The following is a 57671-nucleotide window of genomic DNA, read 5'->3' as shown; positions in this document are numbered from 1 at the left end:
TTCACCGTGCTGGTCAGCTTCACCCTCAACATTCTCTTACGCGAACTCGGTGCCGCAGACTTGAGTGGAGCGGGTGCCGCGTTCGGCGCCGTCACTCAAGTCGGTCCGATGGTGACGGTACTGATCGTCGCGGGTGCGGGAGCCACCGCGATGTGCGCGGATCTCGGATCACGCACTATCCGTGAAGAGATCGACGCGATGGAGGTCCTCGGAATCGACCCCGTCCAGCGACTCGTCACTCCGCGGATGCTCGCGTCGGGTCTCGTGGCGATGTTGCTGAACGGATTGGTCTGCATCATCGGCGTGATGGGTGGCTACACCTTCTCGGTGTTCGTTCAGGACGTCAATCCCGGAGCGTTCGCGGCCGGAATCACTCTGTTGACCGGCATCGACGAAGTGATCATCTCCTCGGTCAAGGCACTGTTGTTCGGTCTCATCGCCGGTCTCGTCGCGTGCTACCGCGGGCTGACCGTTTCGGGAGGGGCGAAAGCAGTGGGAAACGCCGTGAACGAAACGGTGGTGTACGCGTTCATGGCGTTGTTCGTCGTCAACGTCGTGGTGACCGCCATCGGAATCCAACTGACTGCGAGGTGAGGACACGTGCCACCGAGTTACGAGTATGCGCGTACCGTCCGTGTGCTGCGTCGCCCTGTCGATGGACTCGCCAGAATCGGCGACCATGCGATCTTCTACGTGCGGGCGCTGGTCGGCGCACCCGTTGCGGCCTGGCGATACCGTCGTGAGACTCTGCGGCTGATCGCCGAAACCAGCATGGGAGCAGGAGCTCTCGCCGTGATCGGCGGCACCGTCGTGATCGTCGGATTTCTCACCCTGGCCACCGGTGGCACCCTCGCGGTCCAGGGTTACAGTTCGCTCGGGAACATCGGCATCGAAGCACTCACAGGCTTCCTTTCCGCGTTCATCAACGTGCGGATCTCCGCGCCGGTCGTCGCCGGGATCGGCCTGGCCGCGACCTTCGGTGCGGGTGCGACCGCGCAATTGGGTGCGATGCGGATCAACGAGGAGATCGACGCGCTCGAATCCCTCGGTATCGAACCGATCGCGTATCTCGTCGGCACCCGTATCGTCGCTGGCCTGATCGCCATCACCCCGCTCTACGCGCTGGCCGTCGTCGCCTCCTTCCTCGCCAGCCGATTCACGACCGTCCTCCTGCTGGGTCAGTCCGCCGGCCTCTACGATCACTATTTCGCGACGTTCCTGAACCCGATCGATCTGCTGTGGTCGTTCCTGCAGGCATTCCTCATGGCGTTGACGATCCTGTTGATACACACGTACTTCGGCTTCTTCGCGGCGGGCGGACCCGCCGGGGTCGGCACCGCGGTCGGGAACGCGGTCCGCACCTCGCTCATCGCGGTCGTCTCGGTCACCCTGCTCGTCTCGCTGGCGGTGTACGGCGCCAACGGCAACTTCAACCTGTCCGGATAGTGAGGTGGGAATGGGACCGAACGTGCTCCGACCCCTTGCCGGGCTGGCAGCGATCGTGGTGCTCGCCGCGATCGTCACCGGCGCGGCAGCCCTGTTCGACGGCCGATTCACCGACAGTGTGCGGGTCACGGTGCTCTCATCCCGTGCCGGTTTGGTGATGTACCCCGATGCGAAGGTGAAGATGCGCGACGTGACGGTGGGCCGGGTGGACTCGATCACGGCCCGACCGGACGGTCTGGCCGAGATCACCCTCGCGCTCGATCCCGTACAGATGCGGGTGATCCCATCGAACATCTCCGTCGACATCGCGTCGACCACGGTGTTCGGAGCCAAGTTCGTGCAGTTCCTTCCGCCGGACAACCCCTCTCCGGTGCCCCTGCAAGCAGGCCGGGTACTCGAGTCGGAGCATGTCACGGTCGAAATCAACACGGTCTTCGAACAACTCGTGAACGTTCTCGACGGGATTCGGCCGGAGAAGCTGAACGAAACGCTCGGGGCGGTCGCGGCCGCGATGAGCGGACGCGGCGATCGGTTCGGGCAGATGCTCGTCGACCTCGACGGGTTCCTCGGCACGATCGAACCGGCACTGCCGGCGCTGCGAACCGACCTCGCTCTTGCCCCGGCGGTGTCGTCGACCTACGCGGACACCGCACCCGACCTGATCGATGTCGGCGCAGACGCCGCAACCATCGGCGACATGATCGTCGACGAACAGCACAATCTCGATGCGTTCCTCGTCGGGTTGATCGGACTGTCCGATGTCGGGCAACCGGTTCTCGACGACAACCGGGCGGCACTGACCACACTGCTCGATCTGCTGGTACCGACCACGGCGCTGACCGATGAGTACAACGAGGCGTTGACCTGCTCCCTGACGGGCCTGGCCTACCTCGCCGATTCGAAACCGGTCGACGTGGAAGGTCTCGGCCTGTCCGCGAACTTCCTGTGGGGCACCGATCCGTACCGGTACCCGGAGGATCTGCCGAAGGTCGCGGCCTCGGGTGGGCCCCAGTGTTCGGTGCTGCCGGTGCCGTACGAGGGACGGCCGCCGTTCGTCGTCGCCGATGTCGGCGCCAACCCGTTCGATTCGGGTCGGCAGGCGGTCACCGTCGACGGCCTGTCGCAGGCACTGTTCGGACAGGTGCCGGCACCGGCCGCGAACCGACCGCCTGCGGTTCCGAACTCGGCACCCGCACTCCCCGGTATGCCACTCGATTTTCCGGCGCTACCGAACTTGATTCCCGCACTTCCGAACTGGGGGCCATGATGAGCTCACGCAACGGACCGATCGTCCGGTTCGGCGTATTCGCCGTCGTGATGGTCGTGCTGTTCGGATTTTTGGTCGTCGTATTCGGGGAATATCGGACCGGCTCGACGACCACGTACTCGGCGGTGTTCGACAACTCCTCCGGCTTACGAACCGGCGACCCGGTGCGGATCGCCGGGGTCCGCATCGGCACCGTCGACGGCGTGGCGCTGCGGGGCGACCACCTGGTCACGGTGACGTTCGACGCGAACCGCGACCTGGCGCTCACCACCGGTACGACCGCCGCGGTGCGATACCTGAATCTGGTCGGGGATCGCTATCTCGCTCTCGTCGAAGGACCCGGATCGTCGCAGCGTCTCCCCGCCGGCGCCGAGATCCCGGTCGAGCAGACCGAGCCGGCGCTGGACCTCGACGTGTTGCTCGGCGGTTTCAAACCGGTCATCGACAGCGTCGATCCGACCGAGGTCAACGCGCTCACCGCGTCGCTCCTGCAGATCTTGCAGGGGCAGGAAGACGCCGTCGGTTCCCTGTTCGCGCATACCTCGTCGTTCTCGAACGAACTCGCCGCGAACAACGACATCGTCGAAAGTCTGATCGACAACCTGAACGTGGTGATGACCGTCCTGTCCGACAGCGGCGACGATTTCACCGCGACCGTCGACCGCCTCGTCGGCCAGTTGTCGGAAGAACGTGATCCCATCGGCGCGGCCATCGACGCATTGGACACGGGAACGGCGTCGATGACGGATCTGCTCGTACACGCACGACCGCCGCTCGCGGGCACGGTCGACGAACTGGCCCGGCTCGCACCGCTTCTCGACGACGACAAGCAGCGTCTCGACTCCGCATTGGAGAACGCCCCCGAGAACTTCCGCAAGCTCGTGCGGGTCGGTGCGTACGGAAACTTCATCCAGTACTACATCTGCGCCATCTCGGTACGCGTGACCGATGAGACCGGCGAGACGGTCCAGCTCCCGTGGATCGAACAGGACTCGGGAAGGTGCGCTCCCTGACATGCTTCGCTATCGAGGTGCCGGCCTCATCCGGAACGGACTCATCGGAACGGTCCTGATTGCGTGTCTGCTGCTCGTGGGCCTGCAAGCGCAGGTTTTCATCACGGCTGCAACGACATTGCCGTATCGCGCGACATTCGTCGAGGCCGGTGGGCTTCAGGCCGGCGACGACGTCATCGTCTCCGGTGTCGCGGTCGGCACGGTATCGACGGTGTCGCTGCTCGACGGTGATGCGCTGGTCGAGTTCTCGGTCGACTCGTCGGTTCGGCTCGGATCGGCCACCACCGTCCACATCAAGACGGGCTCGCTGCTCGGCAAGCGAATCCTGACCGTGATATCCGACGGGTCCGGTCTTCTGCGTCCGAACGACGTGATCCCGACCGAACGCACATCGTCGCCGTACGCTCTCACCGATGCTGTCGGAGACCTGACGACCAACGTCTCGGGCATCGACACCGATGCGGTCAACCGATCTCTGGACCTGCTGTCCGCCACCGTCGACAGTATCGAGCCCCAACTCGGTCGGACCTTCGACGGACTGACCACAGTGTCCCGTTCCCTCAACGGCCGCAACGAGTCTCTGCGCGATCTGCTGAGCTCGACCGGTGATGTCACCGGCATCCTCGCGGATCGCAGCGGGCAGGTGAACACACTGATCCTCAATGCGAATTCGCTCGTCGGCGTTCTTGCGGATCGACGTCAGGCGATCGTCGACCTGCTCGCGAACACCGCCGCGGTCTCCGAGCAACTCTCGGGTCTGGTCGCGGACAACGAAGCCGAACTGGCGCCGACACTCGACCGTCTGAATTCCGTTGCGGCGATGTTGGAGGAGAACCGCGACAACATCGCCGCTGCCCTCCCCGGACTGGCGAAGGTCGCGCTGACCCAAGGGGAAGCGGTCTCCGGTGGCCCGTTCTACAACGCGTTCGTCGCCAACCTGATCGACGGGCACATGATCCAGCCGTTCGTCGATGAGGCGTTCGGTGTCGACCCGCCTGCCGTATTCCCCATCCCCGGTCAGGAGCCCAGATGACCCGCAGCACGATCCTGCGACTCTTCGCAACGATACTGATCGGCGGCCTCGTCTTCGGTGCATCGCTGATTTTGCATCGAGAACTTCTCGGCCCCAAAACTATCCGAGCGCACATCTTCCCGACCAGCATGGCGAACTTCTACAACATCTACAACCCCGACACCGGTACCGAGGCAGGGGTTTTCGTGGTCAACAATTTTTCGAACCCGATCCAGTTCATCTGTGCCGGGATCGCCAGCGTCGAGAACTCGACCTCGCAGGAATCAGCGGACAAGTGTGCGCGGTACCTCGGTCCGCTACTGAATCAGCTGACGTTCAACTATCTTCCGACCCCGATCAACCCGGTGAAGGGTCCGTCCGCACGGCCGGAGAATCTCATCTATACGGAACCGCACCTGATTCCGGCGGTCGTGGGCGCGAACGAATCCGTGCCGGCCGCTGCGCCCGTATCCAGTGTGCTCGACCTGCTGTTTCCGGGAGGAATGCCGCGATGACGAACCGTCGAACCCAGCCCGGTCGTCGGCGCCGACCGGTGATCGTCGCGGCGGCCGCAGCGCTGACCCTGGTGCTATCCGGATGTGCGTGGGACGGGGTGAATTCCCTGCCGCTCCCGGGGGCGCCGGGACGTGGAGAAGGGTCCTACACCGTGACCGTCGAGATGGCCGATGTCGGTACACTCGAACAGAATTCACCGGTGCTGATCGACGATGTCGTCGTCGGTAGTGTCGGTCGGATGGTCGTCGACGGTTGGCACGCCGACGTCGAGGTGTCGGTCGAGAAGGAGGTTGTCATCCCGGCGAACGCGGTCGCGACCATCGGCCAGACCAGCCTCCTCGGATCGAGCCACCTGGCACTGAACCCGCCGGCCGGGCAGCCGCCCGAAGGCAGGCTGGATCCCGGCGCCACGATCGGGCTGGACCGATCGTCGACATATCCGTCGACCGAGCGCACCCTCGCGGCCGCAGCGGTGGTTCTCAATCGCGGCGGCCTCGGTCAGATCGGCGACATCGTCACCAACCTCAACGACGCGCTCGGTGGCCGGGAGGGTGCCGTGCGCGACCTGCTCACCCGGCTCGATCTGTTCGTCGGGACGCTCGACACCCAGCGAGCCGACATCGTCGCATCCATCGACGGACTCGACCGCCTGGCCGACACTGTTGCGGGACAGCGAGACGTGGTCGCAGACGTCCTCGATCGACTTCCCCCCGCACTCGACGCGCTCCTCGAGGAACGGCCCGCGCTCACCACGGCGCTCGACCGGCTTCGGATGTTCAGCGACAGCGCCACCGCCGTCGTCACCGACACCCAATTGGACCTCGTGACCAATCTGGAGCACCTCGAACCTACCCTGCGGGCACTCGCCGACGTCGGAACGGATCTGGACAAGGCCCTCGCATACGCGACGGTGTATCCCTACGGGCAGTCCGTCATCGACCGCGCGGTGCGCGGCGACTACCTGAACCTGTTCGCGACGGTCGATCTCACCGTGCCCCGACTCCAGCGCGAATTGCTGCTCGGAACCTCGTGGGGTGATCCGAACGCGGTCGTGCAGGCAGCGGTCGGAGATCCGGGCTACGCACAACCGACGCGCGATCCACTCGGGGCTGCGGTTGGAGGAACGCGATGATCCTGTCCCGCTTCGTGCGCGTCCAGCTCGTCGTGTTCGCGGTACTCGGGCTCGTCGGGTTGCTCGTCACGACCTTCACCTACGTTCAGGCGCAGTCCTTCGTGGGTATCGGGCGGGTCCGCGTCACCGTCGAACTGCCGACCTCGGGCGGCCTGTACCGGTTCGCGAACGTGACCTATCGTGGCGTCGAGGTCGGTGAGGTCACCGCCGTCGACCTGACTCCGGGCGGAGTGCGGGCCACGCTCTCGCTCGACGACGACTACAACATCCCCGCAGACCTGGAGGCACACGTTCGGAGCGTGTCCGCGGTGGGGGAGCAGTACGTCGACCTGCGGCCGCGCAGCGACGGAAGGCCGTTCCTCGAGGACGGCGCCGTGATCGACACCGCCGACACCGCCGTGCCACAACCCGTCGGTCCGATGCTCGACAATCTCAGTGCACTCGTCGGAAGCATCCCGACGGACAAACTCGACGACCTGCTCGACGAAATGTATGCCGGCGTGGCCGGCACCGGTTACGACTTGGGTTCGCTGCTGGATTCGTCCACGACGCTCGCAGCGGATGCGAACTCGGTCGCGGACCGTACTCGAACACTGATCGAGGACGCCGTGCCCCTGCTCGATTCGCAAGTCCAGAGCCTCGATGCGATCGAGGTGTGGACGCGCAGTCTGGCCGGAGTGACCGGACAGGTCGTGTCCAACGATCCCGAGCTGCGCACGGTGCTGCAGACCGGCCCCGGTTTCGCGCAGGAGACCACCGCGCTGTTCGACACGGTCGCGCTGACGCTGCCGGTGATGCTGGCGAACCTCACGACGGTCGGCCAGCTCGCCGTCACCTACAACGCGGGGCTCGAGCAGCTGCTCGTGCTGCTGCCACCGGCGGTGTCGATGATCCAGGCAGTGCAGCCGTCGAAGAACGCCTCGGGTCTGGGACTCGGCGACTTCCGCATCGGCGGGATCTCCGATCCGCCCGCCTGTACCGTCGGCTTCCTGCCGCCGTCGCAGTGGCGGCCCCCGTACGAGACCGACACCGTCGACACTCCGGAGGACCTGTACTGCAAGCTCCCGCAGGATTCGCAGATCGCGGTCCGCGGTGCCCGCAACATCCCGTGCGCCAACGACCCGTCCAAGCGCGCGGCGACCGCCGCACTGTGCAACAGCGACCAGGAGTTCGTACCACTGGCCACCGAGCAACCGGTCGTCGGCCCGTACCCCTAGGATCCGAACCTCGAGGCGCAGGGGCTGCCGCAGGATTCGCGGTACAACCCCGACGGCTCGCTCGTGCCGCCCGCGACGACACTGCCGCCGATCCCGAGCGCACACGGATTCGCCGGTACCCCGCCGGATGCGAAACCCGCTTCGGCACACTATGATCCGCGCACGGGCCGGTATTTCGGCCCGGACGGACAGTTGTATCGTCAGGGCAATCTCGCCGCCGGCGCAACGCCGGCATCGTGGCACGACATGTTCCCGCGCTGACATCGGACGGCGCGCGATCGAGTCACGTCACCGGATCCGAAGCCAGGGTTCCACGACGACCGCTCAGCCCCGACGCTTCCGGGCGCGGCCGGCGCTCTTGGGCCGCCCGCCGTTGCCCCGACGCGTCTTCGGCTTCTTGTCGTCCACGGATTTCCGCGGTTGCGAACCCTGCCGCTCCCCGCGCCGCTTGGACTTGTTCTCCTGCTCGTCGTGCCGACCTCGCGAACTGTTCGCGGTGCGGCCGCGCACGATCCCGACGAACTCGTCGACGAGGTCAGTGGTGCGGTCGGTGAGCCACACCAGACCGACCTGCGACTGAGGGGCGTCCACCACCGGGCGATACGTCACGTCCTTGCGGTGGTACAGCCGTGCAAGTGATTGTGGGGTGACCAGAACTCCGACCTCGGAGGCGACGTGCGACATCGCGCCTTCGGTGGTCGCCGGACGTTCGAACGCCTCCGTACCGGGGCGTCGCGCCCAGTCCAGCACGTCGTCGAGCGGTTGCAGGACAGTCTCGTCGTCCAGGTCGGCGACCGTCACCTCCTCCACCGCAGCGATCGCGTGCTCGGCCGGCACCACCACCACCGAAGCCTCGGTGTACAGGCCGATTACCGACAGTCCCTCGCGTTCGAGCGGCAACCGCAACAACGCGGCGTCCACCCGTTCGTCGCGCACACACGCCGCACCGGAGGCCGACTCCACGAGGATCAGTTCGATCGGAATGTCGGGCATCCGCTCGGTCCACACCCGCGCCCACTTGGCGGGGGTGACCCCCGGAACGTAGGCCAGTCGGAACACCTGTGCGGACTCGTCACTCACCCGGTCAGGGTACCGGTCGCACGCTGTTCGCCGGGCCGGTGGCGAGTTCGGCGAATCGGATGATCCGACGGTCCCGACGCGGTGATGGCGCTCATTGGAATCTGCTCAGCCCTCGACGATCTCGAACTCGTCGAACACGACCTCACCGGCTGCGTCCGACTCTGCCAGATTCACCTCGCCGATCAACGCCCACCCGTGGTCCCCGGCGGGATCTGCGAGCGTCTGCCGCACCCGCCACAAGGTCGGTTCCGTCGCGACGGAGAACAGACCCGGACCGCGCGCGTCCGGGCCGGTACCGATCTCGTCGTACTCGTCGAAGTACAACTCGAGCAGATCCGCCCAGTCGTCGGATTCGAGCCCGTCGCCGAGGGCTGCCAGATCGTCCCACCGTTTCCGTGACGCGAGCTCGACACGCTTGAACATCGCGTTGCGGATCATCACCTTGAATGCGCGGGTGTTCGCGGAGATCGGACGGGGGGTGTCCGCACCGAACGCGAGCTGCTGATCGTCGGACTCGACACCCGGATTGGCGAGCTGCTCCCACTCGTCGAGCAGGGACGAGTCGACCTGACGGATCAACTCTCCGAGCCACTCGGTGAGATCCTCCAGTTCCTCCGTACGCGCCGCATCGGGCACCGTCTGGCGCAGCGCCCGATACGCGTCCGCGAGATAGCGCAGCACCAGTCCCTCGGAGCGGGCCAATCCGTAGTGGGAGACCAATTCGGTGAACGTCATCGACTTCTCGATCATGTCCCGCACCACCGACTTCGGCGACAACGGCGTCTCGGACACCCACGGATGTCCCGTCCGATACGTCTCGAACGCCGGTTCGAGAAGCTCCACGAGCGGCTTGGGCCAGGTGACTTCCTCGAGCAGTTCCATCCGTTCGTCGTACTCGATGCCGTCCGCCTTCATCTGAGCGACCGCCTCGCCGCGCGCGGCGTGCTGCTGAGCGAACAACACCTGGCGAGGGTCGTCGAGGGTTGATTCGATCACCGACACCACCTCGAGCGCGTAGCCGGGGGCGTCGATGTCGAGTAGTTCCAGAACGGCCAGCGCAAACGGCGACAGCGGCTGGTTCAGGGCGAAATCGCGTTGTAGATCGACGGTCAGCCGCGCCCAACGACCGTCCTCGTCGGGTGCGTCGAGGCGTTCGACGATCCCTGCCTGCAGCAGACCCCGATACAGTTCGATCGCCCGCAGGATGTGGCGGCGCTGCGCCTTGCGAGGTTCGTGGTTGTCCTCGAGCAGGTGCCGCATCGCATCGAAGCAGTTGCCCGGTCGCGCGATCACGTTGAGCAGCATCGAGTTGGTGACGTGGAACCGTGAGATCATCGGCTCCGGTGACGCAGCCACGATCTTCTCGAACGTCGCTTCGCCCCACGAGACGAAGCCTTCGGGGGCCTTCTTGCGCTGCACCTTGCGTTTCTTCTTGGGATCGTCGCCGGCCTTGGCGAGCGCGCGGTGGTTCTCGATCTCGTGCTCGGGGGCCTGCACGACGACGGTGCCCATCGTGTCGAATCCGGCGCGTCCGGCGCGACCCGCGATCTGATGGAACTCGCGGGCCTTGAGTTGGCGCATGCGGGTGCCGTCGAACTTCGTCAGACCGGTCAGCAGGACCGTGCGGATCGGCACGTTGATCCCGACGCCGAGTGTGTCGGTCCCGCAGATCACCTTGAGCAGTCCGTCCTGCGCCAGCCGTTCGACGAGCCGCCGGTACTTCGGCAGCATACCGGCGTGGTGAACTCCGATGCCGTGCCGGACCAGCCGCGACAGTGTCTTGCCGAAGCCCGTGGAGAAGCGGAACGCGCCGATCGCCTCGGCGATCGCCTCCTTCTCCGCCTTGCTGCACATGTTCACGCTCGTCAGTGCCTGCGCGCGTTCGAGGGCCGCGGCTTGCGTGAAGTGCACGACGTAGACCGGGGCCTGGTGCGTGGTGACCAGTTCCTCGATGGCCTCGCCGATCGGTGCGAGGGAGTACGAATAGGTGAGCGGCACCGGACGTTCGGCGCCGGAGACCTCGACGGTGGGCCGGCCGGTGCGGCGGGTGAGGTCTTCCTGAAACCGGCTCACATCGCCGAGCGTCGCCGACATGAGCAGGAACTGCGCGTGCGGAAGCTCGATGAGCGGCACCTGCCACGCCCATCCTCGGTCCGGTTCGGAATAGAAGTGGAACTCGTCCATGACCACCTGGCCGATGTCCGAGTCCGCACCCTCCCGCAACGCCAAATTCGCGACGATCTCCGCGGTCGCACAGATGATCGGCGCACCGGAATTCACCGAGGCATCACCGGTCATCATCCCGACCAGGTCGGCGCCGAACACCTCGCACAGCGCGAAAAATTTCTCGCTGACGAGTGCCTTGATGGGCGCGGTGTAGAACGTGCGCTTGCCGGTGGCGAGTGCGAAGAAGTGCGCGCCGAGCGCCACCATCGACTTGCCCGAACCCGTCGGTGTCGCGAGGATGACATTCGATCCGGCAACGATTTCCATCAGCGCTTCTTCCTGCGCCGGATAGAGCGTCAGCCCCCGACCGGTCGTCCAGGTGGTGAACGCGTCGAACAGCGAGTCCTCGTCGACAGGGGCGGGGATCAGATCCGGGAGCAGCACCGTTACAGGCTAGTCGGCCCCCGCGCGCGGACGATCCACCGCGGGTATCCGGTGGTGTCGCGCCCCGTCCGGTCGGGCTGCGTTCGGTCAGGTGGCGCTGCGCTCGTCGGCGCCCATGGCGTCGAGGACGGCCATGCGGGTCGCCGGGGCACCACTGATCTGCGCCTCGCTGATGCCGGAGATGAGCAGTTGGCGCCATCGTTCGGCCTCGAACTCGAGCGGGGGTGTGCTGGTGAGGAATTCTTCGACGACCCGGAGGAAGCGGATCGGGTCGTCACGGAACGGGAAGTGGCCCGCACCGCGGAAGACGTCGAGCCGTGACCCCGGCATCGCCGAATGTGCGAGATATCCGTGTCCGACAGGAATGACGGTGTCGTGGTCGCCCCAGATGAGCTGCACCGGCAGGTTCTCCGTCAGATAACAGCGGTCCAGCATGGTCACGACCTGACCGCGCCAGTCGACGACCGCACGGAGGGTCCGCAGATAGGCCTCGTAAGCGGTGGGGTCGGGGAGGGCGCTGAGCACGCGGACCAGGTCTGACGTGTCGTGCAGGAGCGCACCCGGACGCAGGGGAGTGCCGTGGAGTTTGCTCAGCACATTGCCGGTGAGTCGGATAGCGGGCATCGCACCGGGCAGGCGCAGAAGTTTGAGGGCTTCACTGAACACCGGAACGGACATCAGGCGCAGCGCGGGATGCACATCTTTGGTGACGCCTCCGGCCGAGACGAGGATGAGCCGGTCGACGAGGTGCGGGAATTGGTAGGTGAACTGCATCGCGACACCGCCACCGAGGGAGTGCCCGAGCACGGTGACCTTGTCGATGTTCAGGACCGACAGGAGATCGCGCATGCCGTTCGCGTAGGCGGCGACCGAGTAGTCGGCGCGGGGCTTGTCGGAGCGCCCGTGACCGAGCAGATCCGGGGCGATCACGGTGTAGTTCCGCGCGAGGTGGGGGATGAGTTCCTGCCACGTCGACGAATTGTCACCGATCCCGTGGATCAGGAGCAGTGCGGGACCGCTTCCGGCGAGTCGGAACGCCCGACGGTAGCCGTGGATCGTGCGGAATACCAAGCGCGGTTCGGAGTCGGGAACCGGGCGGAGCTTCCGTGTGTGCGCTGTACCCATGAACAACTCCTGACCGTGTCGCAACAATCCGCGGTACGAGGACCGCTGGACTGCGGGCGGCGGTGTCCGACGTCACCACCCTTACATGAGCGCTGAGCGTACCGACAGTATGTGGGCTACACAACACGAAGAGTAACGGCAAAGTAACCGCTTGGTTGTCGTCGCAGGCAGGACGGTCACCGGAACGTAACTCTGTTTACGGCATGGTACCGGGATCGTCGTCACGGCGCCCGTACTCGGCGAGGAACCGCTCGAATTCCGCCCCCAGTTCGTCGCCGGTGGGCAGGCTCTCGTCGGCGGGGAGCGGAGATGTCTGCTGCTCCTGCGCGGCCACATAGCTGTCGTACTGACGTTCGAGGGCGCGCACAACGGTCTGCACCTCCTCGTTTTCGCCGATGTGCTCGTCCACCTGCTCGCGCACGCGCGCGGCGGCCTCCCCGAGTGCATCCAGCGGCAACCTCAGATCCGCGACCTCCGCAACCTGCTCGAGTAGTGTCTCCGCCGCTGCCGGATAGTCGGTCTGCGCGAGGTAATGGGGAACATGCACCGAAAATCCGACCGCCTCGTGGCCGTGTTGTGCCATCCGAAGCTCGAGCAGCGACGACGCACCGGCCGGCACCTGCAACTCGCCCGACCATCGATGATGATCGGTGATCAGCTCCTTGTCGGTCGAATGCGCTGTGACGCCCAGTGGGCGGGTATGCGGGATCGCCATCGGAATCGCATTGATCCCGACGGTGCGGCGCACCCCGAACTGTTCGGCGAGCAGACGCACCGCGGTGATGAACCGCTCCCACTTGAGATCCGGCTCCACGCCCGCGAGCAGCAGGAACGGTGTCCCGTCGGTGTCGGCGACCGCATACAGGTTCAGCTCGGGCGCGGCGTAGTCGGAGAAATGATCGGACTTGAAGGTCATCATCGGCCGACGGGATCGGTAGTCGATCAACTCGTCGACCGCGAACGACGCGACCAGTTCGGTGTCGAGACGCTCCCGCAGGTGCGTCGTCGCCAGCCGTACCGCGTGCCCGGCATCGGCGAACCCTTCCAGCCCGTGCACGAGCACCGGCCCCTTGCCGTCCGGCGACGTCAGGCGTGGAGCAGGAAACTCCAGCTCGTACATGCGGGACTGTTCGTCCATGCAAACCACTCCGATCATCTGAACCAGCCGCGATACCCGATGGGACGCGACGTGGCATGGTGGACAACAAGTCTAGTTGAACCGGTGAACGACTCATGCCCGGGCACGGGACCGGGTCGTCGAACGTCGGAGGTTCCAGTGGAAGCGCACGATCGTCGGGAATCCCATGCGCGAACCCGGTTCCGGCACCCGCGAACGACACTGCTATCGGTGCTTCCGGCGCTTCTCGTGGTCTCGGCGTGTGCGACCACCGTCTCCGGCGTACCCACGCCGCACGGTACAGCGATCGACGGACTCGCCGCGGCCACCACGGTGACACCGCCGTCACGACCGCTCGCGGAACTCCTGCTACCTGTCGAGGAGTTTCCGGAACCATATGTTGCGGTCGTCCTTCCTCCGCAGGCCGTAGCGCAGGCAGCGCCCGACCTGACCGGAATTCCGGTCGGTGCGAAGGTCGATCCGGCCGGGTGCCTGCCACCCACGCAGGACTACGGACCGGACGGAACCGCGATGGCCGTGGGCACCGACAACGACCGGCGGGCCACCATCAGCGTCGAACTGGTCTCCGGTGCAGCCTCGCTCGGAGATCTGCGTACCCGCCTCGCCGACTGCCCGAACGTCGAGGCCAGCCACCGCGGTGCCACCGCGACCGTCACGACCGTGCCGGAATCGGCGCCGTCGCCGCCTGCCCCGGGGGTCGACACCCTCGAATTGTCCCGCACGGTGCGATCCGGTCAGGGCGGGGATGCCGTCACTCAGGCGATGCGGACACGCATCGCGCAGATCGGTGACCTGCGGGTCCTCGTCACCTACATGTCGTTCGGGTCCGGCGATCCCGATCTCGACGCCCTCGGAATCGTCTACGACGCAGCGGTCGCGCGGATCCTCGGCGGGTGAGCCGGCTCTCGGTGCCGCCGCACGCTACCAGTCGTGCCCGACACTGCGTGCGCGCCGAGTCCACGAAAGGCGGACGAGACCGGTAGTTGTCCACAGGCGCCCCATCCATCCCCAGATTCGCTGAATCCGGCCGTCGCGGCGGTCGATCGTCGCCCGGATCCGGGAAGGTCGGCGCATGACCATTTTCGCTTCGTCGTCCCGGCCGCTACGCCTGACCGAACCCGGTGAACTGATCGCCGCGATCCCCGCACTGCTCGGTTTCACGCCGTCCCGCTCCGTGATCGTCGTGAGCCTGACTGCGGCCGGCGACGCCCCGAGCTCAGCCATGATCGGTGCCGTCATGAGACACGACCTGGTGCTGCCGGACGGCGCGGGCGGTGTCCCCGACGTGATGGGTGCGGCGTTCGCCCGATTCGGCGCGGTCTGCGCGCGGGACGGCGCCGAATCGGTTCTCGTCGTCCTCGTCGACGATCGGCTCGATCTGCCGGACGGTCCGGGGGTGAACGAGGCCCGCCGCATCGTCGACGACCTGACCCACGCGTTGGCCCGCCACGACGTCGACGTCGTGGCGGTGCGCGCCGTGCCGGAGATCGACACCGGACAGGTGTGGTTCGCGTTGAGCGGTGCGACACCGTACGACGAAGCGACCTGCGGGACGGTACCGGACCCGACCGCGTCACCGGTTGCTGCGGCGCGCGTCTTCGGCGGCGGTCTCATCCGTGGGTCGCGCACCGAACTGGCGGCGCTGCTCGAGCCGTTGCCGATGCCGGTGCGCAGCCGCGTCGCCGAGTACATCGACGGCGCAGTCGACACACGTGACCTGGCCTACGAAACTGCTGTCCGTGCCGGTGGCCGTGACCACGCGGACCGGATGGAGTTCGAAACGGTCCTCGACCGTATCGCCGACCTCGACCGTGGTATCGACCTCCCCGCGCCGGACGTGGCGGAACTTGCTGTGCTGCTGTCGAATCCGACGGTCCGTGATGCTTCGCTGGCGCTCGCGGCCGGACCGTTCGCCGATGCCGCCGAGCGCATGTGGATCACGTTGACTCGATCCCTGCCGGACCCGGAACGGGCCGAGGCCGCTGCGCTCGTCGGATTCGGGGCATACGTCCGCGGAGACGGGCCGTTCGCCGGTGTCGCCCTCGGTGTGGCGCTCGAGGCGAACCCGCGGCACCGACTCGCGGATCTGCTCGATCAGGCGCTGCAGGCCGGTCTACGTCCGGGCACCGTGCGTGGTCTCGCCGAGACCGGCTACGAGATCGCAGCCCGACTCGGCGTCGCGCTGCCGCCACCCGATCCCAGCGTGTGATCCGGTGCCGTGTGATCGGGGGCCGTGTGATTCAGCGGCACGCGGCATGCGAGCGGTCGCCGAGTTCGCGGAGATAGTCCCATGCGTCCGAGACGATTGTGTCGAGATTCGTGTACCGGGGCTGCCATCCGAGTTCGTCGATTGCCCGTCGGCTGGACGCGATGAGTACCGCCGGATCACCGGCGCGGCGCGGTGCGTCGACCGCGGCGATCGGCAAGCCGGTGACGCGTTCGCAGGCCGAGATCACCTCGCGGACGGAGAATCCTTCTCCGCTCCCGAGGTTGTAGATCGTGTGTGCGGCCGGCCGCGCCGAGGTCAGGGCCAGAAGATGCGCGTCGGCGAGGTCCTTGACGTGAATGTAGTCGCGGACCGCGGTGCCGTCCTCGGTCGGCCAGTCGGTACCGAACACCGAGATGCGGTCACGTTGCTTCAACGCGACCTGCAGGACGAGCGGGATGAGATGAGTTTCGACGACGCGGTTCTCGCCCGCCCCCCGGTAGGCACCGGCGACGTTGAAATAGCGAAGACTGGTCGCAGCGAGTCCGTGTGCCCGTGAGTACGACGATATCGCATGGTCGATGGCGAGTTTGGATGCACCGTACGGGTTTGTGGGTCGGGTCGGCGCGTCTTCGGTGATCGGAACCTGTTCGGGTTCACCGTAAGTCGCGGCAGTCGACGAGAATACCAGGCGGGGAGTCCCGGACAGCCGAATCGCCTCGAGTAGTGCGAGGGTCGTGACGACATTGCCGTGCCAGTACTTCTCGGGCACCTCGACGGATTCGCCGACCAGCGACTGCGCACCGAAGTGCAGTACGCCATCGAACCGCGGTGTGCCGGTGCCGACCTCGAGGACCTCGGCGGCGACGCGTCCGATATCGCCTTCGACGAATTCGGCGCCGGCGGGAACCGCGTCGGCGTTGCCGGTCGACAGGTCGTCGACGATCACCACCTCGTGACCCTGTTCGAGCAGGACGGTGCTGCACACGCTGCCCACGTATCCGGCACCGCCGGTCACCAGAAGCTTCACGATCGTCGACCTCTCTTCGCCGGCCCGGAACCGCCGGCGAAGAGGGTTGATCAGACCTGCTTCACCTGGACGGCATGGGCCATTTCGTCGGAAAGTTCGAAGCCGTCGTGGCCGGCCACCGTGATGATCACCGAACCGGGCTTCGTCTCGACTGTAACGCGCGCGTCCGGAACAACGCCCGCCTCCCTCAGTCGCGCAATCACATCGGGGTCGGACTGCACATACTCGGCCAGTCGACGCACCACCACGGCGGTCGGCTTTCCGCTCGGGATCTCGGTCAGACGCACCAACTTCTCGTCCACCATCTCGGGGCGGTTCAACCCGAGCTGAGCCAGTCCGGGGATCGGGTTGCCGTACGGGGAGGTCGTCGGATTCTTGAGCACCGTCACCAGGCGACGCTCGACCTCTTCACTCATGACGTGTTCCCAACGGCACGCCTCGGCGTGCACGTTCTCCCAATCGAGTCCGATCACGTCGACGAGAAGGCGTTCGGCCAACCGATGCTTGCGCATCACCGACACCGCAAGGTCGCGACCCTTCTCGGTCAGTTGAAGATGCCGGTCGCCGGCGACACGCACGAGTCCGTCACGCTCCATCCGGGCAACGGTCTGGCTCACCGTCGGGCCGCTCTGCTCGAGGCGTTCGGCGATACGCGCCCGCAGAGGCACGACACCTTCCTCCTCCAGGTCGTAGATCGTCCGGAGATACATCTCCGTTGTATCGACCAGGTCCTTCACTCTCACACCCCTTCGTCTGCGGCCGATTCTAGCCGGACGAAACGTGCAGTGGGTGCGCGTGCGGTGCTCGCGCAGGCCGGGGTCGCACAGTAGCGTCTGCACGCATGAGCACCGCATCCACCGCAACCGGCGGTTCGGCCCATCTCGACGGCGACCGAGTAGTGGTGTGGAGCCCGGACTACCTCGGCTATCGCTGGGGTCCGACCCACCCGATGAACCCGACACGGCTCGATCTGACAATGGCGTTGTCCCGGAGCATCGGGCTGCTCGACGGTGTGGAAACCATTCGTCCCGACGCGGCAACCGATGCGGAATTGCTGCGAATCCACACGCCGGGCTACGTCGACGCGGTGAAGCGCGCCGGCGCCCCGCGCCCGGATTCCGCACCGATCGCACCCGACGTCGCGCATGGCCTCGGTACCGATGACAACCCGATCTTTCCGCGCATGCACGAGGCCGGTGCGATCCTGGCGGGCGGGACGCTCGCCGCCGCCGAGGAGATCGTCGCCGGACGCGCACGGCGGGCGGTGAGCATCGGCGGTGGCATGCATCACGCCATGGCTGATTGGGCCGCCGGCTTCTGCGTGTACAACGATGCTGCGATTGCGATCTCGTGGCTTCTCGACCAGGGCTACGACCGGATCGCGTACATCGACGTCGACGCCCATCACGGTGACGGTGTCCAACATGCCTTCCTCGGTGACCCCCGAGTCCTGACGGTGTCCATCCACCAGCATCCGGCCACACTCTGGCCGAACACCGGCTGGTCCAGCGAAATCGGGTCCGGCGCCGCCGAAGGTACAGCGATCAACGTCCCGGTCCTGCCCGGAACCGTGGATTCACTGTGGTTGCGCGCATTCCACGCCATCGTTCCCGGTGCGATCGCCGCGTTCCGTCCGCAGATCCTGATCAGTCAGTGCGGCGCGGACAGTCACCGTGAGGACCCCCTCGCCGACCTGTCCTTGACCGTCGACGGTCAGCGCGCGTCCTACCTGGCGATGCGCGACCTCGCCGACCGGCACTGCGAGGGTCGGTGGCTGGCCGTCGGCGGAGGGGGATACGGACTCGTGCGTGTGGTGCCCCGCGCCTGGACCCACCTGATCGCCGCCGCCCTCGACCGTGAGATCGACCCGGCCACCGCCGTACCCGAGGAGTGGCGCGATCGGGTCGCGACGATGGCGCCCGGCGTGGACCTGCCGGCCACGATGGGGGAAGGAGGCGACACGTCCTACCTGAGGTGGGACGGTCCCGGGGGCACCCCGGAGACCGGCATCGCATCCATGGATCGCGCGCTGACCCGGATCGACTCGGCGATCATCGCCACACGACGTGCCAGTTTCCCCCTGCTCGGACTGGACCCGGAGGACCCTCGTGACTGAATCCGACAGCACCCCGACACCCCCGACTAAGACCGCGGTCGACGTCGAGAAGGACGCCGCGCGAGAGCGCGCCATCGAGATTGCGCGGGACTTCCCGCGACACTGGGTTGCCGATGTCCTCGCCTCCGACGGCGGTGCGGTGCACCTTCGTCCGATCGTCCCGGACGACGCCGAGCGACTCCGGGAATTCCACGGCAAGCTCTCCGACCGCACCCGGTACCTCCGATACTTCGGGCCGTACCCGACGATCTCGAAGAAGGATCTGTTCAACTTCACCGTCGTCGACCACCACAAACGTGTTGCGTTCGTCGCGGTGCTCGGCGACGAGATCATTGCGGTCGGCCGGTACGAAGGCCTACCCGGCGAAGGGGACGGACAGTCCGCGGAGGTCGCCTTCACAGTTGCCGACACACATCAGGGACGTGGCCTCGGACCGATCCTGCTCGAACACCTCGCCGGCGCGGCCGCGGAGAACGGCCTGCACCGCTTCGTCGCGGAGGTCCTCGCCGAGAACCGCAACATGATCACGGTCTTTCGTGAAGCCGGCTATCAGGTCAGCCGCAGCTTCGACGGTGGTGTGGTGCGGCTCGAATTCGCGATCGACCCGACCGAGGCGCTCGTCTCGGTCCGCAACGCCCGCGAACGTGCGGCCGAGGCCCGCAGTGTCCGAAACCTGCTCAGCCCGGGCAGCGTCGCGGTCATCGGTGCTTCCACGGACAGTCGCAAGGTCGGCAACGCGGTACTGGTGAACATGCTGCGCAGCGGATTCAGCGGACCGGTCTACCCGGTCAACGCCGAACACCGTGCGGTGTGCGGTGTGCGTGCCTACCCGACCGTGCGTGACATCCCCGACGAGGTGGACCTCGCGGTTGCCGCGGTGCCCGCCGACGCGATCGACGCGGTACTCGACGACTGCCTCGCCAAGGGCGTCAAGGCGTTGCTGGTCGTGTCGTCCGGATTCGGTGAGACCGGGCCGGAAGGACGCAACTCCGAACGTCGCCTCGCGCACGCTGCGCGGGCACACGGTATGCGGTTGATCGGACCCAACGCATTGGGCGTTGCGAACAACGACCCGACCGTGTTGCTCAACGCCACCCTGGCTCCGGTGCTCCCGCCGGCAGGCAACGTCGGGTTCTTCTGCCAGTCCGGTGCCCTCGGCATCGCGATCCTCGACGAGGCCGCCAAGACCGGTGTTGGGCTGTCGTCGTTCGTCTCCGCAGGTAACCGCGCCGACCTGTCCGGCAACGATCTGCTGCAGTATTGGGACAGCGATCCCGCCACCGAGGTTGTGCTGCTGTATCTCGAGAGCTTCGGCAACCCGCGCAAGTTTTCGCGTATCGCCCGGCGGGTCGCCCGGACGAAGCCGATCGTCGCGGTCAAGAGCGGCCGGCATGCGGTACCACCGGCGCTGGCTGCGCGCACCGGGGAAATGGACGACACGATCGTCAAGGATCTGTTCGAGCAGGCCGGTGTCGTACAGGTCGATTCGATTGCGCAACTGTTCGATACCGCCTTGCTCTTCGGCTATCAACCCCTCCCCGCCGGCCCTCGGGTCGCGGTCGTCGGAAACTCGACTGCGCTCGGATTGCTCGCGGTCGACGCCGCCCGCAGCGAAGGGCTGAGCCCGGGCATCGCCGTCGATCTGGGTGCGCAGGCCAGCCCGCAGGAATTCGCCGATGCCGTCGCGCAGGCCGTCCACGCCACCGATACCGATGCCGTGATCGCCGTGTTCGTTCCGCCGGTCGCCGTCACCGTCGATCCGTTCGCGCAAGCCCTGCGAGATGTCGTCGCCGGCTCCGACAAGCCGGTGGTCAGCACGTTTCTCGCGACCGAAGGTATCCCGGACGTCCTCGCCGTCCGGGACGAGGCAGGCAACCCGATCCGGGGGTCGGTGCCGTCCTATCCGGGACCCGAACGCGCCGTCCGGGCCCTGGCCCGGGCGTGGCGATACGCGAAGTGGCGTAGCCGCCCCACCTCCCAGGTGGTCCGTCCCGCCGGCATCGAACCGGAGCGGGCTCGCACACTGGTCGACGCGTGGCTCGCCAACTCACCCGAAGGCCGGTGGTTGTCCGATTCGGAAGCCGCGCTGTTGCTGTCCTGCTACGGCGTCCACGTCTGCGATTTCCGTGCGGTGACCACTGCAGACGAAGCCGTCGCGGCGGCGGAGGGCATCGGATTCCCGGTGGCGGTCAAGGCCACCGGCGCGCAATGGCGGCACCGGCCGGATCTGAGCGGCGTGCGGCTCGATCTACTCGACGCCGAGGCTGTCCGTGTCGCCTACCGCGATCTGTCGTCGGCTTCCGGGGAGCCGCTCATGCACGTGCAGAAGATGGCGACCAAAGGGATCGGCTGTGTGGTTCGGGTACAGGACGACCCGTCGTTCGGTTCGCTGATCTCGTTCGGGCTGGCCGGTGTCATCTCCGATCTCCTCGGAGATCGCGCATACCGGGTGCTGCCACTCACCGAGGACGAGGCCGCCGAACTCATCGACGCACCGAAAGCAGCTCCGCTGCTGTCCGGCTACCGCAACGCCGCCCCGGTCAGCAAGGCGGCTCTCGTCGACTTCGTTCAGCGCGTCTCGGCGCTCGCCGACGACCTTCCGGAGGTTCGGGAGATCTCGTGTGAACCGGTCCTCGCGTCCGCCACCGGCGCCGACCTGACCGACGCGCACCTGCGAATCGGCCCCGAGCCGCACCCGCTGGATCTCGGACCCCGCCGCTTGCGCTGAACGTGCCACACGGAGGCAGGCGGTGCGGTCGCTGCGAACACCACGATCCCCGAGAACCCAGCCCGGTTCTCGGGGATCGTAGGCGCTGACGTGCCCGGTCAGCTGGCGTAGGCGCGGAGGCGTTCGGCGCGATCGCCCTCGCGGAGCTTGCCCATCACTTCACGTTCGATCTGCCGCACCCGCTCGCGGGACAGTCCGAACAACTTGCCGATCTGGTCGAGGGTACGGGGCTGCCCGTCGTCGAGGCCGTATCGCAGGCGGATGACCTGCTGCTCGCGTTCGTCGAGGGTGGCCAGCACGCTACGGACATCGCTGTGCAGCAGGCCCGCGATCACGGCATTCTCGGCGGACGTCGCCTCGGCATCCTCGATGAAGTCGCCGAGGGGAGCCTCCTCGTCGTTGCCGACCGGCATGTCGAGGCTCACCGGATCGCGACTGTGGTCCAGCAGATCGGCGATCTTCTCGACCGCGATGCCGGACTCTGCCGACAATTCCTCGTCGGTTGCCTCCCGGCCGAGTTGCTGATGCAACTCCCGCTTGATCCGGGCCAGCTTGTTGACCTGTTCGACGAGGTGGACCGGCAGGCGGATCGTGCGGGACTGATCGGCCATGCCGCGGGTGATCGCTTGACGGATCCACCACGTCGCGTACGTCGAGAACTTGAAGCCCTTCGCGTAGTCGAACTTTTCCATGGCGCGAATCAGGCCGAGATTGCCCTCCTGGATCAGGTCGAGGAGCGGCATGCCGCGTCCGGTGTAGCGTTTCGCGAGCGACACGACCAGTCGCAGGTTCGCCTCGAGAAGATGGCTGCGCGCGGCCTTTCCGTCGCGCACCACAGCGGCCAGATTCTGCTTCTTGACCGGACCGAGCCGCTTCTTCGTCTCCAGCAGATGCTGCGCGTACAGGCCGGCCTCGATGCGCTTGGCCAGTTCGACCTCGTCCGCGGCGTTCAGCAGAGCCGTACGGCCGATGCCGTTCAGATAGACGCGGACCAAGTCCGCGGCCGGGCTCTGCGAATCGAGGTCGGAATCGACCCGGGCGTAGGTGTCGGGGCGTGCCATGACGTGCCTCCTCGTCGGTGGTGTCTCACAGCGTTCAACGCCCCGGCGCACCTGGAAAGTTCCCGAGGCTCCCGAACGTCGATGATGCTGACCTGCGTCGATTGCACCGAAGTCCTGAGAAGTTGCTGAGAAGATCCACTGCGGGAACCGACGGGGAACACCGGGCCGGAGGATCACACCGGGTCGATCAGTCCGTGCCGCACGAGCCCGTGCACGAGGGGGATCGCCTGGGTGGTGAGCGCGTCTTCGTCTTCGTCGTGCGCGACCGCGAGCAGCGCGAGCAGTTCTTCCAGCACCAGGCCGTCCGGGCGCATGCCCGCGAGCAGTGCCGCGGCGAGATCGTCGACCTCGTGCTGCCAGGCGGGCCCGCCACCGCGGTGCACCCGTGCGACGACCTGCCGCCAACCGTCCTCGCCGGGCAGGTACACCCGCTCGAGTGCGGTGTCCGCGCGCACGACGAACCGCGCCTCGAGGACATCGTGGTCGCGCAGCCATGCCAGGCGCTCGAAATAGCCGAGTGCCTCCGCGCCGAGCGGATCGGTGAACCCGTGCCGCAGGTCCTCGGCCAGTACGTCCGACGGCGCATCCGTCCGGCGCAGGTACACGAACCCGAAGCCGATACCTTCGACGCGGTGGCGGTCGAAATGATCGAGCCATGCCTCCGCCCGGTCGGCGACGGCGGGATCACGGGGATCGGCATCTCCGTCGTGGAGCCACGTGCCCACGTACAGGGCGGGATCGGCCACATCGCGTTGCACGATCCAGGCGTCCACGCCGTGCGCGGGCAGCCACGATGCGACCCGCGCTCGCCAGTCCTGGTCCTCCACATGCACCCACGACGCGAGCATCGCCGCAGTTCCGCCGAGTTCGAGATGATCGACGGCCCGGGACAGCATGAGCTTGCTCGCACCGTCCAGATCCAGGCCGGAATCCCGGTAACTGTGCTCGACGTGCCCCGCGCTCACCACGAACGGCGGGTTGGCGACGATCCGATCGAAGCGGCGGCCCGCAACCGGCTCGAACCACGAGCCTTCGAGCAGTTCCAACTCGACATCGTTCAGTGCTGCGGTCGCTTCCGCCAGGACCAAGCAACGGGGATTGACGTCGGTAGCGGTGACGGCGTCGGCGAAATCGGTGGCCCGCACCGCCTGCACACCGCATCCGGTGCCCAGATCGAGGACGGTCCGGACCGGATCGGCCGGGATGGCCCGCAGCAACGACAACGATGCCTGCCCGACCCCGAGAACATGATCGGGTCGTGTCGGAACCGGGCGGATAGCGCCGTCGAGATCGGACAGCATCCACCGGTTGCCGGTTCCGGCGTCGAGCGGACGCAGATCCAGGGCAGCGCGTATTCCGTCGTCGTGCGACTCGAGCAGGCCTGCCGCGACGGCATCGTCGACCGTGACCGGATCCAGTGCCGCCGCGACCTCGTCGACCGGACAGGTGTCACCGAGCAGAAACAGGCGGATCAGTGTCCCCAGGTCGCCCCCGCGAACGGTCGCGCGTCGGACCGGCACCGGCTCGCCGCGTCCGAGCGCCGCATGCGCGTCCGGCCCGAGGAGGTCGAGCATGGTGTCGGTGTCGTAGCCACACCGGCGCAGCGCAGCGCGTAGCGGGGGGCAGATCGACAGCAGCAGGTCACGGTCCATGCTCTGCATTCTCGCAGCACACGGGTGCGTCGATGGCGGGTGAGGTCGCCGCTATCCGTCGATGACGTGCGGACGAGGGGGTTCGAGGGCCTGTGTCGCGGCGATGTCCGCGCGGCGACCGTCCCATCGGCTCGGTTCGTCCTTGGATCGGGGCGGACGGTCGTTGGCGATGAGCACCGCGATCCACGGCAGCGGAATGGACGCACCGATGATCGCCATGGAGATCCACGGATTCTCGAACGCGCCGTACGCCAGTGCCGCCAGGATCAACGCGGGGAAGCGGAATGCCATGATCGTCATGTATTTGCGGACCCGTGCCCGGTGCTGGTCCTCGAGAGATGTGGCGGCCTCGGTGATCAGAACCGGGTTGTCGGGCGAGCCACTGTCGGGGGACTCACCGAAACCTGAAGTTCTCGCCATATACCCACTGTCTCACTCTGCCGTGTCCAATGCACACGCGGTGCGGCATCATGGAACGGTGAGCACTCAGATCAAGGAACGGCCCGATACCACCACCGACGAGTCGACCGACGACGACACTCCCAAGTTCTTCCACTACGTCAAGAAGAACAAGATCGCCGAGAGCGCGGTCATGGGCACCCACGTCGTCGCGCTGTGCGGCGAGGTGTTTCCGGTCACGCGGTCGGCGAAGCCTGGTTCGCCGGTGTGCCCGGACTGCAAGAAGGTCTACGAGGGTCTGCGCACGGGCGACTGAGGCGACGACCCGGACGTGTGGATCCGGGCTGACGGGTGAGGTTGGGGGGTTCCGGCCCGGATGATCGGGTCGGAACCCGGTGATTCCGTTGCGGCTGATTCCGTTGCGGCGGTCTCGTCCGAGTTCGGCGAATCCGTCGTCTCTGCCCGCCGATCGGCGTTCGGGAGTGCGATCTTCTCGGGTCTGTCGTCGATGGGGCACGACTCCGGCGCTCGATCGCCCGGACGGATCAGATCCGCCAGTCGCACCTGATTCGTCGTCAGTAGCCGGGTGAGGTTCGTGACCGGACCCTCCTCCGGCGACGGCTGCTGCGCGGCCTGAGCCGCCAGCCAGTCGCGCCATTGCTCGAGCCGCGTCGCCCGCGCCGGCCAGAATTCCTGCACGGTCGCGTTGAATTCGGCTCCGAGTACCACTGCGAAGCCGAGGAAGAACGTGAACAGCAGGAACGCAATGGGCGTGGCGAGCGCGCCGTAGGTGTAGCCGGTGCCGGCAATCCAGCTCAGATACCACCGCAGCCCCTCGCTGGCGGTCAGGAAGAACGCACCGGCGAGCAGGGCGCCGCCGAGCAGTCGGTGCCACGGCAGGGACCTGGGCAATGCCACTTTGTACAAGGTGGTCAGACCCACCAGTAGCAGCAGGGCCACCGCGGGGTAGTAGAACGTGTCGACGATCCGGGACCCGAGGTCGTACCAGGACTCGGGTAGCGCCCGGCCGATCAGGTTCGGCCCGAGTGCCACCAACGGCAGGGTGAACACCGCCAGGATGAGAAACATCACGTACAACAGCAGCGCGAAGAAGCGTTGCCACACCGGGTGGCGGTGCTCCTGCTGACCGTGCGCCTCGACGATCGAATCGACGAACGTCGAGATCGCGGACGAACCCGCCCACAGCGACAGCAGGAAGCCGAGCGATATCAGTTCGGGGCGTCCGCGGACCAGCACATCGGTGGCGGTGGGGCTGATGATGCCGTCGACGACGTTCTCACTGAACACGGTCCGGCTGAAGGTGATGGTCTTGGACAGGATGATGTCGACGGTGTCGGGTCCGAACCATCCGCCCACGTAACCGAGGCTCCCGATCAGTCCGAGTACGAGGGGTGGCAGCGACAGCGTCTGCCAGAACGCGGCCGTCGCCGCCTTGCTGAAGATCGAGTCGTCCCACGCTTTGGACGCGGTCCGCCCGATCACCCGCAGCATTGTCCGCACCGGCCGCGGGACGCGTCGATGGGAGGGTTTCGGTGCGGGGGATCGGGGTGTCTCGCTCATGTACTTCCAGCATTCCTCACGACGCGCGAGCGGCTGACGCGTGGTCGATGTGTGCGCGTCGAATTCTGCCACGATCGCGTGCGCAACCTCGGTCGTGGGCGATTCGAGGCAGGGAACGGCCGCCGGAGGCGATAGGCTGCCACACGGCCGGTTGAAGGTTCGGACGATGCAGTGTGGACCGGATGATGCAGTGGGAACCGGCCGATCGTGAGCGGAGAAGGAGCGCAAGTTACCGGTGAGCACCGAAACCGTAGGCACGACCACGACTTCCGCTCCTTCCGCGCAACTTCGTGCATGGCAGCGGCGTGCCCTGACCAAATACCTTGCGACGGGACCGCGGGACTTCCTCGCAGTTGCTACGCCCGGCGCAGGCAAGACCACGTTCGCTCTGCGGGTCGCCGCCGAGTTGCTGCGAGACCGGACCGTCGACCAGATCACCGTCGTCGCGCCCACCGAGCACCTCAAGCACCAGTGGTCTGCCGCCGCGTCGCGCAGCGGAATCGCCCTCGATTCGAATTTCACGAACTCGACCGGGCAGACGTCGAGCGACTATCAGGGCGTCGTGGTCACCTACGCGCAGGTGGCGTCGCACCCGTTCAAGCATCGGGTCCGCACAGAAGCGCGCCGGACACTGGTGATTCTCGACGAGATCCATCACGGTGGCGACGCGAAGAGCTGGGGCGAGGGCATCCTCGAGGCATTCGGCGACGCGACGCGCCGGCTCGCCCTGACCGGTACGCCGTTCCGCAGCGACGACAGTGCCATCCCGTTCGTGGTGTACGAGCCGAACGAGGACGGGCTGATGCAGTCCAAGGCGGACCACTCGTACGGGTACTCCGATGCGCTCGCCGACGGCGTCGTGCGGCCGGTCGTGTTCCTGGCCTACTCGGGGGAGGCACGATGGCGGACGAGCGCGGGGGAGGAGTTCACCGCGCGGCTCGGTGAGCCACTCAGCGCCGAGCAGACGGCGCGGGCGTGGCGCACCGCTCTCGATCCCGACGGGGACTGGATCCCGGCGGTCCTCGGCGCCGCGAACACCCGGCTCGAACAATTGCGAGCCGGTGGCATGCCCGACGCGGGCGGACTGGTGATCGCGACCGATCAAACGGTGGCCCGCGCCTACGCGACGATCCTGGAACGTCTCACCGGCGAGATGCCCGCCGTCGTGTTGTCCGATGATCCGGCCGCGTCCGACCGCATCTCCCGGTTCAGCGACGGGGATCAGCGCTGGATGGTCGCGGTTCGCATGGTGTCCGAAGGCGTCGACGTCCCGCGACTCGCGGTCGGGGTGTATGCGACGAGCGCCTCGACCCCGCTGTTCTTCGCTCAGGCGATCGGCCGGTTCGTGCGGTCGCGTCGACCGGGTGAGACTGCCAGTGTGTTCCTGCCGTCGGTGCCGGTACTGCTCGATCTCGCGGCTCAACTCGAGGCGCAACGCGACCATGTGCTGGGAAAGCCGCATCGGCAGAAGGAAGGCTTCGACGACGAACTGCTCGCCGACGCGAACCGGCGCAAGGACGAACCCGGCGAGGACGAGAAGGCATTCACCTCCCTCGGTGCGGACGCCGAACTCGATCAGGTGATCTACGACGGTTCCTCGTTCGGGACGGCCACCTTCTCCGGTAGCGACGAGGAAGCCGACTATCTCGGGCTTCCGGGACTGCTCGACGCCGATCAGATGCGTGCGCTGCTCCGGCAGCGCCAGGAGGAGCAGCTCAGCAAGCCACGGCAGGCCGCGCCCGAACCGCCGCCGCAGGTCGTGGAGCGGGTTGCCACCGCCGACACTCTCGCGGGTTTGCGCCGAGACCTGAACTCTCTCGTAGCGGTCGTGCACCACCGGACCCGTAAGCCGCACGGCGTCATCCACGGGGAACTGCGCCGCCAGTGTGGGGGCCCGCCGACCGCACTGGCGACGGCCGAACAGTTGCGTGACCGGATCGCGGTACTGCGGAGCTGGTGATCGTCCGGGCACGCCGGAATGCGAGCGGGAACGGCGAAGCGGGCGCCCACGGTGTGGACGCCCGCTTCGGGTCGGGTCTCGAAGCCGTAGTACGGCTCGGACGAAAACGTCAGACGGTGGCGGTGGCGTCGTCCTCGGTGAGGATCGTGGCGCCCGTCTCGCGGAGCCGGTCGGTGTGTTCCTTGGCGTGGTGGCCGCAGAACAACAGTTCTCCACCGGTCGCCAGAACGGCGCGGACGCGAGCGGCGGCGTTGCACCGGTCACACCGGTCTGCGGCGGTCAACTCAGGGCTGGTCAAGGTACCGGGCATGACTCCTCCAAACTGGCCACCACCACATCGGTCGCCTGGGGTCTGGTCCGCCGCGCCGGGAGTGGCGCGGTAGATCTACTCTGACAGACGATGTGCGTTCATGTGTTGTTCCCGTCTGTGGTAGATCGTGGCGTGTTTCACGTAAATGCCACGGAAAAGCCCAGGACGTGGACATTCTTCGGGTGTTTGTTCGCTCACAGCGCAGCGCGAGGAGTACTGATGGCAGGAAACCTTCTGCACATTTGCGGCCGGGACGAATGGGTGGCGGCGCACCGAGTGGGGGTGCTGACCCCGCACTCTCTGGCAGAGGCGGGCTTCGTGCACCTGTCCACACCGGAACAGGTGCACCTGCCCGCGAACCGGTTGTTCGCCGGTCGCCGTGACCTGGTCCTGCTTCACGTCGACCCGGCGAGGCTGTCGGATCCGGTGCGGTACGAACCCGGTGTGCCCGGCGATCCGGAATCGATGCGCTTCCCGCACCTGTACGGACCGCTTCCGCTCGGGGCGATCGTGGACGCGACACCGTACGAGCCTGGCACGGACGGGAAGTTCTCGGCCCCGTGAATCGGCGAGGCGTTTCACCGAAATCGCAGGTGCCCCCGAACAACCGGGCAATCCGGGCAACGTCGAACCCCGGCTGCCGATAGGTGCCGCCGCGACCTACCCTTGCGGAATGAACGTCGACGTGACGCCGCTTCCCGGCATCGGGGTGCGCAAGGATTTCGTGCTGACGTCGGGGCGCCGGATCGGGGTCATCACCCACCGGGACGGCCATTCCGACCTGATCATCTCCAAGGCAGACGACCCCGATGCGTGTGCCGCATCCCTGCCGATGACCCTCGAGGAAACCGCGACACTGAGCAATCTGCTCGGCGCACCGCAACTCGTCGCCCAACTCCAGGACGACCATCGAGATCTTCCGGGAATCGTCACGCGCCAGCTCCACATCCAGGAAGGATCGCGTTTCGACGGTGGTGTGTTGGGCGATACCTCGCTGCGCACCCGTACCGGCGTGTCCGTCGTCGCGGTGATGCGCGCAGGCCAGGTCGCGCCGTCCCCGAAACCCGACTACGTCCTCACCGGAGGTGACATTCTCGTTGCCGTCGGTACCGCCGACGGCCTCGACGCCGCGGCGAAGATCCTGCGGAACGGCTGACCGCCCGGCATGGATTCGACCACTCTCGCGCTCATCGAACTGGGAGCCGTCTTCTTCGCACTCGGCGTCCTCGGCCGGGTCGCCGCCAAGTTCGGTATGTCACCCATCCCGTTCTATCTGATCGGTGGACTGTGCTTCGGCAACGGCGGGTTCATTCAGCTCGGAGACATCAGCGAGTTCAGCCACGTCGCCAGTGAAATCGGTGTTGTGTTGCTGTTGCTGCTGCTGGGACTCGAATACACCGCGAGTGAATTGGTCACCGGTCTTCGCCGTTCGCGTGTCGCCGGAATCATCGACCTCGTCCTCAACGCGGCACCGGGCGCGATCATCGCCTTGATGCTCGGGCTCGGCCCGATCGGCGCGTTCGTGCTCGCCGGCGTCACCTACATATCCTCCTCCGGCATCATCGCGAAAGTCCTCGACGACCTCGGCCGGCTCGGCAACCGGGAAACCCCGATCGTGCTGTCGATCCTCGTGTTCGAAGACCTTGCGATGGCGGTGTACCTGCCGATCCTCACGGCGATCCTCGCCGGCGTGAATCTTCTCGGCGGTCTCGAAGCCGTCGCGATCTCGCTCGGGCTCGTCACCGTCGTCCTGGTACTCGTCCTGAAGTACGGACGGTACGTCTCGCTGGTACTCGACAGTCCCGATCGGGAAACGCTGCTGCTGAAGCTGCTGGGCGCCGCACTGCTCGTCGCGGGCATAGCGTCGGCGCTGCAGGTATCGGCGGCGGTCGGAGCATTCCTGCTCGGTATCGCCATTTCCGGTTCGACCGCGCACAATGCGGCACGGGTCCTCGAACCGCTGCGTGATCTGTTCGCCGCGATCTTCTTCGTCTTCTTCGGGCTCAACACCGACCCGACGGCGATCCCGCCGGTCCTCGGGTGGGCGGTTCTGCTGGCCGTCATCACATCCCTGACGAAGCTCGCGACCGGGTGGATCGCCGCGAAGCAGCACGGCATCGGCGTCATGGGCCGGGCCAGGGCCGGGTCCGCGCTCATCGCGCGCGGCGAATTCTCCATCGTGATCGCGGGCCTGGCCGTCGCATCCGGCCAAGTCGACAGTCAACTCGCCGCAATCGCCTCCGCATACGTGATGATCACCGCGGTACTCGGTCCGATCGCGGCGCGCGTCGTCGAACCCGTGATGCGCACGCTGACCGCGCACAGATCGGGAAAGCCCACGACTGAACCCGAGAGTGAACCGGATCTTCTCTGACGGGCACAGCTCCGCCCACCGATGCGTGTGGCCCGGTCCGCGGGGCGGCGGTCCGGGCCACAGTCGGACGGTGTCAGTCCAGACAAGCTGTGTCAGTCCAGGTAGTCGCGCAGAACCTGAGAGCGGGACGGGTGCCGCAGCTTCGACATCGTCTTCGACTCGATCTGCCGGATTCGTTCCCGCGTGACGCCGTACACCTGGCCGATCTCGTCGAGCGTGCGCGGCTGGCCGTCGGTGAGGCCGAACCGAAGTCGCACCACACCGGCCTCACGTTCGGACAGTGTTTCGAGCACCGACTGCAACTGATCCTGCAGCAGCGTGAAGGACACCGCATCGACCGCCACGACGGCCTCGGAGTCTTCGATGAAGTCGCCGAGTTGGCTGTCGCCCTCGTCGCCGATGGTCTGGTCGAGTGAAATGGGTTCGCGGGCGTACTGCTGGATCTCCAGCACCTTCTCCGGCGTGATGTCCATTTCCTTGGCGAGTTCCTCCGGCGTGGGTTCGCGTCCCAGGTCCTGCAGGAGTTCACGTTGGATACGGCCGAGCTTGTTGATGACCTCGACCATGTGCACCGGAATACGGATGGTGCGGGCCTGGTCGGCCATCGCCCGAGTAATGGCCTGCCGGATCCACCACGTCGCGTAGGTGGAGAACTTGTAGCCCTTCGTGTAGTCGAACTTCTCGACGGCACGGATGAGCCCGAGATTGCCTTCCTGGATGAGATCCAGGAAAGCCATCCCACGACCGGTGTAGCGCTTTGCGAGCGAGACGACCAAGCGCAGGTTCGCTTCGAGCAGATGGTTCTTCGCGCGGTTGCCGTCGCGGCAGATCCAGTTCATGTCGCGGCGCTGGGCCACCGGGAGTTTCTCGCCCTTGGCGGCGAACTCCTGCATCCGGAACGTCGCGTACAAGCCGGCCTCGATGCGTTTGGCGAGCTCGACCTCCTCCTCGGCGTTGAGCAGCGCGACCTTACCGATCTGCTTGAGGTAGGCGCGCACCGAGTCCGCGGACGCGGTGAGTTCGGCATCCTTGCGGGCCTGTCGCAGGGCTTCGGATTCCTCCTCGTCCCAGACGAAGTCCCCGGACGCCTTGTCCTTCTCGCTGGGCTCGTCGGTTTCGGTTTCGGTTTCCGCGCCGTCGTCCTCGACGACGACCTCCTCGGCGCCCTCGAGGTCGTCGGCACCGACCTCCAGATCTTCGAGCCGAGTGTCGCCTCCGTCGAAGTCCTCGTCGCCGGCACCCTTGGGTGCAGTCTTCGCCGCGGCCTTCTTGGCGGGTGCTTTTTTCGCCGCGGCCTTCTTGGCGGGTGCTTTTTTCGCTGCGGCCTTCTTAGCGGGCGCCTTCTTCGCCGCGGCCTTCTTGACCGGCCGCTTCGTGGCGGGAGCGGTGTCGGTCGCAGAATCCGCGGGGGTGCCCGCAGCGTCCGAGACGGGTGCGGATTCGGCGGGAGAATCAGCGGTGTGGATGTCGGTGGCTGCCACGTACGCCCTTTCGTGACGAGGTAGTGCGGCGTCGCGCCAGAGTGGCTCCGGCGGAGAGGTCTGTCGGGATCGGCCGGGTTCACGGCCAGCTGTGCACCATTGTAACGATCGCTGTGACGATCAATGTGCCGGACTCAAGGAGTGATGCGTGTTTTCGCAGCGTGCGCGGCTCCGACGATGCCCGCGGTGTTGCGCAGCTCGGCCGGAACGACGGGCGTGGCGTTCGTCAGCAGCGGGATCCACTTGTCGCTCTTGCGACTGATCCCGCCGCCGGCAACGAACAAGTCCGGCCACAGCAACGCCTCGAACCGCGCCAGAACCCGGGAAACCTCCTCGGCCCACCGCTTGTACGACCAGTCCCGGTCTTCCTTCGTCTTCGACGAGGCGCGGTGCTCGGCCTCCTTTCCGTCGACCTCCATGTGGCCGAATTCGGTGTTCGGGAGCAACACTCCGTTGTTCAGTACTGCCGAACCGATACCGGTACCGAACGTCAGCAGCACGACGACGCCGTGCGCGTCCCTCGCCGCCCCGAACCGGTCTTCGGCGAGACCGGCGGCGTCCGCATCGTTCAGAACCGTCACCTCGCGGCCGTCGAGCGCTGCCGAGAACAGCGCGCGCGCGTCCGCCCCGATCCACGTGGGGTCGATGTTCGCGGCCGTGCGGACGAAACCGCCCGTCACCACGCTCGGCAGGGCCAGGCCGACCGGGCCGGTCCAGCCGGACTCGGCGACGATCTGGGCGGCCGTATCGGCTACGGCTGCGGGCGTTGCCGGCTGCGGTGTGAGGATCTTGATGCGTTCACCCATCAACTGGCCGGTCGACAGGTCGACGACGCCACCCTTGACGCCGCTTCCGCCGATGTCGATGCCGAATCCGAGGTCCGCCGGATCATGGTGGACTTCCTGCGTCATCACGTTCTCCCTGTGGTCGGTGGGATCGGGCGTCGCTCGTGCCGTCACCCTAGTTCGAACCGGGCCGATCCGTGGGTGGTGCGAGCGCGTAGCGTGTGTTCGGATGGGTACGTGAGTGAATCCCAGGGACTCGGCGCTTCGTCCGCGCTCGACAACGGCACTTCGGAGACTGCGGCCGATGAGCATGCGGCACTCCGCGTGGTCGCGGTGACGGTGGCGGTGGAAGCCGCCGCGCACGTCCGTCGCCGCCGGTCCGAACTCTTCGGGACGAGCTCCGCAGGCGGAGCAGACGCGGTCCGCACGAAATCGACCGACACGGATCCGGTCACGGTCGCCGACACCGAGAGCGAGGACCTCATTCGCCGGCAACTGGCGCGCCTGCGCCCGGGCGACGGTTTCCTGGGCGAGGAAGGCGGCGGCGATTCCGACATGGTCGGGCAGCGCGTGCGGTGGGTCGTCGACCCCATCGACGGCACGGTCAACTTCGTCTATGGCATTCCGGTGTTCGCGGTGTCGGTGGCCGCGCAGGTCGAGGGGCGCTCGGTCGCGGGGGCGGTCGTGGACGTGAGCACCGGTGACACGTACTCGGCAGCGGTGGGTGCCGGTGCCACGCTCACGACCGCCGACGGTGCGGTTGCGGCATTGTGTTGCGCGCCGGTCACCGAGACGGGACTGGCACTGGTGGCGACCGGCTTCTCGTACGACGCGGACCGTCGAGCACACCAAGGGCGGATTGTCGCGCGGTTGCTGCCGCAGGTCCGCGACATCCGGCGGATGGGTGCCGCCGCACTCGACCTGTGCATGGTCGCGTGTGGACGAGTCGATGCACACTTCGAGCACGGGCTGAACCCGTGGGACTGGGCGGCGGGCGCGCTGATCGCCGCGGAGGCGGGAGCGATGGTCCGGGTGCCCGCCGGATTCGGCGCCGACGGTGAGGTCACCGTGGCTGCCGCTCCGGGTATCGCCGACGACTTCCTGCAGCTACTGACCGAGATCGGAGCGGACCGCCCAGTCGTATCCGGACGGGTCTAGCCGTATCCGGACGGGTCCAGCGAGCTGCTCAGCAGCGTGCGGTGCGGGCCGCTGCGAGCAGATCGATGTCCAACGGGGCGCTCTGTCCGGCGGTCGGTGCCTCTCGGAGAGCTTGCAGGACCTCTTCGGCATCGGCATTCGGGGAGATTTCCCGCGAATAGGTGCCCAGTGCCAGGTCGACGGTGTCGTCGGTGCGCGTGTCCTGGATCAGCTCTGCGCACGGTGCGACCAGCCAGACCGTGCTCGCGGCGGCCAGCCCGGCGGAACCGAACCGGATTTGGCCGTGACATTGCATGTTCTGATCGACGTAAACGGGGTCGTTTCCGGCCTGTACATCGGGTGCGCTCGCGAATCCGTAGTCGCCGAGTTGCGCGGCGACGTGTGTGGCTTGTCCACGCTCGCCGTTCGCATTGAACACGCGAACCCGTGTCGCTGCCACCGGCGCGGGTTCCACATCGAGCAACGTCGATCGACCCACCGGCTCGCCGAGCGGCGCGGGCACCGGACCGTCCGGTTCGGTCGCCGCGGTCGGCGGGGCATTGCACGCGACGGTGGTGGCGGCCGGTTCCGACGATGTGAACACCGACACCCACACCACGATCATGATCGTCGCGAGAATCGAGAACAGAACGATGACGGGGGTCCTGCGTCGCCGGACGAACAGCCGGCCGCGCTTGTCCGTCGCACTGCCCTCGGTGATCAGGGAAACCACGCCGCCCTGCCTCTCGTCGTATCGGTGTGGGATGCGGACATCACTGTAGAGGGCGCCGCCGGAGTCGCCGGGTCGGCGCACCGTTCGGCTGCACGCAGGCCGAGGAATGTCTCGAGTCGCTGTGGTGTTGGTGACAATTGATCGTCAATTCGCGTACACGAGCGAAACGGTTGCGAACTTTGCTTCGCCGTCGGCTATTGTTCGGCGGCCCGGTCGTCGAGGGAGGCGGCCACGAGGGTTCGGACAAGGGAGCTCCGGGTATGTCCGAGACCGGGACATCACCGGCGGGAACTTCCCGTGACAGTCGGGCGTTGCCCTGGCCGGAGAGCATTGACAATGTTCGCCGGACGAGCACCTGCACGAGGACTAGAGGTAAGAGGATATGGCGACTGACTACGACGCACCGAGGCGAACCGAAAGCGATGAAGCGTCGGAGGATTCACTCGAGGAACTGAAGGCGCGACGCAACGAGGCGCAGTCTGCGGTCGTAGACGTCGACGAATCGGATACGGCCGAATCGTTCGAGTTGCCCGGAGCGGATCTCTCCGGTGAGGAACTGTCGGTGCGCGTCGTCCCGAAGCAGGCCGACGAGTTCACCTGCTCGAGCTGCTTCCTGGTTCACCACCGGAGCAGGCTCGCGAGCGAAGAGAACGGTGTTCTGATCTGCCGGGACTGCGCGGCCTGACAACACTGGCGACTGGCAGCCTGACAACACTGGCGGTCTGACATCGACGCCGACGAACGGGAGGGCACGCACGGTCCCGGGCGACCGATGGCGTGTCACTTCCGTGTGGCGTCCGCACACCCCACGGCGGCCAGCAGTTCTGCTGGCCGCCTTGTGCTGAACAGCCAGTAGGGGGTCGGGTCGTCCGGGTCGTCCAGTACGACCAGCGCCATCGTGCCCACCCACGGTCGGTGGGCGAGATACGCGGCCGGATCGAGCTGCCTGCCCATAGCCGCGCTCTTCGCGCTGGCCGGGACTACGACGCCGCGAGCGATCACGTCTATGGGCAGGCGGGCGCCGTCGACGACGAGCTCGCCGTCGGCCACCCGGAGTTCCTTCCGCGACGTCCACCACAGGACCCACACCGGAACGGGCAGTAGGACCGCATAGGTCAGCCACTCGGGCAGGCTTCGCGCCGCCATGTTCAATTCTGCGGCGAGCAACGCGGCCACGCCGAGGCCGATGGGCCACCACCACAGTGGCACCCATAGACGTTCGGAGTAGGTCGGGGAACCGGTCGCGCTCTCGGCGGTGGCTCCGGGACGAGATGATTCAGACACGTCGTTCAGAGTAGTCGCCCGCGCGAGTAGTCTCGGTCCACGTGACCGATCTACCAGCCATCCCGCTTCGTCGACTCGACCCCGGGGTACCGGTGCCGCGTCGAGCTCACGCCGCAGACGCCGGCGTCGACCTGTGCGCCACATCCGACGTGACCATCGAACCGGGCAGGCGGGTGCTGGTGGGAACCGGAATAGCATTGGCGCTGCCGATCGGGACAGTCGGGCTCATCCACCCACGATCCGGGTTGGCGGCCAAATTCGGGCTTTCCGTCGTGAACGCTCCCGGCACCGTCGACGCCGGATATCGCGGTGAGATCAAGGTTTGCCTGATCAATCACGATCCGGAGACGCCCATCGCACTGCGGCGCGGAGATCGCATTGCGCAACTCGTGGTCCAGAAGGTCGAACTCGTGGACTTCGTCGAGGTCGACGAACTCGACGACACGACGCGAGGTACCGGTGGTTACGGATCGAGCGGCGGGCACGCCGGCCTCGTCAAGGAAGGTTTGTGACATGTTCGGACGACGCGGGAAGAACCGCACCGGGTCCACACGCGACGATGCCGGGTACGACCAGCCCGACTACGACCACACCGACTACGACCACACCGACTACGACCACACCGACTACGACGAGGCCGATGCCGTATCGGGTACCGGACCGTTCGACATCGACGACATCGGCGAAGACGCGATCGGCACAACCCGACTCGATCTCGGTTCGGTTCTGGTTCCGCTTCCGCCGGGAGGTCAGATCCAGGTTGAAATGGCGCAAACAGGTGCGCCGCAGGCCGTCCATCTGGTGACTCAGCACGGGCGGATCACGGTGACGGCGTATGCGGCACCCAAGTCGCCCGGGCAGTGGCGTGAGGTCGCAGGCGAACTCGCCGACACACTGCGCAACGACCAGGCGGCGGTCAGTATCGAGGACGGTCCGTGGGGTCGCGAACTGCACGGTGTCACTCCGAACGCCGACTTGCGGTTCATCGGTGTGGATGGGTACCGATGGATGATTCGTTGTGTCGTCGCGGGGCCGTCCGGCGCGGCCGCAACAGCAGCGCCGCTGGTCGAGATGGCCCGAGCGGTCGTTGCCGACACGATTGTCCGCCGCGGCACCGATCCGCATCCGGTGCGCACCCCGCTGCCGGTGGTCCTTCCCCAGGTGCTGGCCGAACAGCTGGCTGCGGCCGCTCAGCAACAACAGCAAGCCCAGCAACAACAGCAAGCCCAGCAACAACCAGGCGTGCCGTCACCACCGCAGCGGGTTCCTGGTCAGCATCCGGGTACGCCGGCACCGCCGCCCGCGCCGCGACCACGACGGGGCGAGTCCGGCTCGGCAATGCAGCAGCTCGGCTTCTGAACGCTCACGCCGGCCGAAGCGCCGCTGTCACCTCCGCGAGCGCTTCGGTCAGCAGGGTGGCGTAGCGCTGGGTGTCGGGCATGACATCCGGCGAGGTGATGACTGCCAAAGTGAGGTCGTCACCGAGCCCGAACAGTCCGTGGATGACGGATACCTCCGATGTCAACGGCGGACATCCGGCGCCGAACAGCAGTGGGCGGCCGGCCAGGGTCCATTCGGTGGTGCCGGTGATACGTATGCTCGTCAGCGCCGTGTGCGTGCGGGGCGACGTGCGGGCTCGCAAGAGTCGGCGATTCGTGGCGAGTTCCGCGGGCAGCATGAACGACGGTAGGTCCGCTGCGAAGGTCAAGCGGCGCAGGGTGCCTGCAGTTGCGGCCGCCCGACCCGTTGTCAGTGACCCCTGCACCGCAGCGGCGCGTTCCGGGATCGAGGTGACATCGGGGCGCAGCGCGACATCTGTCCAACCGATGCGGTTGATGCCGAGCGACTCCGGTGCGGCCCCGACTGCGACTGTGGCGAGTGCCGTCAGGTCCGGCGGGCACTGTCCGTCCGTCTCGGCGAGATATCGTTGCAGCGCAACGGAAATCGTGGTGAGTGCGAGTGCGGTCACGGTGAAGCCCTTGGGTAGCGGCCCGACGGAGCCGAGTCGCAGTGCGAGCACCGACCGCCGGTCGCCGGGGTCGCGGTTGATTCCGGTCGAGGTGAGATCCGGTGCCGGTGCCGAATTCTGGCTTTCGACATTCTGGCTTTCAACGGATTTCGTGTTCTCGGCATCCCGCACCGCGGCACGAATCGTGCGTAGGTACCGGACGTACGAGCGGGGGATGCGCGCGATTCCCCGCGCTGCCGCGAGTGCGCGATTGACGTGCGGAGTCACCGGCCCGAGCCCTGGAAAGTGCACGGGTTCGGTACCGGCACCGAAGAAGGCCTCCCACAGAGACAAGACGAGGGGCCCGGAGATCAGCGAGTGGTTGCCCCGGAGTGTCAGCACCGTCGCGGTGGCGGTGGCGCCGGGGACCTCGCGGACGCCGTGAAAGACGTCGATTCGCCAGGCCGTCGTCCGTGCGTCGAGGGGGGCACCCGCGAGTTCCCCGAGCACGTCGAGCATGGCCGGCCAGTCGAGGCCCACCCGATCGTCGTGCACGATCCGCTTGTCGATCGGTAGGTCGTCGGCCGCCCAGTACGCGTGGTCGAGGTGAGCCGGGACCTCGACGTAGCGGCGGTTCAACTCCGCGAAAATCGGCATGCGGTCGCGGAAATGATCGTTGATTTCTTCGGTGGTAGGAGGCGTCTCCGAGGCGGAATCGAAGACCCAGAATTGGAGGGGGTCGAGGTGGTGTCCGTGATCGGCGTCCAGAACGTACGACGCGTCGACCGGTCGGACCTGTGATGTCGTAGTGAGCTGCGATGTCATGGCAATCCGAGGTGTCATAGAAGAATCGAGGGTATCTCGTGGGCCGGACGTGTGGTCGCGCCGTCCCACGCGGACAGGCATGCGGCGCCCAGAACCGCCGGGTCCGCCCCGATGTCGTCGAGAGTCACGGTGGCCAGGGACGCGCGGGGGAGCAGATCGGCCCACTGTCTCGCGACAGCGACGGGATGGACCGCGTCGTCGACTGCCGCGGTGATCCCGACCGGCACCGTGATGCCCGCGAGCACGGCTGCATCGGGGGAGTGGAAGGACGCCGCGTCCTCGAGCGCGGCCGGCAGATCCGGCCACTGGGAGCGCCAGGACCGCGACAGCACCCGACCCAGCCACTCCGGACTGGACTTCACCATCGCCGCGACGACGGGTTCGAGTCCGTGGCTGCGCAGTTCGTGTGCGGTCCACCGGGCGCTGGCCGCAGCGGGCGCATCCTCCGGTGAACCGGTCCATGCCGGGAGCGCCGCCAGGACCCCGAGCGTGGCGGCAGGATGCTGCGCCGCCCAGTGCAGCGCGACCGCCGCCCCGATCGAGATGCCACCGGCGATGATCGCCCCCCCGCGTGCCTCGTGATCGAGCGCGTCGAGGTAGCTGCCCACGAGGCGTCGCGGATCGGGTTCGATCGCCACGACGCGGATGCCGCGGCGCTCGAGCGGAACCCGGAACGCCGCCTCGGCGAATTGCGCGTCGGAACCGGTTCCCGGCAGGACGACGGCCGTCAGTGCCACAGGTCCGCCGTTGGATGCGGGGGGATCGACATCGTGCATGTTTCGATAGTGCCCGAACCGTATTTCGGGGCCGCACACCGGATGTGGTTGTGGGTCCCGATTCGGTCTACAGTGGCTCAGAGACCCCTCGTGCGGAATGTGATCCATGCCGCACCCGTTTCAGGAGCGCTGTTATGGCACCCGCCACCGGTTACTTCCGCCGACTGACCCGCCGGTTGACCGAGGACATCGAGGACATCGATGCCGAGGAGATTGCCGAATCGTCGCAGGCGACCGGGGCGCGCAAGGCGGCCGACTGCCTTCGGGGTGAGGAAGTGACGATGTGCGGTCGGCTGCGCAGCGTCGAGACCTGCTCGAAGGCGGCCAGCGCGACCGTCGAAGCGGAATTGTTCGACGGGACGGACTCGGTCGTACTCGCGTGGATCGGTCGTCGACGGATTCCGGGTATCGAGCCGGGCAAGACGATTCTGGTGCGTGGGAGGCTCGGCAACCGCGCGGGATCGAAGATCATCTACAACCCCTACTACGAGCTGCGCGAGCGGGTCTGAGCGGTCGCGGATACCATCGGTCGCCCTGCGCGGCGTGGGTCCGACGACCGCTCGCACAACTGGGCGACTGACGGGTTGTGGCACCCTCGTAGGAGTGAGCGACAGCAAGCAGCCGACGGTACTCGAGCAACTCGGTGGACTCAGCGGGTTGGTGTCTTCGACGCTGCCCGTCCTGGTCTTCGTCCCGATCAACAGCCTGTGGGGTCTGACCGCGGCGATCTGGTCGGCGATCGGCGTCGCGGTCGCAGTGCTCGTGTGGCGGTTGGCGCAGCGCACCCCGATCCAGCCTGCGGTATCCGGATTCATCGGTGTGGCGGTGTGTGCGTTCATCGCTCACCGGACAGGAGATGCCAAGGGCTATTTCCTGTTCGGGATCTACAGCAGCCTCGTGTACGGCGCGGCGTTCCTCGTATCGGTGCTTGTGCGCTATCCGCTGGTCGGTGTGGTCTGGGGTTTACTCAACGGACACAGCACCGGATGGCGGTCGCACAAGGCCGCGGTGCGCGCGTACGACCTCGCGACCGCCGCGTGGGCGCTGGTGTTCCTGGCCCGCTACCTGGTGCAGAACCATCTCTACGACACCGACCAGACCGGATGGCTCGCCGCCGCCAGGATCGGAATGGGCTGGCCGCTCACGGCCGTGGTGCTGCTGGTGACCCTGTGGGCGGTGCGTCGAGCGGATCGCGTCCTCGAACCGCACCGCACCGAGAACGACGACGAGGACACACCGCTGCCGAGCGGTGAGCAACGCCGGAGCGACGACTGAAAACGGCGGCTACAGGCCGAGTGCCGCGCGCAGTTCGTTTTCGACCTCGACCGATGCGACGAACAGCAGTTCGTCGCCGCCTTCGAGCGGGTCGTCGGGTTGAGGCACGATCACCCGATCGTCCCGCAGGATCGTCACGAGCGCCGCGTCGCGCGGCAGTGCCAGTTTCCGGACCGGCTTTCCTGCGAGCGCGGTCGTGTCCGACAGGGTGATCTCGACGAGGTTGGCGCCCTTGCGCAGCGTCATCAGGCGGACCAGATCGCCGACGGAGACCGCTTCCTCGACGAGGGCGGCGAGCATCCGGGGTGTGGACACCGCGACATCGACGCCCCACGACTCGTCGAACAGCCATTCGTTGCGTGGATCGTTGACGCGGGCCACCACCCGCGACACGGCGAACTCGGTGGTGGCGAGCAAACTGAGGACGAGATTGGCCTTGTCGTCGCCGGTCGCGGCAATCACCACGTCGTAACTGTGAAGTTCGGCGGCCTCGAGCAGGCTCAGTTCGCACGCGTCGGCGTGGACCCACTTCGCATCCGGTACGGACTCGGGCTCGACGTGTTCGATTTTGCGTTCGAGCAGCATGACTTCGTGCTTGTTGCGGATCAGTTCGCGCGCGATCGAGCGCCCGACGGCCCCCGCACCGGCGATCGCCACCTTCATCGGTGTGGTCCTCTCAGTCGTTCTCGGCGGGCGGGTTCGCGGCACGCGCGAGTGCCTCGGCGACGGTGCCGGACACCGCCGCGATGTACACCTGGTCGTCGGCCTGCAGCACGGTCTTGCGGTCGGGCAGCAACCCGGCCCCGAATCGGATGACGAACGCGACCCTGGATCCGGTCTCGGACTCGAGGTCCACGACCTTCCGGCCGACCCACTCCTCGTTGAGGCTCACCTCGGCGACCGCGACCGTCCCGGTGGGGTCGCGCCAGCGGGTGGTCTCGGCATCGCGGACGAGTGAGTGCAGGAACCGGTCCGTCGTCCACGGCACGGTTGCGACGGTCGGTATCCCGAGTCGTTCGTAGACCGCGGCTCGCTTGGCATCGTAGATGCGGGCGACGACCCGGTCGATGCCGAACGTCTCGCGTGCCACCCGGGCGGAGATGATGTTGGAATTGTCACCGGAGGACACCGCGGCGAACGCGTCGGCGCGTTCGATTCCCGCTCGGACGAGAACGTCACGGTCGAAGCCCATGCCGACGATCGTCCGTCCCGGAAAATCCGGACCGAGACGCAGGAACGCGCTCGGATCACGGTCGATGACCGCAACCTCGTTCCCGAGCCGGACGAGTGCTGCGGCGAGCGACGATCCCACTCGTCCGCATCCCATGACCACCACGAACACGTTCGACTCCGTTCCCCGTTCAGCGCTCCACCCGGCACCCTCGATCGTCTACCGGCCTACCGAACCGAAACCGTACCGCCCGGGCGGAGGTTCGCGTGAGTTTCCGGGCGTGTACTCCCGTGTGATCCGGCCATATCGGGCAGCGCGCCGGGTCCGCAGTGCGGCCGTCGTCCGACGGCTTACGCTTTGCGAGTGTCCAAGCTGTCGACCGCCACGAAGCGGTTGTTGTTGGGTAGGCCGTTCCGGAGCGACACGCTCGGTCACACCCTGTTGCCGAAGCGAATCGCTCTGCCGGTTTTCGCGTCGGACGCGCTGTCGTCGGTGGCCTATGCGCCCGAGGAAATCTTCCTCGTCCTGTCGCTCGCGGGAATGTCGGCGTTCGTTTTCGCCCCGTGGATCGGGGTCATGGTCGCGATTGTGCTCGCCGTTGTCGTGGCCAGCTACCGGCAGAACGTGCACGCCTATCCATCCGGCGGTGGCGATTACGAGGTCGCGACGGTCAACCTCGGCCCGACCGCCGGCCTCACCGTAGGCAGCGCCCTGATGGTCGACTATGTCTTGACCGTGGCGGTGTCGATCTCGGCGGCCGCGGCGAACATCGGTTCGGCGGTGCCCTTCGTCGCGCATCACAAGGTCCTGTTCGCGATCACCGCGATCGCGATTCTGACCGCGGTGAACCTGCGCGGGCTGCGTGAGGCAGGCGGCGCGTTCGCGATCCCCACCTACGCCTTCATGGTCGGCATGGTCGTCATGCTCGTCTGGGGTCTGACCCGCATCTTCGTGCTCGGGGATGACCTGCAGGCAGAATCGGCCGGGTTCGAGTTGACGGCCGAGCATTCGGATCTGACGGCGATCGCCTTCGCGTTCCTCATCGCGCGGGCGTTCTCGTCCGGCTGCGCCGCACTGACCGGTGTCGAGGCGATCAGCAATGGCGTACCGGCCTTCCGCAAACCCAAGTCGCGGAACGCGGCGACGACACTGCTGCTTCTCGGCGGGATCGCGGTCACCTTGCTGCTCGGCATCATCGTGCTCGCCGAAAAGGTGGGCATCGTCATCGCCGAAGATCCGGCGAGGCAGTTGCAGGGCGCCCCGGAGGGATACCACCAGAAGACACTGATTGCGCAACTCGCGGAGACGGTGTTCGACGACTTCCCGATCGGCTTCTATCTGATCACCGTCGTCACCGCCCTCATCCTCGTGCTGGCCGCCAACACCGCGTTCAACGGATTCCCGGTACTCGCCTCGGTGCTGGCCCAGGACCGGTATCTGCCGCGCCAGTTGCACACCCGCGGTGATCGCCTCGCGTTCAGCAACGGAATCCTGTTCCTGTCCGGTGTGGCGATCGTGTTCGTGTGGGTGTTCGGTGCCGAGGTCACCCACCTGATCCAGCTGTACATCGTCGGGGTGTTCGTCTCGTTCACACTGAGTCAGACCGGGATGATCCGGCACTGGACCCGGCACCTCGCCACGGAAACCGATCCCGAGCAACGCCGGCGGATGGTGCGGTCCCGGGTGGTCAACACGATCGGCCTGGTCATGACCGCGACCGTCCTGGTCATCGTGCTCATCACGAAGTTCGTTGCCGGCGCGTGGATCGCGATCGTGACGATGGTCGCGATCTTCGGCCTGATGAAGGCGATCCGTAAACACTACGACCGGGTCGCCGAGGAACTCGAGAACACCGAATGGGACGGGGTGCTCCCGAGCCGCACCCATTCGATCGTGCTCGTCTCGAAGCTGCACCATCCGACGATGCGGGCACTCGCCTACGCGCGGGCGACCCGCCCGGACACCCTCGAAGCGGTCACCGTCAATGTCGACGACACGGACACTCGTCAGTTGGTGCGCGAGTGGGCGAACAGCGACATCACCGTGCCGCTCAAGGTCGTCGAATCGCCGTACCGGGAGATCACCCGTCCGGTGCTCGAATATGTCAAGCGGGTTCGGCGCGATTCGCCACGAGACGTGGTGACGGTGTTCATCCCGGAGTATGTCGTCGGACATTGGTGGGAGCAGATCCTGCACAATCAGAGTGCGCTGCGGTTGAAGAGCAGGTTGCTGTTCCAGCCGGGTGTGATGGTGACGAGTGTGCCGTGGCAGTTGCACTCGTCGGCGGGTGTGCGCAAGGAGCGAATCGACTCCGCGCCCGGTGCGGTCCGCCGCGGAATCGACGATCTGGAGGAACAACGGTGAGCCGGCACGAACGTCAGGTCGCGGGTACGGATTGGTCGGGTCGTCGGATCGAGGTGGTTCTCGGCAACCCGGCTCACGGTGGTTCGACCGTCGCGCGATACGAGGGTCGCGTCGTGTTCGTCCGGCACGGGATACCCGGGGAGCGGGTGATCGCGGTCGTCACCGAAGATCGTGGCGGATCGTTCTGTTTCGCCGATGCGGTGCAGATCCTGGAGGCATCGCCCGACCGGGTGAGTCCGGTGTGCCCGATCTCGGGACCGGGAGGTGCCGGTTGCTGCGATCTGTCCCACGCGAGTGTGCCCGCGCAGCAGCGGATCGGTGCGGCGGTTGTGGCGGAACAGTTGCTCAGGCTCGGCGGCGTCGACCGGAAGATCGACGTCGAACTGCTTCCCGGTGGAGAGGCCGACGGTACCCGGTGGCGGAGCCGGGTGCGGCTGGCGGTCGACCGAGCCGGCAATCCGGGTTTCCGCAGGCACCACAGCCACGACGTCGAGACCGATCTCGCGTGCTCGCAGATCGAGGCACGCGCGTATTCCGGGCTGACGGACCGGGTGTGGCAGCCCGGTAGCGAACTGCAGGTGGTTCTGGATGCGGATGGTGACCGGCATGTCGTGGAGATCGCACCCCCGCACGTCTCACGTACGGGCCGGCGCAGTCCCGGTCGCCGTGGCGCGTCGGCGCGGCGCGCGGCAGCGAGTGCGCCGCGTGCCGAAAAGGTGATCGAAGGGTCGGGACGTGTCGTCGAACGGGTCGGGTCGCGGGAGTGGACGCTGTCTGCGACGGGCTTCTGGCAGGCCCATCGGGGTGCCGCCGCGACCTATTCGACGGTTGTGGGGGAGTGGGCCGATGTCTCGGCGGGAGCGACCGCCTGGGATCTGTACGGCGGAGTCGGGGTGTTCGCGGCAGTGCTGGCCGATCAGGTCGGCGAGGCCGGCCGGGTCGATTCGGTGGAGCTGTCGCGCGGGGCAGTCGACGACGGCGCCGCGGCGTTGGCAGATCTGCCACAGGTGCGGTTCCATCACGGCAGGGTCGAGCGCACGGTCGCGGATCTGCCGAGTCCTGAGGTGGTGGTCTTGGATCCGCCACGGGCGGGAGTGGGTCGCGAGGTGATCGAGGCGATCGCGGCGGCGGCACCCCGCCGGATTGTGCATGTCGGTTGTGACGCCGCGTCTTTCGGCCGCGATGTGGGCCGGTATCGGTCCCACGGTTTCGAACTCGCGGATCTGCGGGTGTTCGCGGCCTTTCCGTCGACCCATCATGTGGAGTGTGTGGCACTGTTCACGCGCTGATCGGCGGTGCCGAAGCCCGGCGCGGACCACCCGCGCCGGGTTCGCCCGTTTTGTGGTTAATTGCTTGCAACAATCAACTAATATATAGTTGCATGTCGCAAGCAATTGGTCGGTGTCGAAACGGAGTAGTCGAATGGCTGTTCACCCGGATACCGCGAGCGCGCTCGTCGACGTGATTTTCATGTTGGGCCGCACGATCCGGACCACGATGTCGCACATGGAGGACGAAATCCTGCCCACCGCGCTGATCGGGGTGCTCTTCCTGCTGCGGCGCACCGGCGAATGCCGACCCAGTGAACTCGCCAACGAAATGTGTGTCAGCCAGTCCGCACTGAGCCGTCAGATCGGCGAACTCGTCGAACACGGCTACGTCGAACGCAACCCCGATCCCGACGACAAACGGGCACACCGGGTACGGGTGTCCGACGCCGGCATCGAGGTGCTCCGCGGAGTACGTGACCGCCGCGCAGCCCGGCTGCAAGAGGCGCTCGTCGACTGGGACGAATCCGAAATGGCTGGTGTGCTCCGCATGCTCGGTCGCCTCAACGACACGCTTGCACCCACTCATACCGATAACGCACGAAGGACCGCTTGATGACCACACCAGCAGTTGCGCCGGGAGTGCAACCCGGCGACTCGATGACTCATCGGGAAATTCTCGAGGTACTCGCCGGTCTCCTCGCCGCGCTGTTCACCGCGATGCTCAGCAGCACCATCGTCGCGACGGCGCTGCCCACGATCATCGGCGACTTGCAGGGGAGTCAGACCCAGTACGCGTGGGTCATCACCACCGCTCTGCTCGCGAACGCCGCCAGCACCCCGATCTGGGGCAAGCTCGCCGACCTGTTCAACAAGAAGACACTGGTGCAGTCCGCGATCGTGATCTTCGCCGCCGGGTCGGTACTGGCCGGTCTCGCCCACAACGTGCCGGTTCTGCTCGCCGCACGCGTCGTCCAGGGCTTGGGGATGGGCGGCCTGACCGCGCTCGTCGTCGCGATCATCGGCACGATCATCCCGCCGCGCGACCGCGGCCGGTACTCGGGATACATGGGTGCCGTCATGGCGGTCGCGATGTCCGGCGGGCCGATCCTCGGCGGCGTCATCGTCGACAGCCCGCTCGGTTGGCGCTGGTGCTTCTACGTGTGCGTGCCGATCGCGGTGCTGTCGCTGGTGCTGCTGCAGCGCACCCTGCACGTGACCACCGAACGCAAGAGCGACGTGCGCATCGACTGGCTCGGCGCGACCCTGCTCACCGCCGGTGTCAGCGTCCTGCTCGTGTGGGTCTCGTTCGCGGGCTCGAGCTTCGCGTGGGTCTCCACCGAATCGGCTGTGTATGTACTGGTCGGCCTCGCACTGCTCGTCGCCACCGTGATCGTCGAATCCAAGGTCGCAGACCCGGTCATACCGCTGAAGATCATCACCGAGCGCACCACCGGCCTCGCGATCATCGCGTCCATCGCCGTCGGTATCGGACTGTTCGGTGCCACGACCTTCCTCGGCCAGTACTTCCAGACCGCGCGCGGGTTCAGCCCCACCGAAGCGGGCCTGCTGACCATCCCGATGGTCCTGGGCACACTCGTCTCCTCCGTCGTTTCCGGTCAGTTGATCACCCGGTTCGGTGAATGGAAGGCGTTCCTCGTCGGCGGTGCCATCCTGCAGTTCGTCGGATTCGCGTTGCTGGGCACCATCGACCACGCCACGTCGTTGTGGTTGATCGGTCTGTACATCGCGATCATCGGCCTCGGCACCGGCATGCTCATGCAGAATCTGGTGCTCGCGGTCCAGAACACCGTCAGCGTGCGCAACATCGGTGCCGCCAGTAGCTCGGTCGCGTTCTTCCGTACCTTCGGCGGAGCTATCGGAGTGTCCGTCCTCGGCTCCATCCTCGCCAGCCGGGTTGCCACCTTGTCGGCGGAGGGATTCGCGAAACTCGGAATCGACGCAGGCGGGGGAACGGGTGGAGGCAACCTCGACCTCGGGGCGATGCCCGAACCGGTCGCGGCGATCATCCGCGCCGCCTACGGAGACGCCACGGGACGGTTGTTCCTCGTTGCCGCCGCATTCGCGGTCGTGACGCTCGTCGCGGTGGTGTTCATCCCGAAGCGCACACTGCGAACCACCATCGACATTGTTCCCGAGGAGAAGGAACCGGTCACGGTCTCCTGAGATGCGGCCGGCACACCTTCGGACACGGACCGTCGGGCTTACCCTGTGAGGAAACTCACGAATGCGCCCCGATGAGGCGATAGCCTCGATGTGAGACCCGCCGTGGGGGAGGTGTGAGGGTAGGAGTGCTCCGCGTGCTCCGTAGACTGAGTGGAACTGCTTGCGCGGTGTCGCGCGAGTCGAGTCGGAGGGAGCAGAACCAGTTGGGTGTCCTTTCCCGCATCCAGTCGCCCGAGGACGTACGGCGCCTCACGCCCGTCGAAGTGAAGGAACTTGCCGGCGAGATCCGTCGATTCCTCGTCGAGAAGGTCTCCGCTACCGGTGGGCACCTCGGCCCGAACCTCGGTGTTGTCGAACTGACCCTCGCCGTGCATCGCATCTTCGATTCGCCGCACGATCCGATCCTGTTCGATACCGGACATCAGGCGTATGTGCACAAGATCCTCACCGGCCGGGCCGACCGATTCGACACGTTGCGCCAGCAAGGCGGCCTGTCGGGCTATCCGTGTCGCGCCGAAAGCGAACACGACTGGGTCGAGTCGTCGCACGCGTCGGCGGCCCTGTCCTATGCGGACGGCCTGGCCAAGGCGTATGCGCTCACTGGGCAGCGCGACCGCACCGTTGTCGCGGTCGTCGGTGACGGCGCCCTCACCGGCGGTATGTGTTGGGAGGCGCTCAACAACATCGCCGCGGGCAAGGACCGGTCGGTGGTGATCGTCGTCAACGACAACGGCCGCTCCTACGCACCGACGATCGGCGGCCTCGCCGATCACCTCGCCGCCCTGCGGATGCAGCCCGGCTACGAGAAGATTCTGGACAACAGTCGACGCTTCGTGAAGAAGTTGCCGTGGATCGGCCCGGCCGCATACTCGGTGCTGCACGGGATGAAGGCCGGAATCAAGGACGCGGTCAGCCCTCAGGTGCTGTTCACCGATCTCGGCATCAAGTATCTCGGACCTGTCGACGGCCACGACGAATTCGCGCTGGAGGGCGCGTTGCGTCGTGCGAAGGCGTACGGGGGACCGGTGCTCGTCCACGCGGTCACTCGTAAGGGCGCCGGGTACGCGCCGGCCGAGAACCACGAAGCCGATCAGATGCATGCGACCGGAGTCATGGATCCACTCACCGGTCGGTCGACTTCGCTGGTGACGGCGCCGGATTGGACGTCGGTGTTCTCCGACGAACTGATCGCGCGGGCGCAGGACCGTCGCGATATCGTCGCGATCACCGCTGCGATGGCCGGACCCACGGGCCTTGCGAAGTTCGGGGAACGCTTCCCCGACCGAATGTTCGATGTCGGTATCGCCGAGCAGCACGCGGTCACCTCCGCGGCGGGTCTCGCGCTGGGGGGAATGCACCCGGTCGTCGCGGTGTACTCGACGTTCCTCAATCGGGCGTTCGACCAGTTGCTCATGGACGTGGCCCTGCTGAAACTGCCGGTCACCCTGGTGCTCGACCGCGCGGGCATCACTGGTTCCGACGGTGCCAGCCACAACGGCATGTGGGATTTCTCCCTTCTGGGAATCGTGCCGGGAATTCGCGTGGCCGCACCCCGCGACGGCGCAACACTGCGGGAGCAACTCGGTGAGGCGCTCGCGATCGACGACGGGCCGACCGCCCTGAGATTCCCGAAAGGCGCAGTCGGGGAGGATATCCCGGCGCTCGAACGTCTCGACGGCACCGTCGACGTGTTGCGGATCCCGGAGGATCGCAGGGGTGACGTACTGCTCGTGGCGGTCGGCGCGTTCGCTGGACTGGCACTCGACACTGCCGAACGGCTCGCGCAACAGGGCATCACCGCGGCCGTCGTCGATCCGCGGTGGGTGCTGCCGGTGCCGGCCGCGGTGACCGAACTCGCCCGCGCGTTCCGTGTCGTCGTCACCGTGGAGGACAGCGGCGTGCACGGTGGTGTCGGTTCCGCGGTTGCGGCGGCACTCAGCGATGCCGACATCGACGTGCCCACCAGGGAACTCGGTGTGCCGCAGCGGTTCCTCGATCACGCCTCGCGCGGCCAGATCCACCAGGAGCTCGGACTGACCGCACAGGACGTTGCTCGTCGCGTCACGGGATGGGTCGCCGGTCTCGATGCCACCGAACCCGCGAATCCGACGGAATCGGTCGAGGAGCGCAAGCGCGGCGTCGGCTGATTCAGGGCAATAGCTGATTCAGGGCAACAGCTGATTCAGGGGCAATGCGGTCGGTCCCCGGGCAATTACCCGGGGACAGACCGCGTATCGGGATCGTTGCAGTTCCTGGACCACCGCGGTGTCAGGTGTGCATGTCCTCGAGTTCCATGCCCTTCGTTTCCGGGATCTTCGCGCGGACGAAGAAGAACGACAAGAGTGCGAACAGGGCGAACAGGCTGTAGAGGAACCACAATCCGACCGTGCTCGTCAGAGGCGGGAACGCCAGGGTGACAGTGAAATTCGCGATCCAGTTCGCAGCCGTGCTCAAGCCCAGAGCGACCGCCCGCATCCTATTGGGGAACATTTCGCCGAGCATCACCCACATGATCGGCCCCCACGTGGCAGCGAAGAACACCACGAACATGTTGGCGCCCACGAGCGCGACTGCGCCCCACGGATCGGGCAGTTCGACGTTGTCGCCCTCGCCGACGGCCTGCGAGAACGCGATGGCGGCGAGGAGCAAGCTCACGAACATCCCGATCGAGCCGATCATGAGCAGAATGCGACGGCCGATACGGTCGACGAACAGGATTGCCACGAACGTCATCGCCACGTTGATGACCGAGGTGATCACCGAGGTCGTGAACGACTGGTTTTCGGTGAACCCCACAGACTTCCACAGTGTGGTCGAGTAGTAGAAGATCGCGTTGATACCGACGAACTGCTGGAAGATCGCCATGATGATGCCGACCCACACCAGCGGTTGTAATCCGAATCGGGGACCTCGGATGTCGCCGAACGAGCTGGTGGATTCGCGACGGAGGGTCAGCCGGATCTCGTGAACGCGTTCATCCGGACGGAGTTCACCGGTGATGTTGGCGAGGACCTGCGCGGCCTCCCGGTCCAGGTTCTTGCCCACGAGGTAACGCGGTGACTCCGGAATCAGCAGCGCCAGAATTCCGTACACGAGCGCGGGGATCACGCCGACGAGGAACATCCAGCGCCACGCCTCGAGCCCCCACCACAGGTCGTTCGACGGGCCGCCGGCGGCGTTCTGCAACACCGCGTCGGACAGCAACGCCGAGAAGATGCCGACAGTGATGGCAAGCTGCTGCAGTGAGGCCAGGCTCCCGCGGTAACGCGCCGGTGCGATCTCCGAGATGTAGGTCGGTGCGATCACCGAGGCGATGCCGATGCCGATGCCACCGATGACACGCCACAGCATCAGATCCGGCACGCTGAACGCGAATCCGGACCCGACCGACGAGATGGTGAACAGCGCCGAGCCGAGCAGCATCACCTTCTTGCGGCCCCACCGGTCGGCGAGGGCACCGGCGAACCAGGCACCGACGGCACATCCCAGCAGGGCGACCGCGACAACGAATCCGGTGAAGAAGTCGCCGAGCCCGAAGTTGCCCTGGATCGAGTCGACCGCACCGTTGATGACGGAACTGTCGAAACCGAACAGGAATCCACCGACCGCCGCGGCGACCGTCACGGCGATGACCTTGGCCGCGTGCCCGCCGGAAGGCTGTGTCACATCGGAAGGTTGTGTCATCGCGCACCTACCGTCATCGCGCACCTACCGTCATCGCGCACCTGCTTTCGTCGGGCATCGCTGCCGCGCTTGTGCAAGACGAATGTCACGCTACGCCCGACAGGCTCGCTCCCACGGCGGATTACGCAACGACGGCGCATCACCGCGGGGTGATGCGCCGTCGTCGGGCGGTGCGGGCAGCGTCAGACGCTGGCAATCCCCGGCTCGAGGAAACGCTTGCCGTTCACGGCTTCCGAGGTTCCGGTGCGGTCCAGGTACGGGGTGATGCCGCCGTTCCAGAACGCGAATCCACCGCCGAGGATCAGACACAGGTCGATGTCCTCGGGGGCTGCGACCACGCCCTCCTCCAGCATGATGCGGATCTCCTCGGCGAACGCGCGGCGAGTGCGGTCCAGCACCTCGTCGGCGGTCGAGGGCTTGTCACCCTGCGGCCACAGTGCAGCGACCTCAGGGTCGACGACCTGACCGTTTTCGCCGTAGGTCCACACACCGGGTTTGCGGGCATCGACGAGTGCCGACAGGCCGGGCGACGGGGTGAACCGGTCCGGGTAGGCGGCCTGCAGTGTCTCGCCGGTGTGCAGCGCGATTGCCGGTCCGACGAGCGCGAGCAGCGTGAACGGGCTCATCGGCATACCGAGCGGTGCGACCGCGTTGTCGGCCACGTCGAACGGGGTACCCTCGTCGACCGCGGAGATGACCTCACCGAGGGTGCGGGTGACGAGGCGGTTGAACACGAAGCCCGGCTTGTCGCCGCACAGCACCGCCGACTTGCGCAGCGACTTCGCGGTCGCGAAGGCCGTTGCGAGAGTAGCGTCGTCGGTCTGCTCACCCTTGATGATCTCGAGCAGCGGCAGCACCGCGACCGGGTTGAAGAAGTGGAAGCCCACGACCCGCTCCGGGTGCTGCAGATCCGAGGCCATCTCGGTGATCGACAGCGACGAGGTGTTGGTCGCGAGGATCGTCTCGGGAGTGATGTGCTGCTCGAGTTCGGCGAACACGTTCTTCTTGACGTCCATGTTCTCGAAGACGGCTTCGATAACGAAGTCGGTCTTCGCGAAGGCGGCCTTGTCGAGCGATCCGGACACCAGTGCCTTGAGACGGTTGGCGGCGTCCGGCGACAGCCTGCCCTTGCCTGCCAGCTTGTCGATTTCGGCGTGGACGTAGCCGACGCCCTTGTCGATACGCTCGGAGTCGATGTCGGTCAGGATGACCGGCACCTTCAGTTGCTTGACGAACAGCAGCGCGAGCTGGCTGGCCATGAGGCCGGCGCCGACGATACCGACGCCGGTGATCTTGCGGGCCAGCGACTTGTCGGGTGCCCCGGCCGGGCGCTTGGCACGCTTGTTGACCAGGTCGAACGAGTACAGTCCGGCGCGCAGTTCGTCGGAGAGCACCAGGTCGGCGAGTGCCTCGTCCTCGGCGGCGAATCCGGCCGCGAGTGAGGCGGCGTCGGAGATGTCGGTGCCGCGGGCGGTCTCGAGCAGTTCGATCGCGAGGTTCGCGGCGGGCGCGAAACCACGGGTCTTGCCGGCAACGAGGGCCTTGGCACGACCGATCGCGGCATCCCAGCCGGCACCGCGGTCGATCTCCGGGCGGGCCGGGGTGATCTCGCCCGCCAGAACCTCGGCGACCCACCGCAGGGACTGTTCGAGGAAATCGGCGGAACCGAAGACGACGTCCGCGTAGCCGAGTTGCGCGGCCTGCTTCGCCCGGATGGTGCGCCCGTTGTTGAGCGGGTTCTCCAGGATCAGCGTGACGGCGTTGTCCGGGCCGATGATGTTCGGCAGGAGCTGGGTGCCGCCCCACGCCGGGACCAGGCCGAGCATGACCTCGGGCAGGCCGAGTGCGGGCACGTTGTCGGCGACGGTGCGGTAGTGGCAGTGTAGGCCGACTTCGAGGCCGCCGCCGAGGGCGAGCCCGCCCACGAATGCGAACGTCGGGATCTGCGAGGTGCGCAGCCGGCCGAACACCCGGTGGCCGAGCTGCCCGAGTTCGAGTCCCTGCTCGCGGGTGGTCACGGCCGGGACACCCTTGAGATCGGCGCCCGCCGCGAAGATGAACGGCTTACCGGTGACGGCGATCGCGGCCGGGTTCGCGGCGAACGCTTCGTCGAGCGCGGCGTCGAACGCGAGCAGGCCCTTGGGGCCGAACGAGTTCGGTTTGGTGTGGTCGAAGCCGTTGTCGAGGGTGATCAGCGCGACCTTGCCCTCGATACCCGGCACCGACACGAGCTTCGTGTACGCGTTGGTGACGACCTCGTCGGCGAAAGCTGTTGAGATGTCGGTCATGTCAGATTCCCGCCTGGTAGTCAGCGTGGTTGGGGTTCTCCCAGATGACGGTGCCGCCCATGCCGAGACCGATGCACATCGTGGTCAGGCCGTAGCGGACGTCCGGGTTCTGCGCGAATTGACGCGAGAGCTGCGTCATCAGGCGCACACCGGAGGAGGCGAGCGGGTGACCGCACGCGATGGCGCCGCCCCACAGGTTGACCCGCGGGTCGTCGTCGGCGATGCCGAAGTGCTCGAGGAACGCGAGAACCTGCACGGCGAACGCCTCGTTGATCTCGAACAGGCCGATGTCCTCGATCGTCAGGCCGGTGCGGGCGAGCAGCTTCTCGGTCGCCGGGACCGGGCCGATGCCCATGACGGCGGGGTCGACGCCCTGGAAGGCGAACCCGACCATCCGCATGCCGACCGGCAGACCCAGTTCGGCGGCGGTGTCCTCGCCGGCGAGGATGCACGCGGTCGCGCCGTCGTTGAGGCCGGCGGCGTTGCCCGCGGAGATCCGGCCCGCGGTGCGGAACGGGGTCTTGAGTTGTGCCAGATCCTCGACCGTGGTGCCGGGGCGCGGCGGCTCGTCCTCGGTGGCCAAACCCCAGCCGGCGGCAGACCGGGTAGCGACGGGCGTCAGGGTGTCGGCGATGAAGCCGGCCTTCTTCGCCGCGTCGTACTTGTTCTGGGAGGCGACGGCGTAGGCGTCGGTGCGGTCCTTGGTGATCGACGGGAACCGGTCGTGCAGGTTCTCGGCGGTGTTTCCCATGACCAGCGCGCTGGGGTCGACGAGCTTGTCGGCGAGGAATCGGGGGTTCGGGTCGGCGCCCTCACCCATCGGGTGCCTACCCATGTGCTCGACACCGCCGGCGATGACGACGTCGTACTGACCGAAGCCGATCCCGGACGCGGTGGTGGTCACGGCGGTCATCGCGCCGGCGCACATGCGGTCGATCGCGAAGCCGGGAACCGTCTCGGGCAGACCCGCGAGAATCGCCGACGTGCGGCCGATGGTCAAGCCCTGGTCGCCGGTCTGGGTGGTGGCCGCGATGGCAACCTCGTCGACGCGCTCGGGCGGAAGCTGCGGGTTGCGACGCAGCAACTCGCGGATCGCCTTGACGACGAGGTCGTCGGCGCGGGTCTCGGCGTAGATGCCCTTCGCCCCGGCCTTACCGAACGGGGTGCGGATGCCGTCGACGAAGACGACACTGCGTTGGGTCGATGTGGTTGGAGCCACGGAAGATTCCTCCTGATGGAGCGATGCTCTCGTCTCGTCACAGTCCGCGACGAGCGGGTCGGTTCCGGATCGTGGGCGGTCCGACACCCTCGGAGCCTACTCGTCGTTACCGCCGGGTAACTTATCACCTCCGCCGCAGGACGGTGGCGTCGTTGCGGCCTTGTGATCGGATAGTGTCGATCACGTCACTCTGTACCGACCCTCTGTGTCGACCGAGCTTCGGGCAGTGCCACGGACCGCTGCGGCGAGAGCCTGAGCACCGTGTCGTCCCGGTCAGGTCGTCCGGGTCAGGCCGTCAGGACTTTCGCCAGTCTCGGTGCCACGAGTTCGCGCTGCCACGACCGGGCACCACCGTCGGCGAACCGCGTCGCGATGTAGTCGGTCGTGTCGATACCGGGTGCAGGATCCCAATCCCAGCACAACCGCCGCACGAGTTCCGGGCCGACCAGGTTCTCGACCGGAACGTGCACGGTCTCGCTGATCGCGGTCATCTCCGCGCGGGCGGCGGTCAGCCGAGCCGCCGCCTCCGGATGATGGCGCGACCACCGGCTCGCCGGCGGGGGGCCGGTCAACGGCTGGGTGAGCGGCGGCAGCTCGGACTTGGGCAGCGCCCGGGCACGCTCGATCGCGGACAGCCACGTTCGGGAGAGTCGCCGCTGCCGCGGTCCGCCGAACACCGGCAGCACCCGCAGGTCCTCGGCGCTCCGCGGATCGGCCTCGGCGGCCGCGATGATCGCGGAATCGGGGAGTACGCGGCTGGGTGCGATGTCGCGGCGTGCGGCCATCTCGTCGCGGGTCGTCCACAGTTCCCGCACGATCGCGAGGCGCCTGGGGTCCTTGACGGTGTGGATCTTCGACGTGCGCCGCCAGCGGTCGGGCTTCGGCGCGGGCGGTCCTGCGGACCGTACGTGTTCGAACTCTTCGGCGGCCCACGCGGACTTTCCCTGCCGTTCGAGTTCGTCGGCCATCGCGTCGCGTAGCTCGACGAGAATTTCCACGTCGAGCGCCGCGTAGTTGAGCCACGACTCGGGCAACGGCCGGGTCGACCAGTCCGCGGCACCGTGGCCCTTGCGCAACTCGAATCCGAGCATGCGTTCGACGATCGCGGCGAGCCCGACCCGGTCGAATCCGGCGAGCCTGCCGGCCAGTTCGGTGTCGTACACCGACTTGGGCCGCAGACCCAGTTCGGACAGGCACGGCAGGTCCTGATCCGCGGAGTGCAGTACCCATTCGAGCGGATTGATCACCTCGGCCAGCGGCCCCAGGTCGCCGGGCATCGGGATCGGGTCGACAAGGATGCTTCCGGCTCCGGCCCGGCGGAATTGCAGCAGATACGCCCGGTTCGAGTAGCGGAAACCGGAGGCGCGCTCGGCGTCGACGGCGAGGGGGCCGGAACCGGCGGCCAGTCGGGCTGCGGCGTCGACGACCATGCGTGGGCAGTCGACGACCTCGGGCAACCCGTCCGACGGCGTGAGCAGCGGCACGGTGGCGGGTGCGGGGGAATCGGGGTCCGTCGGTGGATTCGCCATGGTCACCGACTCTACGTCGCGCCGGCGCCGATCCGTTCGAGGCCACCGGGCGGAACGTGGAACAGTGAACGGACAAGTGTCCAGAAATGGTGTGCGCGAACCCGAGCCTCGGCTATTCTAGAACACGTTTCAATTACTCGGGATGTACGGAGGGGACCGCTTCATGGCCACATGGGGAAATATTGCGCCGGTCGGCGCTCTGCCGCCGGGTCGGGATGTGGAGATCCCGGGTCGCGGCACGGCGCACGTGATCGACACCGGTCCCGAGAGTGCGACCGCTCGCCCCACCGTGATCCTGCTGCACGCACTCGGCTGCACCGCCGCGCTGACCTGGTACCCGGTGATCGATCTGCTGGCAGCGAAGGGCCGGGTGGTCGCCTTCGATCAGCGCTGGCACGGCAGGGGGATCCGATCGGACCGCTTCACCCTGGAGGACTGCGCCGACGACATCGTGGCCTTGGCCGACGTGCTCGAACTCGACCGGTTCGTCGTCGTCGGCTACTCGATGGGGTCGCTGGTCTCGCAGCTCGCCGCCCGCGCCCACCCCGACCGGGTGGCCGGGATGGTGCTGTGCGCCGGGACCACGGCCTTCAAGCGGACACCGCGCGAGCGGATCGCGCTCGAGACCCTCAATGTCTACATGAATCGGCTCCGGCCCGGTGCCGGGCCGCTGCCGCCCGCAGCCGCGGACCCGGACGGGCGGCACCGGGAATGGGCACTGCGGGAGTTCCGCAGCACCACCCC

General features: G+C 66.8%; 51 protein-coding genes and 1 pseudogene (1 of these 52 running past the window's edge). 29 read left to right on the top strand and 23 right to left on the bottom strand.

The window, feature by feature from the left end:
* The 8 genes and pseudogenes from WAX14_RS05855 to WAX14_RS05820 form a co-directional block, all read left to right on the top strand.
* Window positions 1-594, top strand: partial view of an MlaE family ABC transporter permease gene (locus tag WAX14_RS05855; protein WP_422627144.1) — the 3' portion only. It extends 120 nt beyond the left edge of the window; 594 of the gene's 714 nt are visible here — the last part of the coding sequence; its start codon lies off the left edge, out of view; its stop codon occupies window positions 592-594.
* Window positions 595-600: 6 nt separating this feature from the next.
* Window positions 601-1446: an MlaE family ABC transporter permease gene (locus WAX14_RS05850; RefSeq protein WP_422627143.1), complete on the top strand. Its 846-nt coding sequence runs from the start codon at window positions 601-603 to the stop codon at window positions 1444-1446.
* Between the two features lie 22 nt (window positions 1447-1468).
* Window positions 1469-2713, top strand: coding sequence for an MCE family protein (locus WAX14_RS05845; RefSeq protein ID WP_422627142.1), 1245 nt, complete (start codon window positions 1469-1471; stop codon window positions 2711-2713).
* A complete protein-coding gene (locus tag WAX14_RS05840; RefSeq protein WP_422627152.1) occupies window positions 2713-3726 on the top strand; it encodes an MCE family protein in 1014 nt (337 codons plus the stop codon). The genes WAX14_RS05845 and WAX14_RS05840 overlap by 1 nt, the downstream gene beginning before the upstream one ends.
* Window position 3727: 1 nt before the next feature.
* Window positions 3728-4759, top strand: coding sequence for an MCE family protein (locus WAX14_RS05835; protein WP_422627141.1), 1032 nt, complete (start codon window positions 3728-3730; stop codon window positions 4757-4759).
* Window positions 4756-5253: a hypothetical protein gene (locus WAX14_RS05830; RefSeq protein WP_422627140.1), complete on the top strand. Its 498-nt coding sequence runs from the start codon at window positions 4756-4758 to the stop codon at window positions 5251-5253. The genes WAX14_RS05835 and WAX14_RS05830 overlap by 4 nt, the downstream gene beginning before the upstream one ends.
* Window positions 5250-6386, top strand: a complete 1137-nt coding sequence (locus tag WAX14_RS05825; protein WP_422627139.1) for an MCE family protein — start codon at window positions 5250-5252, stop codon at window positions 6384-6386. Before WAX14_RS05830 ends, WAX14_RS05825 begins: the two co-directional genes overlap by 4 nt.
* Window positions 6386-7864, top strand: a pseudogene (locus tag WAX14_RS05820) (MCE family protein). Before WAX14_RS05825 ends, WAX14_RS05820 begins: the two are co-directional and overlap by 1 nt.
* Before the next feature lie 63 nt (window positions 7865-7927).
* Here the strand turns inward: WAX14_RS05820 and WAX14_RS05815 are convergent.
* From WAX14_RS05815 to WAX14_RS05800, 4 genes are all read right to left on the bottom strand, one after another.
* Window positions 7928-8683 (bottom strand): LysR family substrate-binding domain-containing protein, encoded by a 756-nt coding sequence (locus tag WAX14_RS05815; RefSeq protein ID WP_422627138.1) that lies wholly within the window; start codon window positions 8681-8683, stop codon window positions 7928-7930.
* A gap of 105 nt (window positions 8684-8788) precedes the next feature.
* The gene (locus WAX14_RS05810; protein WP_422627137.1) at window positions 8789-11293 is read right to left on the bottom strand and encodes a DEAD/DEAH box helicase; all 2505 of its coding nucleotides are present in this window, start codon (window positions 11291-11293) and stop codon (window positions 8789-8791) included.
* Window positions 11294-11380: 87 nt separating this feature from the next.
* The gene (locus WAX14_RS05805) at window positions 11381-12418 is read right to left on the bottom strand and encodes an alpha/beta fold hydrolase (protein ID WP_422627136.1); all 1038 of its coding nucleotides are present in this window, start codon (window positions 12416-12418) and stop codon (window positions 11381-11383) included.
* A 196-nt stretch (window positions 12419-12614) separates the two neighbouring features.
* Window positions 12615-13556 (bottom strand): proteasome assembly chaperone family protein, encoded by a 942-nt coding sequence (locus WAX14_RS05800; protein WP_422627135.1) that lies wholly within the window; start codon window positions 13554-13556, stop codon window positions 12615-12617.
* 210 nt (window positions 13557-13766) lie between these two features.
* Between WAX14_RS05800 and WAX14_RS05795 the strand changes: the two genes are divergently transcribed.
* Together WAX14_RS05795 and WAX14_RS05790 are read left to right on the top strand one after the other, a co-directional pair.
* Window positions 13767-14453 carry a sensor domain-containing protein gene (locus tag WAX14_RS05795; RefSeq protein ID WP_422627134.1) on the top strand — a complete coding sequence of 229 codons (687 nt, stop codon included), beginning with the start codon at window positions 13767-13769 and terminating at the stop codon, window positions 14451-14453.
* Between the two features lie 175 nt (window positions 14454-14628).
* Window positions 14629-15765 carry a DUF4192 domain-containing protein gene (locus WAX14_RS05790; RefSeq protein ID WP_422627133.1) on the top strand — a complete coding sequence of 379 codons (1137 nt, stop codon included), beginning with the start codon at window positions 14629-14631 and terminating at the stop codon, window positions 15763-15765.
* 31 nt (window positions 15766-15796) lie between these two features.
* Here the strand turns inward: WAX14_RS05790 and galE are convergent, their stop codons facing one another.
* Entirely contained in the window at window positions 15797-16792 is a 996-nt protein-coding gene (gene galE, locus WAX14_RS05785) for a UDP-glucose 4-epimerase GalE (protein ID WP_422627132.1), read from the bottom strand.
* A 50-nt stretch (window positions 16793-16842) separates the two neighbouring features.
* Window positions 16843-17529, bottom strand: a complete 687-nt coding sequence (locus WAX14_RS05780; protein WP_422627151.1) for an iron dependent repressor, metal binding and dimerization domain protein — start codon at window positions 17527-17529, stop codon at window positions 16843-16845.
* Window positions 17530-17633: 104 nt separating this feature from the next.
* On the opposite strand from WAX14_RS05780, the gene WAX14_RS05775 reads away from it, so the two are divergent.
* Both WAX14_RS05775 and WAX14_RS05770 read left to right on the top strand, forming a co-directional pair.
* Window positions 17634-18908 carry an acetoin utilization protein AcuC gene (locus WAX14_RS05775; RefSeq protein WP_422627131.1) on the top strand — a complete coding sequence of 425 codons (1275 nt, stop codon included), beginning with the start codon at window positions 17634-17636 and terminating at the stop codon, window positions 18906-18908.
* Between the two features lie 73 nt (window positions 18909-18981).
* Window positions 18982-21636 carry a GNAT family N-acetyltransferase gene (locus WAX14_RS05770; protein WP_422627150.1) on the top strand — a complete coding sequence of 885 codons (2655 nt, stop codon included), beginning with the start codon at window positions 18982-18984 and terminating at the stop codon, window positions 21634-21636.
* Between the two features lie 98 nt (window positions 21637-21734).
* Here the strand turns inward: WAX14_RS05770 and WAX14_RS05765 are convergent, their stop codons facing one another.
* The 3 genes from WAX14_RS05765 to WAX14_RS05755 all read right to left on the bottom strand — a co-directional run bounded on the left by WAX14_RS05765 (window position 21735) and on the right by WAX14_RS05755 (window position 24769).
* Window positions 21735-22697, bottom strand: coding sequence for a sigma-70 family RNA polymerase sigma factor (locus WAX14_RS05765; RefSeq protein ID WP_422627130.1), 963 nt, complete (start codon window positions 22695-22697; stop codon window positions 21735-21737).
* A gap of 173 nt (window positions 22698-22870) precedes the next feature.
* Window positions 22871-24349, bottom strand: coding sequence for a DUF7059 domain-containing protein (locus tag WAX14_RS05760; protein WP_422627129.1), 1479 nt, complete (start codon window positions 24347-24349; stop codon window positions 22871-22873).
* Between the two features lie 51 nt (window positions 24350-24400).
* Window positions 24401-24769 (bottom strand): DUF3099 domain-containing protein, encoded by a 369-nt coding sequence (locus WAX14_RS05755; RefSeq protein WP_422627128.1) that lies wholly within the window; start codon window positions 24767-24769, stop codon window positions 24401-24403.
* Window positions 24770-24827: 58 nt separating this feature from the next.
* Here WAX14_RS05755 and WAX14_RS05750 point away from each other — a divergent pair, with 58 nt between their 5' ends.
* The gene (locus WAX14_RS05750) at window positions 24828-25064 is read left to right on the top strand and encodes a DUF3039 domain-containing protein (protein ID WP_422627127.1); all 237 of its coding nucleotides are present in this window, start codon (window positions 24828-24830) and stop codon (window positions 25062-25064) included.
* Here WAX14_RS05750 and WAX14_RS05745 read toward each other — a convergent pair.
* Entirely contained in the window at window positions 25037-26329 is a 1293-nt protein-coding gene (locus WAX14_RS05745) for a YihY/virulence factor BrkB family protein (RefSeq protein ID WP_422627126.1), read from the bottom strand. The two genes, WAX14_RS05750 and WAX14_RS05745, sit on opposite strands and share 28 nt — an antisense overlap.
* 235 nt (window positions 26330-26564) lie before the next feature.
* On the opposite strand from WAX14_RS05745, the gene WAX14_RS05740 reads away from it, so the two are divergent.
* On the top strand, window positions 26565-28289 hold the full coding sequence (locus tag WAX14_RS05740) for a DEAD/DEAH box helicase (RefSeq protein ID WP_422627125.1): 1725 nt from the start codon (window positions 26565-26567) through the stop codon (window positions 28287-28289).
* 109 nt (window positions 28290-28398) lie between these two features.
* On the opposite strand, the gene WAX14_RS05735 is transcribed toward WAX14_RS05740, so the two are convergent.
* The gene (locus tag WAX14_RS05735; protein WP_422627124.1) at window positions 28399-28599 is read right to left on the bottom strand and encodes a DUF7455 domain-containing protein; all 201 of its coding nucleotides are present in this window, start codon (window positions 28597-28599) and stop codon (window positions 28399-28401) included.
* Between the two features lie 219 nt (window positions 28600-28818).
* On the opposite strand from WAX14_RS05735, the gene WAX14_RS05730 reads away from it, so the two are divergent.
* The 3 genes from WAX14_RS05730 (at window position 28819) to WAX14_RS05720 (ending at window position 30973) form a co-directional block, all read left to right on the top strand.
* Complete coding sequence (locus WAX14_RS05730) at window positions 28819-29163, top strand: DUF952 domain-containing protein (protein WP_422627123.1); 345 nt, start codon at window positions 28819-28821, stop codon at window positions 29161-29163.
* Window positions 29164-29272: 109 nt separating this feature from the next.
* Window positions 29273-29755: a cation:proton antiporter regulatory subunit gene (locus tag WAX14_RS05725; RefSeq protein ID WP_422627122.1), complete on the top strand. Its 483-nt coding sequence runs from the start codon at window positions 29273-29275 to the stop codon at window positions 29753-29755.
* Between the two features lie 9 nt (window positions 29756-29764).
* Window positions 29765-30973, top strand: coding sequence for a cation:proton antiporter (locus WAX14_RS05720; RefSeq protein WP_422627121.1), 1209 nt, complete (start codon window positions 29765-29767; stop codon window positions 30971-30973).
* Window positions 30974-31065: 92 nt separating this feature from the next.
* Here WAX14_RS05720 and WAX14_RS05715 read toward each other — a convergent pair whose 3' ends face one another.
* Together WAX14_RS05715 and ppgK are read right to left on the bottom strand one after the other, a co-directional pair.
* Entirely contained in the window at window positions 31066-32454 is a 1389-nt protein-coding gene (locus WAX14_RS05715; RefSeq protein WP_422627120.1) for an RNA polymerase sigma factor, read from the bottom strand.
* A 134-nt stretch (window positions 32455-32588) separates the two neighbouring features.
* Window positions 32589-33365, bottom strand: coding sequence for a polyphosphate--glucose phosphotransferase (ppgK, locus tag WAX14_RS05710; protein ID WP_422627119.1), 777 nt, complete (start codon window positions 33363-33365; stop codon window positions 32589-32591).
* A 198-nt stretch (window positions 33366-33563) separates the two neighbouring features.
* On the opposite strand from ppgK, the gene WAX14_RS05705 reads away from it, so the two are divergent.
* On the top strand, window positions 33564-34397 hold the full coding sequence (locus WAX14_RS05705) for an inositol monophosphatase family protein (protein WP_422627149.1): 834 nt from the start codon (window positions 33564-33566) through the stop codon (window positions 34395-34397).
* Window positions 34398-34425: 28 nt separating this feature from the next.
* On the opposite strand, the gene cei is transcribed toward WAX14_RS05705, so the two are convergent.
* Window positions 34426-35109 carry an envelope integrity protein Cei gene (cei, locus tag WAX14_RS05700; protein ID WP_422627148.1) on the bottom strand — a complete coding sequence of 228 codons (684 nt, stop codon included), beginning with the start codon at window positions 35107-35109 and terminating at the stop codon, window positions 34426-34428.
* A gap of 382 nt (window positions 35110-35491) precedes the next feature.
* Between cei and WAX14_RS05695 the strand changes: the two genes are divergently transcribed.
* The gene (locus WAX14_RS05695) at window positions 35492-35794 is read left to right on the top strand and encodes a DUF4193 domain-containing protein (RefSeq protein ID WP_422627118.1); all 303 of its coding nucleotides are present in this window, start codon (window positions 35492-35494) and stop codon (window positions 35792-35794) included.
* Between the two features lie 95 nt (window positions 35795-35889).
* Here the strand turns inward: WAX14_RS05695 and WAX14_RS05690 are convergent, their stop codons facing one another.
* On the bottom strand, window positions 35890-36393 hold the full coding sequence (locus WAX14_RS05690; RefSeq protein WP_422627117.1) for a DUF3093 domain-containing protein: 504 nt from the start codon (window positions 36391-36393) through the stop codon (window positions 35890-35892).
* 41 nt (window positions 36394-36434) lie between these two features.
* Between WAX14_RS05690 and dut the strand changes: the two genes are divergently transcribed.
* Together dut and WAX14_RS05680 are read left to right on the top strand one after the other, a co-directional pair.
* Entirely contained in the window at window positions 36435-36905 is a 471-nt protein-coding gene (dut, locus tag WAX14_RS05685) for a dUTP diphosphatase (protein ID WP_422627116.1), read from the top strand.
* Between the two features lies 1 nt (window position 36906).
* Window positions 36907-37752 (top strand): DUF3710 domain-containing protein, encoded by an 846-nt coding sequence (locus WAX14_RS05680; protein WP_422627115.1) that lies wholly within the window; start codon window positions 36907-36909, stop codon window positions 37750-37752.
* 4 nt (window positions 37753-37756) lie between these two features.
* Here WAX14_RS05680 and WAX14_RS05675 read toward each other — a convergent pair whose 3' ends face one another.
* Window positions 37757-39166: a wax ester/triacylglycerol synthase domain-containing protein gene (locus tag WAX14_RS05675; protein ID WP_422627114.1), complete on the bottom strand. Its 1410-nt coding sequence runs from the start codon at window positions 39164-39166 to the stop codon at window positions 37757-37759.
* A 14-nt stretch (window positions 39167-39180) separates the two neighbouring features.
* Complete coding sequence (locus WAX14_RS05670) at window positions 39181-39942, bottom strand: alpha/beta fold hydrolase (protein WP_422627113.1); 762 nt, start codon at window positions 39940-39942, stop codon at window positions 39181-39183.
* Between the two features lie 134 nt (window positions 39943-40076).
* Between WAX14_RS05670 and WAX14_RS05665 the strand changes: the two genes are divergently transcribed.
* Both WAX14_RS05665 and WAX14_RS05660 read left to right on the top strand, forming a co-directional pair.
* Window positions 40077-40451: an OB-fold nucleic acid binding domain-containing protein gene (locus WAX14_RS05665; protein ID WP_422627112.1), complete on the top strand. Its 375-nt coding sequence runs from the start codon at window positions 40077-40079 to the stop codon at window positions 40449-40451.
* 94 nt (window positions 40452-40545) lie between these two features.
* Window positions 40546-41217 (top strand): DUF3159 domain-containing protein, encoded by a 672-nt coding sequence (locus WAX14_RS05660; RefSeq protein ID WP_422627111.1) that lies wholly within the window; start codon window positions 40546-40548, stop codon window positions 41215-41217.
* 9 nt (window positions 41218-41226) lie between these two features.
* Here WAX14_RS05660 and WAX14_RS05655 read toward each other — a convergent pair whose 3' ends face one another.
* Both WAX14_RS05655 and WAX14_RS05650 read right to left on the bottom strand, forming a co-directional pair.
* Window positions 41227-41880: a potassium channel family protein gene (locus WAX14_RS05655; RefSeq protein WP_422627110.1), complete on the bottom strand. Its 654-nt coding sequence runs from the start codon at window positions 41878-41880 to the stop codon at window positions 41227-41229.
* A 13-nt stretch (window positions 41881-41893) separates the two neighbouring features.
* Window positions 41894-42559, bottom strand: coding sequence for a potassium channel family protein (locus WAX14_RS05650; protein ID WP_422627109.1), 666 nt, complete (start codon window positions 42557-42559; stop codon window positions 41894-41896).
* Between the two features lie 192 nt (window positions 42560-42751).
* Between WAX14_RS05650 and WAX14_RS05645 the strand changes: the two genes are divergently transcribed.
* From WAX14_RS05645 to dxs, 5 genes are all read left to right on the top strand, one after another.
* On the top strand, window positions 42752-44752 hold the full coding sequence (locus WAX14_RS05645) for an APC family permease (RefSeq protein ID WP_422627108.1): 2001 nt from the start codon (window positions 42752-42754) through the stop codon (window positions 44750-44752).
* The gene (locus WAX14_RS05640; RefSeq protein WP_422627107.1) at window positions 44749-46041 is read left to right on the top strand and encodes a class I SAM-dependent RNA methyltransferase; all 1293 of its coding nucleotides are present in this window, start codon (window positions 44749-44751) and stop codon (window positions 46039-46041) included. The genes WAX14_RS05645 and WAX14_RS05640 overlap by 4 nt, the downstream gene beginning before the upstream one ends.
* 133 nt (window positions 46042-46174) lie before the next feature.
* Entirely contained in the window at window positions 46175-46636 is a 462-nt protein-coding gene (locus WAX14_RS05635; RefSeq protein ID WP_422627106.1) for a MarR family winged helix-turn-helix transcriptional regulator, read from the top strand.
* Window positions 46636-48207, top strand: coding sequence for an MDR family MFS transporter (locus WAX14_RS05630; RefSeq protein ID WP_422627105.1), 1572 nt, complete (start codon window positions 46636-46638; stop codon window positions 48205-48207). Before WAX14_RS05635 ends, WAX14_RS05630 begins: the two co-directional genes overlap by 1 nt.
* A 203-nt stretch (window positions 48208-48410) precedes the next feature.
* Window positions 48411-50354: a 1-deoxy-D-xylulose-5-phosphate synthase gene (gene dxs / locus WAX14_RS05625; RefSeq protein ID WP_422627104.1), complete on the top strand. Its 1944-nt coding sequence runs from the start codon at window positions 48411-48413 to the stop codon at window positions 50352-50354.
* A gap of 121 nt (window positions 50355-50475) precedes the next feature.
* Here the strand turns inward: dxs and WAX14_RS05620 are convergent, their stop codons facing one another.
* From WAX14_RS05620 to WAX14_RS05605, 4 genes are all read right to left on the bottom strand, one after another.
* Window positions 50476-51873, bottom strand: a complete 1398-nt coding sequence (locus tag WAX14_RS05620) for a sugar porter family MFS transporter (protein ID WP_422627103.1) — start codon at window positions 51871-51873, stop codon at window positions 50476-50478.
* Between the two features lie 200 nt (window positions 51874-52073).
* Window positions 52074-54179 carry a 3-hydroxyacyl-CoA dehydrogenase NAD-binding domain-containing protein gene (locus tag WAX14_RS05615; RefSeq protein ID WP_422627102.1) on the bottom strand — a complete coding sequence of 702 codons (2106 nt, stop codon included), beginning with the start codon at window positions 54177-54179 and terminating at the stop codon, window positions 52074-52076.
* A gap of 1 nt (window position 54180) precedes the next feature.
* Entirely contained in the window at window positions 54181-55398 is a 1218-nt protein-coding gene (locus WAX14_RS05610; RefSeq protein ID WP_422627101.1) for a thiolase family protein, read from the bottom strand.
* Window positions 55399-55685: 287 nt separating this feature from the next.
* A complete protein-coding gene (locus WAX14_RS05605; protein WP_422627100.1) occupies window positions 55686-56927 on the bottom strand; it encodes an HRDC domain-containing protein in 1242 nt (413 codons plus the stop codon).
* Window positions 56928-57090: 163 nt separating this feature from the next.
* On the opposite strand from WAX14_RS05605, the gene WAX14_RS05600 reads away from it, so the two are divergent.
* Window positions 57091-57671, top strand: a 581-nt coding sequence (locus WAX14_RS05600) for an alpha/beta fold hydrolase (RefSeq protein WP_422627099.1), incomplete at its 3' end; no start/stop codon positions are given.

Source organism: Rhodococcus sp. (in: high G+C Gram-positive bacteria) (genome assembly GCF_049299235.1).
Lineage (GTDB): Bacteria > Actinomycetota > Actinomycetes > Mycobacteriales > Mycobacteriaceae > Rhodococcus.
The sequence above is the reverse complement of the archived record's forward strand: the minus strand, read 5'-3'. Positions and strand labels throughout refer to the sequence as shown.

Coding starts and splice junctions, on each gene's coding strand:
- WAX14_RS05840 (WP_422627152.1), top strand. CDS start 2,713: ATGAGCTCACGCAACGGACCGATCGTCCGGTTCGGCGTATTCGCCGTC.
- WAX14_RS05835 (WP_422627141.1), top strand. CDS start 3,728: ATGCTTCGCTATCGAGGTGCCGGCCTCATCCGGAACGGACTCATCGGA.
- WAX14_RS05830 (WP_422627140.1), top strand. CDS start 4,756: ATGACCCGCAGCACGATCCTGCGACTCTTCGCAACGATACTGATCGGC.
- WAX14_RS05825 (WP_422627139.1), top strand. CDS start 5,250: ATGACGAACCGTCGAACCCAGCCCGGTCGTCGGCGCCGACCGGTGATC.
- WAX14_RS05805 (WP_422627136.1), bottom strand. CDS start 12,418: ATGGGTACAGCGCACACACGGAAGCTCCGCCCGGTTCCCGACTCCGAA.
- WAX14_RS05800 (WP_422627135.1), bottom strand. CDS start 13,556: ATGGACGAACAGTCCCGCATGTACGAGCTGGAGTTTCCTGCTCCACGC.
- WAX14_RS05790 (WP_422627133.1), top strand. CDS start 14,629: ATGACCATTTTCGCTTCGTCGTCCCGGCCGCTACGCCTGACCGAACCC.
- WAX14_RS05775 (WP_422627131.1), top strand. CDS start 17,634: ATGAGCACCGCATCCACCGCAACCGGCGGTTCGGCCCATCTCGACGGC.
- WAX14_RS05765 (WP_422627130.1), bottom strand. CDS start 22,697: ATGGCACGCCCCGACACCTACGCCCGGGTCGATTCCGACCTCGATTCG.
- WAX14_RS05760 (WP_422627129.1), bottom strand. CDS start 24,349: ATGGACCGTGACCTGCTGCTGTCGATCTGCCCCCCGCTACGCGCTGCG.
- WAX14_RS05755 (WP_422627128.1), bottom strand. CDS start 24,769: ATGGCGAGAACTTCAGGTTTCGGTGAGTCCCCCGACAGTGGCTCGCCC.
- WAX14_RS05745 (WP_422627126.1), bottom strand. CDS start 26,329: ATGAGCGAGACACCCCGATCCCCCGCACCGAAACCCTCCCATCGACGC.
- WAX14_RS05735 (WP_422627124.1), bottom strand. CDS start 28,599: ATGCCCGGTACCTTGACCAGCCCTGAGTTGACCGCCGCAGACCGGTGT.
- WAX14_RS05730 (WP_422627123.1), top strand. CDS start 28,819: ATGGCAGGAAACCTTCTGCACATTTGCGGCCGGGACGAATGGGTGGCG.
- WAX14_RS05725 (WP_422627122.1), top strand. CDS start 29,273: ATGAACGTCGACGTGACGCCGCTTCCCGGCATCGGGGTGCGCAAGGAT.
- WAX14_RS05720 (WP_422627121.1), top strand. CDS start 29,765: ATGGATTCGACCACTCTCGCGCTCATCGAACTGGGAGCCGTCTTCTTC.
- ppgK (WP_422627119.1), bottom strand. CDS start 33,365: ATGACGCAGGAAGTCCACCATGATCCGGCGGACCTCGGATTCGGCATC.
- WAX14_RS05695 (WP_422627118.1), top strand. CDS start 35,492: ATGGCGACTGACTACGACGCACCGAGGCGAACCGAAAGCGATGAAGCG.
- WAX14_RS05680 (WP_422627115.1), top strand. CDS start 36,907: ATGTTCGGACGACGCGGGAAGAACCGCACCGGGTCCACACGCGACGAT.
- WAX14_RS05675 (WP_422627114.1), bottom strand. CDS start 39,166: ATGACATCGCAGCTCACTACGACATCACAGGTCCGACCGGTCGACGCG.
- WAX14_RS05670 (WP_422627113.1), bottom strand. CDS start 39,942: ATGCACGATGTCGATCCCCCCGCATCCAACGGCGGACCTGTGGCACTG.
- WAX14_RS05665 (WP_422627112.1), top strand. CDS start 40,077: ATGGCACCCGCCACCGGTTACTTCCGCCGACTGACCCGCCGGTTGACC.
- WAX14_RS05655 (WP_422627110.1), bottom strand. CDS start 41,880: ATGAAGGTGGCGATCGCCGGTGCGGGGGCCGTCGGGCGCTCGATCGCG.
- WAX14_RS05635 (WP_422627106.1), top strand. CDS start 46,175: ATGGCTGTTCACCCGGATACCGCGAGCGCGCTCGTCGACGTGATTTTC.
- WAX14_RS05630 (WP_422627105.1), top strand. CDS start 46,636: ATGACCACACCAGCAGTTGCGCCGGGAGTGCAACCCGGCGACTCGATG.
- WAX14_RS05615 (WP_422627102.1), bottom strand. CDS start 54,179: ATGACCGACATCTCAACAGCTTTCGCCGACGAGGTCGTCACCAACGCG.
- WAX14_RS05605 (WP_422627100.1), bottom strand. CDS start 56,927: ATGGCGAATCCACCGACGGACCCCGATTCCCCCGCACCCGCCACCGTG.